Source organism: Liquorilactobacillus sucicola DSM 21376 = JCM 15457 (assembly GCF_000612445.1).
Taxonomy (GTDB): Bacteria; Bacillota; Bacilli; order Lactobacillales; family Lactobacillaceae; genus Liquorilactobacillus; species Liquorilactobacillus sucicola.
This window is the reverse complement of sequence record NZ_BALC01000004.1, coordinates 1-57,671: the sequence shown is the minus strand read 5'-3', so window position 1 is coordinate 57,671 and position 57,671 is coordinate 1. Positions and strand designations below refer to the sequence as shown.

47 protein-coding genes and 5 pseudogenes (1 of these 52 running past the window's edge) are annotated in these 57,671 nt (G+C 38.9%); 15 read left to right on the top strand and 37 right to left on the bottom strand.

Annotated elements, in window-relative coordinates; genetic code table 11:
- The 6 genes and pseudogenes from JCM15457_RS07475 to JCM15457_RS07450 form a co-directional block, all read right to left on the bottom strand.
- Nucleotides 1-332, bottom strand: a pseudogene (locus JCM15457_RS07475) (flavocytochrome c); it reaches 1,070 nt to the left of the window's first position.
- The gene (locus JCM15457_RS07470; protein ID WP_034988935.1) at nt 333-920 is read right to left on the bottom strand and encodes an NADPH-dependent FMN reductase; all 588 of its coding nucleotides are present in this window, start codon (nt 918-920) and stop codon (nt 333-335) included.
- Between the two features lie 59 nt (nt 921-979).
- A pseudogene (locus JCM15457_RS07465) lies at nt 980-2,361 on the bottom strand (class II fumarate hydratase).
- A gap of 341 nt (nt 2,362-2,702) precedes the next feature.
- Nucleotides 2,703-3,668 carry a homocysteine S-methyltransferase gene (gene mmuM, locus JCM15457_RS07460; RefSeq protein WP_034988933.1) on the bottom strand — a complete coding sequence of 322 codons (966 nt, stop codon included), beginning with the start codon at nt 3,666-3,668 and terminating at the stop codon, nt 2,703-2,705.
- A gap of 79 nt (nt 3,669-3,747) precedes the next feature.
- Nucleotides 3,748-5,142 (bottom strand): amino acid permease, encoded by a 1,395-nt coding sequence (locus JCM15457_RS07455; protein WP_034988930.1) that lies wholly within the window; start codon nt 5,140-5,142, stop codon nt 3,748-3,750.
- 347 nt (nt 5,143-5,489) lie between these two features.
- Nucleotides 5,490-7,160, bottom strand: a complete 1,671-nt coding sequence (locus JCM15457_RS07450; RefSeq protein WP_034988928.1) for an acetolactate synthase large subunit — start codon at nt 7,158-7,160, stop codon at nt 5,490-5,492.
- Nucleotides 7,161-7,421: 261 nt separating this feature from the next.
- Between JCM15457_RS07450 and JCM15457_RS07445 the strand changes: the two genes are divergently transcribed.
- The gene (locus JCM15457_RS07445) at nt 7,422-8,327 is read left to right on the top strand and encodes a cation diffusion facilitator family transporter (protein ID WP_034988925.1); all 906 of its coding nucleotides are present in this window, start codon (nt 7,422-7,424) and stop codon (nt 8,325-8,327) included.
- Nucleotides 8,328-8,563: 236 nt separating this feature from the next.
- Here the strand turns inward: JCM15457_RS07445 and JCM15457_RS07440 are convergent, their stop codons facing one another.
- Nucleotides 8,564-9,061: a thiol peroxidase gene (locus JCM15457_RS07440; protein WP_034988924.1), complete on the bottom strand. Its 498-nt coding sequence runs from the start codon at nt 9,059-9,061 to the stop codon at nt 8,564-8,566.
- A gap of 309 nt (nt 9,062-9,370) precedes the next feature.
- Nucleotides 9,371-9,931, bottom strand: a complete 561-nt coding sequence (locus JCM15457_RS07435; RefSeq protein WP_034988921.1) for a TetR/AcrR family transcriptional regulator — start codon at nt 9,929-9,931, stop codon at nt 9,371-9,373.
- Between the two features lie 227 nt (nt 9,932-10,158).
- On the opposite strand from JCM15457_RS07435, the gene JCM15457_RS07430 reads away from it, so the two are divergent.
- From JCM15457_RS07430 to JCM15457_RS07420, 3 genes are all read left to right on the top strand, one after another.
- A complete protein-coding gene (locus JCM15457_RS07430; protein ID WP_187325794.1) occupies nt 10,159-10,920 on the top strand; it encodes a tyrosine-protein phosphatase in 762 nt (253 codons plus the stop codon).
- 212 nt (nt 10,921-11,132) lie between these two features.
- Nucleotides 11,133-11,333, top strand: coding sequence for a DUF1659 domain-containing protein (locus tag JCM15457_RS07425; protein ID WP_034988920.1), 201 nt, complete (start codon nt 11,133-11,135; stop codon nt 11,331-11,333).
- Between the two features lie 25 nt (nt 11,334-11,358).
- Complete coding sequence (locus tag JCM15457_RS07420; protein WP_034988919.1) at nt 11,359-11,589, top strand: DUF2922 domain-containing protein; 231 nt, start codon at nt 11,359-11,361, stop codon at nt 11,587-11,589.
- Between the two features lie 225 nt (nt 11,590-11,814).
- On the opposite strand, the gene JCM15457_RS07415 is transcribed toward JCM15457_RS07420, so the two are convergent.
- The 3 genes from JCM15457_RS07415 to JCM15457_RS07405 all read right to left on the bottom strand — a co-directional run bounded on the left by JCM15457_RS07415 (nt 11,815) and on the right by JCM15457_RS07405 (nt 14,439).
- Nucleotides 11,815-12,426, bottom strand: a complete 612-nt coding sequence (locus JCM15457_RS07415; protein WP_034988917.1) for a nitroreductase family protein — start codon at nt 12,424-12,426, stop codon at nt 11,815-11,817.
- Between the two features lie 647 nt (nt 12,427-13,073).
- On the bottom strand, nt 13,074-13,775 hold the full coding sequence (locus JCM15457_RS07410; protein ID WP_034988916.1) for a VIT1/CCC1 transporter family protein: 702 nt from the start codon (nt 13,773-13,775) through the stop codon (nt 13,074-13,076).
- A 22-nt stretch (nt 13,776-13,797) separates the two neighbouring features.
- Nucleotides 13,798-14,439: a VIT1/CCC1 transporter family protein gene (locus tag JCM15457_RS07405; protein WP_051993389.1), complete on the bottom strand. Its 642-nt coding sequence runs from the start codon at nt 14,437-14,439 to the stop codon at nt 13,798-13,800.
- A 334-nt stretch (nt 14,440-14,773) separates the two neighbouring features.
- Between JCM15457_RS07405 and JCM15457_RS11945 the strand changes: the two are divergent.
- A pseudogene (locus tag JCM15457_RS11945) lies at nt 14,774-15,399 on the top strand (DUF6198 family protein).
- Nucleotides 15,400-15,548: 149 nt separating this feature from the next.
- Nucleotides 15,549-16,028: a Dps family protein gene (locus JCM15457_RS07395; protein ID WP_034988911.1), complete on the top strand. Its 480-nt coding sequence runs from the start codon at nt 15,549-15,551 to the stop codon at nt 16,026-16,028.
- 282 nt (nt 16,029-16,310) lie between these two features.
- Here the strand turns inward: JCM15457_RS07395 and JCM15457_RS07390 are convergent, their stop codons facing one another.
- The 10 genes from JCM15457_RS07390 to JCM15457_RS07345 all read right to left on the bottom strand — a co-directional run bounded on the left by JCM15457_RS07390 (nt 16,311) and on the right by JCM15457_RS07345 (nt 26,414).
- Entirely contained in the window at nt 16,311-16,967 is a 657-nt protein-coding gene (locus JCM15457_RS07390; protein WP_034988909.1) for an SDR family oxidoreductase, read from the bottom strand.
- A 214-nt stretch (nt 16,968-17,181) separates the two neighbouring features.
- Complete coding sequence (locus tag JCM15457_RS07385) at nt 17,182-18,156, bottom strand: bile acid:sodium symporter family protein (RefSeq protein ID WP_081778224.1); 975 nt, start codon at nt 18,154-18,156, stop codon at nt 17,182-17,184.
- A 40-nt stretch (nt 18,157-18,196) separates the two neighbouring features.
- Nucleotides 18,197-20,026, bottom strand: a complete 1,830-nt coding sequence (gene ilvD, locus JCM15457_RS07380) for a dihydroxy-acid dehydratase (RefSeq protein WP_051993342.1) — start codon at nt 20,024-20,026, stop codon at nt 18,197-18,199.
- Nucleotides 20,027-20,075: 49 nt separating this feature from the next.
- Nucleotides 20,076-20,465, bottom strand: coding sequence for a Rid family detoxifying hydrolase (locus JCM15457_RS07375; RefSeq protein WP_034988907.1), 390 nt, complete (start codon nt 20,463-20,465; stop codon nt 20,076-20,078).
- Nucleotides 20,466-20,495: 30 nt separating this feature from the next.
- Nucleotides 20,496-21,278, bottom strand: coding sequence for an ABC transporter ATP-binding protein (locus tag JCM15457_RS07370; protein WP_034988906.1), 783 nt, complete (start codon nt 21,276-21,278; stop codon nt 20,496-20,498).
- A gap of 58 nt (nt 21,279-21,336) precedes the next feature.
- Nucleotides 21,337-22,611, bottom strand: coding sequence for a threonine ammonia-lyase IlvA (gene ilvA, locus JCM15457_RS07365; RefSeq protein WP_034988904.1), 1,275 nt, complete (start codon nt 22,609-22,611; stop codon nt 21,337-21,339).
- Between the two features lie 125 nt (nt 22,612-22,736).
- A complete protein-coding gene (ilvC, locus tag JCM15457_RS07360) occupies nt 22,737-23,747 on the bottom strand; it encodes a ketol-acid reductoisomerase (protein ID WP_034988902.1) in 1,011 nt (336 codons plus the stop codon).
- A 79-nt stretch (nt 23,748-23,826) separates the two neighbouring features.
- Nucleotides 23,827-24,105 (bottom strand): ACT domain-containing protein, encoded by a 279-nt coding sequence (locus JCM15457_RS07355; RefSeq protein WP_051993339.1) that lies wholly within the window; start codon nt 24,103-24,105, stop codon nt 23,827-23,829.
- Entirely contained in the window at nt 24,106-25,824 is a 1,719-nt protein-coding gene (ilvB, locus tag JCM15457_RS07350; RefSeq protein ID WP_051993337.1) for a biosynthetic-type acetolactate synthase large subunit, read from the bottom strand.
- A 377-nt stretch (nt 25,825-26,201) separates the two neighbouring features.
- Nucleotides 26,202-26,414, bottom strand: coding sequence for a zinc ribbon domain-containing protein (locus JCM15457_RS07345; protein WP_034988900.1), 213 nt, complete (start codon nt 26,412-26,414; stop codon nt 26,202-26,204).
- Between the two features lie 647 nt (nt 26,415-27,061).
- Here JCM15457_RS07345 and JCM15457_RS07340 point away from each other — a divergent pair.
- Nucleotides 27,062-28,384 (top strand): MFS transporter, encoded by a 1,323-nt coding sequence (locus tag JCM15457_RS07340; RefSeq protein ID WP_034988898.1) that lies wholly within the window; start codon nt 27,062-27,064, stop codon nt 28,382-28,384.
- Between the two features lie 97 nt (nt 28,385-28,481).
- Here the strand turns inward: JCM15457_RS07340 and JCM15457_RS07335 are convergent, their stop codons facing one another.
- The gene (locus tag JCM15457_RS07335) at nt 28,482-29,339 is read right to left on the bottom strand and encodes a fructosamine kinase family protein (protein WP_034988897.1); all 858 of its coding nucleotides are present in this window, start codon (nt 29,337-29,339) and stop codon (nt 28,482-28,484) included.
- 170 nt (nt 29,340-29,509) lie between these two features.
- Between JCM15457_RS07335 and JCM15457_RS07330 the strand changes: the two genes are divergently transcribed.
- Nucleotides 29,510-30,913 (top strand): NAD-dependent succinate-semialdehyde dehydrogenase, encoded by a 1,404-nt coding sequence (locus JCM15457_RS07330; protein WP_034988895.1) that lies wholly within the window; start codon nt 29,510-29,512, stop codon nt 30,911-30,913.
- Nucleotides 30,914-31,365: 452 nt separating this feature from the next.
- Here JCM15457_RS07330 and JCM15457_RS07325 read toward each other — a convergent pair whose 3' ends face one another.
- From JCM15457_RS07325 to JCM15457_RS07300, 6 genes and pseudogenes are all read right to left on the bottom strand, one after another.
- Nucleotides 31,366-32,223, bottom strand: a complete 858-nt coding sequence (locus tag JCM15457_RS07325) for an SDR family oxidoreductase (protein WP_034988893.1) — start codon at nt 32,221-32,223, stop codon at nt 31,366-31,368.
- A gap of 131 nt (nt 32,224-32,354) precedes the next feature.
- Nucleotides 32,355-32,981 (bottom strand): LysM peptidoglycan-binding domain-containing protein, encoded by a 627-nt coding sequence (locus JCM15457_RS07320; protein WP_051993335.1) that lies wholly within the window; start codon nt 32,979-32,981, stop codon nt 32,355-32,357.
- A 103-nt stretch (nt 32,982-33,084) separates the two neighbouring features.
- Nucleotides 33,085-34,416: pseudogene (locus tag JCM15457_RS07315) on the bottom strand (MFS transporter).
- A 19-nt stretch (nt 34,417-34,435) separates the two neighbouring features.
- Complete coding sequence (locus JCM15457_RS07310; RefSeq protein WP_034988891.1) at nt 34,436-34,945, bottom strand: DUF1440 domain-containing protein; 510 nt, start codon at nt 34,943-34,945, stop codon at nt 34,436-34,438.
- A gap of 157 nt (nt 34,946-35,102) precedes the next feature.
- Complete coding sequence (gene gdhA, locus JCM15457_RS07305; protein ID WP_034988890.1) at nt 35,103-36,452, bottom strand: NADP-specific glutamate dehydrogenase; 1,350 nt, start codon at nt 36,450-36,452, stop codon at nt 35,103-35,105.
- 268 nt (nt 36,453-36,720) lie between these two features.
- Complete coding sequence (locus JCM15457_RS07300; RefSeq protein WP_034988888.1) at nt 36,721-37,821, bottom strand: glycosyltransferase; 1,101 nt, start codon at nt 37,819-37,821, stop codon at nt 36,721-36,723.
- A gap of 529 nt (nt 37,822-38,350) precedes the next feature.
- Between JCM15457_RS07300 and JCM15457_RS07295 the strand changes: the two genes are divergently transcribed.
- From JCM15457_RS07295 to JCM15457_RS07280, 4 genes are all read left to right on the top strand, one after another.
- A complete protein-coding gene (locus JCM15457_RS07295; RefSeq protein WP_034988885.1) occupies nt 38,351-39,007 on the top strand; it encodes an HD domain-containing protein in 657 nt (218 codons plus the stop codon).
- 193 nt (nt 39,008-39,200) lie between these two features.
- A complete protein-coding gene (locus tag JCM15457_RS07290) occupies nt 39,201-40,094 on the top strand; it encodes a metal ABC transporter solute-binding protein (RefSeq protein ID WP_034988883.1) in 894 nt (297 codons plus the stop codon).
- Nucleotides 40,095-40,099: 5 nt separating this feature from the next.
- Nucleotides 40,100-40,768 (top strand): metal ABC transporter ATP-binding protein, encoded by a 669-nt coding sequence (locus JCM15457_RS07285; RefSeq protein ID WP_034988881.1) that lies wholly within the window; start codon nt 40,100-40,102, stop codon nt 40,766-40,768.
- Nucleotides 40,755-41,555, top strand: a complete 801-nt coding sequence (locus JCM15457_RS07280) for a metal ABC transporter permease (protein WP_034988878.1) — start codon at nt 40,755-40,757, stop codon at nt 41,553-41,555. The genes JCM15457_RS07285 and JCM15457_RS07280 overlap by 14 nt, the downstream gene beginning before the upstream one ends.
- Nucleotides 41,556-41,766: 211 nt before the next feature.
- On the opposite strand, the gene JCM15457_RS07275 is transcribed toward JCM15457_RS07280, so the two are convergent.
- Together JCM15457_RS07275 and serC are read right to left on the bottom strand one after the other, a co-directional pair.
- Nucleotides 41,767-42,939 (bottom strand): phosphoglycerate dehydrogenase, encoded by a 1,173-nt coding sequence (locus JCM15457_RS07275; RefSeq protein WP_034988877.1) that lies wholly within the window; start codon nt 42,937-42,939, stop codon nt 41,767-41,769.
- Complete coding sequence (gene serC / locus JCM15457_RS07270) at nt 42,939-44,030, bottom strand: 3-phosphoserine/phosphohydroxythreonine transaminase (RefSeq protein ID WP_034988875.1); 1,092 nt, start codon at nt 44,028-44,030, stop codon at nt 42,939-42,941. The genes JCM15457_RS07275 and serC overlap by 1 nt, the downstream gene beginning before the upstream one ends.
- A 673-nt stretch (nt 44,031-44,703) precedes the next feature.
- Here serC and JCM15457_RS07265 point away from each other — a divergent pair.
- A complete protein-coding gene (locus JCM15457_RS07265; protein ID WP_034988874.1) occupies nt 44,704-46,176 on the top strand; it encodes a C40 family peptidase in 1,473 nt (490 codons plus the stop codon).
- A gap of 737 nt (nt 46,177-46,913) precedes the next feature.
- Here JCM15457_RS07265 and JCM15457_RS07260 read toward each other — a convergent pair.
- The 6 genes and pseudogenes from JCM15457_RS07260 to JCM15457_RS07235 form a co-directional block, all read right to left on the bottom strand.
- Nucleotides 46,914-47,618 carry an ABC transporter ATP-binding protein gene (locus JCM15457_RS07260; protein ID WP_187325798.1) on the bottom strand — a complete coding sequence of 235 codons (705 nt, stop codon included), beginning with the start codon at nt 47,616-47,618 and terminating at the stop codon, nt 46,914-46,916.
- A gap of 8 nt (nt 47,619-47,626) precedes the next feature.
- On the bottom strand, nt 47,627-48,406 hold the full coding sequence (locus JCM15457_RS07255; protein WP_034988870.1) for an ABC transporter ATP-binding protein: 780 nt from the start codon (nt 48,404-48,406) through the stop codon (nt 47,627-47,629).
- Nucleotides 48,407-48,410: 4 nt separating this feature from the next.
- Nucleotides 48,411-49,319, bottom strand: coding sequence for a branched-chain amino acid ABC transporter permease (locus tag JCM15457_RS07250; protein WP_187325797.1), 909 nt, complete (start codon nt 49,317-49,319; stop codon nt 48,411-48,413).
- A 51-nt stretch (nt 49,320-49,370) separates the two neighbouring features.
- A pseudogene (locus JCM15457_RS07245) lies at nt 49,371-50,248 on the bottom strand (branched-chain amino acid ABC transporter permease).
- 44 nt (nt 50,249-50,292) lie between these two features.
- The gene (locus JCM15457_RS07240) at nt 50,293-51,486 is read right to left on the bottom strand and encodes an ABC transporter substrate-binding protein (protein ID WP_034988869.1); all 1,194 of its coding nucleotides are present in this window, start codon (nt 51,484-51,486) and stop codon (nt 50,293-50,295) included.
- A 504-nt stretch (nt 51,487-51,990) separates the two neighbouring features.
- A complete protein-coding gene (locus JCM15457_RS07235) occupies nt 51,991-52,932 on the bottom strand; it encodes a dihydroorotate oxidase (RefSeq protein ID WP_034988867.1) in 942 nt (313 codons plus the stop codon).
- Between the two features lie 319 nt (nt 52,933-53,251).
- Here JCM15457_RS07235 and JCM15457_RS07230 point away from each other — a divergent pair, with 319 nt between their 5' ends.
- Complete coding sequence (locus JCM15457_RS07230) at nt 53,252-54,745, top strand: sucrose-6-phosphate hydrolase (RefSeq protein ID WP_034988865.1); 1,494 nt, start codon at nt 53,252-53,254, stop codon at nt 54,743-54,745.
- Nucleotides 54,746-55,005: 260 nt separating this feature from the next.
- Nucleotides 55,006-56,208, top strand: a complete 1,203-nt coding sequence (locus JCM15457_RS07220; protein ID WP_034988858.1) for an MFS transporter — start codon at nt 55,006-55,008, stop codon at nt 56,206-56,208.
- 538 nt (nt 56,209-56,746) lie between these two features.
- On the opposite strand, the gene JCM15457_RS07215 is transcribed toward JCM15457_RS07220, so the two are convergent.
- Nucleotides 56,747-57,517 carry a DUF975 family protein gene (locus tag JCM15457_RS07215; RefSeq protein ID WP_034989209.1) on the bottom strand — a complete coding sequence of 257 codons (771 nt, stop codon included), beginning with the start codon at nt 57,515-57,517 and terminating at the stop codon, nt 56,747-56,749.
- Nucleotides 57,518-57,671: the final 154 nt, after the last annotated feature.

Below are 57,671 nucleotides of genomic sequence, written 5' to 3'. Positions count from 1 at the left end.
GCTAGTGCAGCATGGTTTGTAAAGTAAGATAGCAGATCTTGATCATTTAGCTTACCGCCGCCGCGATACGTTTCGCGGTAAAAATCTTCGAAATTATCGATAACGCCATGTTGAAACTGAACATTTGTTTCGGCAGCGTTCATACCAGATGAAGCCCGATTGGTATTTCCTCCAATTTGCTCCATCTTTTCTAAGATAACTGGTTTTAGCCCCAATTCATGTGCTTGAATCGCACTCACCAGCCCTGTACTCCCAGAACCGATCACGATTGTATCGTACTGATCCTGTAGTTTTTCAATTGATGTTGGTTCAAATACAAATTTATCCCCCATTTATACTTCCTCCTTGGTCAGCAGCTTAGCTTGACACATTATGTGATCTTTCACAAAACTAATGTAATTCCCAAAACACTGATCTAAAAATTCAGCTGTTTTTTCATGCGTTATTCCTTCCTTGTCAAGCTTATCTTTAACTGTTCCCAGCATGAACTCATTTGCAGGAAGAATATCAGCCATTACACCGGGGGCATCTAGAATTTGACGCAAGTTAATTTGAGCACGTACTGTCCCTTGTACTCCGTATGATCCGCCAACGATCATAACAGGTTTGTGCAGTAACGGATGAGCAACCGATGACAACCACTCGAGAACACTTTTTAGTGCAGCTGGAACTGCGTGATCGTACTCAGGTGTGGCAAAAATAACACCATCGGCCTCCGTAACCTTGTCGATCAACTCTAGGACACACTTTGGCGGAGATGACATCATATCCTCATTGAACAGCGGAATATCTTTTATTTCTTGGACTTCTATCTCCGCCAAATCACGATATCGCTCCTGCATATAGTTCAGCAGTAACCGATTAAATGAAAAACTTGCGTTAGTTCCAACTATCGCAATAAACTTTAACCTTTTTACCATCTAAAATCTTTCCTTCCTTTTGAAATAACTACATTCACTAAGAAAGGGGTTGCTTCTCCCTACCGATCGACATTTGTCATTTTCAGAGGATCAACCATTCATCGAACTGTTCTGGTGTCACCTTGCCTGATTTAAGTGCAGCTTCTCTCAAAGTACTTCCCGCTTCATCAGCTGCTTGGGCAATTTTGGCACTATCATGATATCCGATATGCGGAGAAAGAGCAGTTACAGTCATTAATGAATTATCTACCAGCGCTTCCATTCTTTCTTTGTTGACTGTTAATCCATGAATTAATTTGTCTGCAAAGCTTTGCATTGTTCCGCGTAACAATTCTGCTGATTCAAGAAATGCATCTATCAAAACAGGTTTGTACACATTCATTTCAAAATTTCCTTGTGAAGATGCAAGTGTTACCACTACATCATTTCCAATAACTCGTACAGCCGCCATTGTAATTGCTTCAGCTTGCGTTGGATTTACTTTACCAGGCATGATAGATGATCCCGGTTCATTGGCGGGTATATTCAATTCACCATAAGCAGCGCGGGGACCACTTCCCAAAAAGCGTACATCGTTCGCAATCTTCATCAAGTCACTAGCCAAAGTCTTGAAGGCTCCATGAACTACATTCAGACTGGAATGTGCTGCAAGACCATAAAATTTATTGCCATCAGCCGTAAATTTTTGCCCATAAACGTTGCTGACGCGTGCAGCGATATCAGCAGCAAATCCAGGAGCTGCGTTCAGGCCTGTGCCAACAGCAGTTCCTCCCATTGCTAATTCAAGCAATGTATGATCTAAACTCTTTAAATATTCCAAATCATGTTCCAACATGCTGACCCATCCACTGACTTCCTGTCCAAAAGTCAATGGAGTTGCATCTTGCAGATGTGTCCGCCCGATTTTAACCGTGTGCCAGTATTTTTTTTGTTTTTCTTTTAATTCATCAATCAGATGCTGTGCTGCCTTTTCGAGTTCGGCTACTGCCACACTTGCTGTGATATTCATAGCTGTTGGAAAAATATCATTAGAACTCTGTCCATGGTTAACATCGTCATTAGGTAATATTTTGCTTTTAGAATCTAACTGAGCAGCTTTATTTGCAATAACTTCATTTGTATTCATATTGGTCTGTGTTCCAGAACCCGTCTGATAAACTCTTAATGGAAAGTCCTTGCGCAGTTCATCATCATCTAAGGCTAGTAGTTCATCGATCGCTTTGGTTATTAAATCTGCTTTTTCCACTGAAAGCTGTTCAAGTTCTTTATTAGCTTGAGCTGCAGCCTTTTTAATCTGTAATAAAGCCCGGATAACAACTAAGGGCATGAATTGCCCCGTTGAAAAGTTGTTACGACTTCTTTCCGTCTGTGGACCCCATAACGCCGTGGCTGGTATCTTTACTGGTCCTAATGTATCTTCTTCTACACGATATTCTGGCATTTTACTTCCTCCTTTTATTGTGAAAAAAACTACATGTTATAATAAAAAAATTCAATACCACAAATTAATCCCGCAACTTTGTTAAACATTTAACAACTATATAATAGAAGTTCAAAGTCATTATAGTCAAACACCGTGGTAGTCATTAAAAAATTTAATACTCATCAAAATCTTACTTGTATTAAAGGAGTTTTGTTTTTTAATGCTAAAGTGACATTTGAAAATTACAAAAAATTATTGTTATTTTACATTATAAAAAGAGCTTATTATAAACCGTTTTTAATTTTAAAATTCACAATATCTTAACCCAGTTTATCTTTTGTGTTTTAGTTTACTATTGCTTATTTTTTATGCCGTAAGCCTATTTTTTCTATTGTTGCAATATCTGCAATATCTGCTGGGGTCGTGCGGCAGCACCCACCGATTAATCTTGCCCCAGCTGCTTGCCATAAGGGTACTAATTCACTAAAGGTCGCAGAGTTTTGATTAGAATTCCATGTTTTCGTATGCGGATCATATTGATCACCGTTGTTAGGATAGACAATAATCGGTTTATTCGTTTTCTTTTTTATATTTTTGATCACTGCCTCAACTTTTTCCAACGCGAGACAATTAACTCCGATAGCTGTCACTTGTTTATATTGTTCAAAATACTGCACTGCCTGAGCTATTGGAGTTCCATCACATAGATGAGTGCTATCCTTGACACTGAAAGACAGCCATGCTGTCTGGTGGGGAAATTTTTGAGATATGAGATCAAGCAGAGCACGTGTTTCATCAAAATTAGGCTGTGTTTCAATTGCAAAAAGATCAACACCTGCTTTATCCATTAAAGCTAAACGCGGATAATGAAAAGACTGGTACTCGTTTTCAGTAAGCGAATAGTTTCCTGTATACTCGCTTCCATCTGCCAAATATGCTCCATAAGGCCCAATACTGCCTGCAACTAGTGGTACCTTAGCTCGTAATGCACGCTGCTTAGATGTTAAAGATGCGTAGAAGTCAGCCCGAGCCTCTTGCGCACAACGAACCGCCTGTGTGATCAGCGCTTCACTTTGTACCCGATTCAATCCTTGTCTTTCAAAAGCTGCCACGTTAGCTTGATACGTATTCGTAATCGCAACATCAGCTCCAGCTTCAAAATAACTGCGATGAACAGCGGTTATTTTTTGTGGGGCCTCTATCAGCGCTGTCGCTGACCATAAGTCACTACTGGTATCAATTCCTCTTTTTTCAAGTTCTGTTGCCATTGCTCCATCAACAACCAATAGCTGTTTACTCCTTAGATTTTCTGAAATAAGATCCATTGTGTAAGCCTCCCATAACTTTCATTGATATTTACTGCCATTTTTATCAGCCCTTAATCATTACTTATTACTCTTCAAATTAAGAATCCGCTTTTTCTCCTCTACGTTTCAAGGCTTTCTTCCCATAATAAACAGCATAGCAAGCAATAAGGAATGGAATCATATAAAATAATGCCGAGCGTTGCGTTGGATCAAATACGATCAGAACACACGACAACATGCTCATAATAAATGCTGTCCAAGGAATAAACGGATACCACGGAGTTTTAAACTTTAATTCAGCAACTGTATGTCCACTCTTCAACCATTGCTTTCTAAAATTGATTTCTGAAAGTGCAATTGCCATCCATACAATAACTACCGCTAATCCTGAAATTGAGACCAAAACAAGATAGACAGTCGATGCTGCCACCACACTAGAAATCAAAGCCAATATCCCCCCCAACATACTGGCAAGCAGAGCTGTAATTGGTACTCCACGTCTATTCGTTTTCGCATAATGTGCAGGGATCATCTTTTCATGTGCCAGTGACCACAGCATTCTGGTTGATGCATATAACCCAGAATTAGCTGCTGACAAAATAGCCGTTAAAACGACAAAATTCATCAAATCACCTGCGAATGGTAAGCCAATACTTTTAAAAACCAAAACAAAGGGGCTCTGATTGACACCTGCTTTTTGCCAAGGGATCAACGCTGCCATAACGATAATACTACCGATGAAAAAAATCACTAGTCTAAGTAAAGTTGTTCTAATCGCTTTAGGAATGTTCTTTTCTGGATCTTTTGTTTCTCCCGCAGTCACCCCAATCAGCTCTGTGCCTGAAAAAGCGAAGTTAACAGTCAGCATTGTCGTAAAAACGCCTTTGAACCCATTGGGAAACAAGCCTTCTCCATAAAGGTTCTTAAATAAAGGCGCATGTGAATAACCCTTTATTGGGATAACTCCACAAATAGCCAGTGCACCAATAATGATAAAAGCAATTATAGCAATCACCTTGATACTTGAAAACCAGAATTCTGTTTCTGCAAAAAAACGGACTGATAAAGCATTGGATGTAAAAATCACAATCATGAAAAGAAGACTCCAAATCCATGTTGGAGAATGTGGAAACCAAGTGTGCATTATCAACCCAGCAGCTGTAAATTCAGATCCCAAAGCAACAGTCCATGTTAACCAATACAATATTGCAACTGTAAAACCAGTGCCTGGGCCGATAAACTTGTCAGCATAGACATGAAAAGAACCGGTTTGTGGCATCGCGACAGCTAATTCACCAAGGCACAGCATAACTAAATAAACAACAACTGCTCCAATAGCATAAGCTAATATTGCCCCGACAGGCCCAGCCTCGTGAATCGTGTATCCCGAACTTAAAAATAACCCTGTTCCAATAACTCCGCCCAGAGAAATCATTAATAGATGGCGTGCCTCCATCCTACGTTTTAGATTATGTTCCTGTTTTTTCTCCATTTTAAAGCCCCCATCAACAATACTTTTTCTGCAACTAATGCCACTAAAAAAGCCCATCCCTACAAAATTATAGGGACGAGCTTTCTTCGCGGTACCACCCAAATTCGTTAAACAATCGTTAACCTCATTGACATAGATATAAATTAAATTATATCTTGAAAGATATCGTATTCCTACGAGTGATCAGCTTGCACCAATCACCTAGCTCCGAGTTCATCTTCAATACATCTGTAGTCTGCCCTTTCATCATCGACAGTCGCTAAAAACCACTTCTGCATTTACTCTTCTCATCAATGCTTAAATATTAAAAATTTATCTGAAACACATCTTGCCCAATTATTATCGAATCAGATGCGCACAGTCGTATTGCCTAACTTACTGATCAGTTTCATGTTCTCTCGATAATCGACAGGAACAGCTATGATAAATACTCCTTCTTTAGCCGCAACAGCTTCTTGCAGGAACTTGAGATACTCTCCTGGCTTTTTGACCTGCAGACCAATAGCACCAAAACTTTCAGCATACTTAACAAAATCAGGATTATCAAAATCAACCCCATTATGATGATTTATTTCCATATCCATTTTCCATTTAATCAGTCCATAGGAAGCGTCTTCCCAAATAACAACTACCAGATGCAGTTTTTCGCGAACAGCCGTTTCTATTTCCTGCGAATTCATCAAGAAACTTCCATCTCCCATTACCGCAACTACAACTTTGTCAGGTCGGGCTAACTTAGCCCCAATTGCGCCTGGCAATGTCCATGCCATTGTAGATAGTCCGTTGTCTATGAGGCATGTGTTGGATAAATACGTCTGATATAACCGTGCCATCCACATCTTAACTGCTCCTGTATCAACCAGAACAACTGCATCATCAGGCAAGACTTTACGCGTAGCATAGACAACTGTTTGTGGTTTCAAAGGAACAGCACTGCTCTCTCGTCCACTGGCAAGTTCAGCTTGAATTAGGTTGCGAATTTCGGCCGTCCGGTGGCTGAAATGCAGTTCCTGCGATTTTAATGCTTGTAAAAGTGCTTGCAGGCTAGCCCGTATATTAGCAATGATATTCAAAGTCACATTGTAATGGCTATCAACATCTTGTCGAAACATGTTGATATGAATTATTTTTTTATTTCCTTCCGGATTTATTTTCTGAGGATCAAACTGTTGAATCGAAAACCCAATTGAAATAATCAAATCAGCTTCATCAATTGCAAAGTTTTCATAGTCCCGGCGCATGAAGCCTACCACACCCAATGAATTTTTGTGCCTATCCGAGAGTACCCCTTTACTCATGAAAGTTGTTGCCACAGGAATTTGCAATTCTTCGCTCAACTCTCTAACCTCTCGCTCGGCGTGTTTCCATAATACACCATCTCCAGCTAAAATTACGGGCTTTTTAGCAGCAGCGATCAATTTAAGCGCCTTGTCAATATCTGAAGCAGTAGGCTGAGTGACTGATATTGGATCAATTTTTAATGGTTTGACTTGGTCATGAACGGGTGCTTCTTCAATATCTTGCGGAACTGCTAAGTATGAAGCACCTGGGCGATCACGCTTAGATGTCGAAAAAGCTTTACGAACCATTTCAGGAACTGCTTGCGGCGTTAGGATCATATCTGCATACTGTGTGATCGGTTTAAACATCGCAACCAGATCTATCACTTGATGTGATTCCTTATGCAGTCGCGCCAATCCACCTTGAGCGCTGATAGCAACTAACGGTGTGGAATTCGTTTCTGCGTCGGCTACGCCTAGCATCAAGTTAATCGCTCCCGGCCCTAGAGTTGCTAAACAAACACCTGGAATGCCCGTCAACCTGCCATATGTGCTAGCCATAAAAGAAGCCCCTTGCTCATGTCTGGTTAATATGAACTCGATCTCATTTGATTCATTTAAAGCATCAATCAAATGTATGTTTTCCTCACCGGGAATTCCAAAAACATATTTGACTCCCTCATTTTCAAGACACCGTACGATTAAATGTGCGGCATTGATTTTCGCTTTCTCAGACATCTTATCTTTCCTCCTGAATCCTTACTTAATATATAACCCGCTGTAACTCACATTATCCCCAAAATTAATTTCCGATGATAATTATTATATTACCATGATTAAACCAATGTTTCTCCTCTTTGTAACTTTTTAATTTTTCACCAATTATTATCTTAAGCTCATAGTATCCGCTATTGCGTTTTTTTTGATTTAATGCTATAGTTTAACCGTCTTATGAGCATATGTTCATATATAAAATTAAAATATCTAAGGAGGTTCACAATGGAAGAACATTCACTAAAAACCGGCAGCCGTTTCTTTTTAGTTACACTATTAAATGTCATGATTACCTTATTCGAACTTGTCGGTGGCCTTTTGTCAGGCAGTCTGTCACTGTTGTCAGATGCATTCCATAATTTTGGTGACGCATTCTCAATTATTTTAAGCTACGCTGCCAATCGTATTGGTAAACGGGCTCCCACTGTCAAAAATACTTATGGTTTCCGTCGAGCTGAGATCCTAGCAGCCTTGCTTAACTCAATTTTACTAATTGCTATTTCAGCTTTCTTAATGCTCGAAGCATTAAGACGTTTCATGCATCCTGAAGAAGTGCACGGTGGCATTATGCTAGTTGTTGCTGTTGTCAGCTTTACTGCCAATTTATTTTCAACGATTCTCTTAAATAATGATTCCAAGCACAATCTTAATATCAGAGCAACTTACCTTCACTTGCTCAGTGATGCTTTGGCTTCAATCGGAGTCATCATCAGTGCAGCCCTTATTCTCTTATTCAAGATCAATTGGGTTGATCCATTGATGACACTCTTAGTGTCTCTCTATATTATTTACGAATCATGGCCAATTGTACACAAAACTTTTGCAATTTTAATGGAGGCATCTCCGCAACTCGACTTTGAAAATATAAAAACTGATTTATTGACTATTCCTGAAATAACCGGCGTTCATCATCTTCACGCTTGGTTGATTGATGAAAATGAACTTGTATTGTCCGTCCATGTAAACATGGCCGATTTGCCACTAAGTCAAACAGAATGTGTTTATCTCAAAATTGAAAATATTTTAAAACAAAATTACAACGTTTCACATGTGACTATCCAAGCTGAATGTAATCGCGGTCGTGGGACAAAACTTCTGTTGGATAAAGAAAAAGATTTCCATAATAACTAAAAGCTCTCAATTATTGCTGCTTTAAATACTCTGAAACTTCTCCTACGATAAGAGAAGTTTTTTTATTTTTGATACGTTGCCATGCCTTTACCTTAGAGGGTTCGTGGTGACACTCCTCCAATAATATTAGTGTACAAAAAAGGAAGGTACAGCGAAACTGCTTCCCTTCCCAACAAGTCTAAAAGTACACCCAGTTATTCCAATAATCTTGGTATTTTTTACCTTTGTTCGGCAACCTACTTTGCGTGAACCTTCAAAAATTCAAGTGCTTTTTGATAATTGGGCTCATTTGACTGCTCAACTATCAATTCTCGATAAACAATTCTTCCCTTCTGATCCAAGATCCAAATACTTCGTGCATCGGTATGGCTCTCTTCAACATATATTCCCAATTTTCTTCCTAATTGTCCATCGTGATCTGCTAGTAACTGCATTTTTTCGACGCCTTCGGCTGCACACCACTGTTCCTGTTCTGCAACAGTATTGGTTGAAACTGTGTAAAAATTAATCTTAGCAAATTGATCTGCTTCTTGATTGAACTTTTTAGTTGATAAACTGCATACACGTGTATTAATATCTGGAACAACACTAACCAAAGTATATTTTCCCCTTAAATTTGAGATGTTTACCTTTCCGTCTCCTTGAGCTTCCAAAGTGACATTAGGAAATACTGCTTTTACTTCAAAAGGTATCCCGTTAGTCTGTCCAGCTTCACCATGTCGTGTGATCTTCATTTGAACCATTCCTCTCATTATGTAATATCATTTTCAACTTGCAAAAGCAGTGAAATTATACAATAAACAGTCTAAAAAGCAAAAAAATCTGACTGTCTTTTAGTCTCCGCTAAATGATCAACTAGATCCTGTTTCAGCCAGTAAAATTTTGCTGATGGGTAAAAAAGGTGAGGTTTAGGCCCTTTATTTTCCTCGCTAAAAAGTCTACCTTGGCCGCTGTAGGTTACGCTAGACGATAATTTTACTTCGTACAATTGCTTGTGTTTTCTAACAAAAATCGCGACCAGTCTTTTATAAAATTGGCAAAATTCAACATGCTATGCCATGCAAGAGCATGTTGTACAGTGAATTAACAGCTTCTTTGAAATTTAGATCTTTAGGTGCAAGGTAGCTACTCAATAATAATTTTCGAATAGTCTGCTGAATTGTTATTAACAAAACCTTTTTTTCTGTAGCAGTCAAAATACGAACATGCGGATCAACAATAAAAAGTTCACATATTTTTTTGCCAAACTCATCAATATAGGTGTTCAATTTACGCCATTGTCGTGGATATCTTTTTTCTAAAACTTGCGCATGTTTGCTTATTTTATCCACTTGCCGCGTGCTGGGAAAATCGATAAGATACTTTTGCAATACTTCATCTGAATAAAACTGTGCTCTTGAAGACGGTTCATATTCACCAAAACAAATACCTTTGAAAACATAGTCGATCGTTTTATCAATGATCATCTCTTTACTGTCGAACATTTTATAGACGGTTCTTTTACTAACTTGCAATTCCGCAGCAAGCTCTGCCGTTGTAAATGTTGGTCCTTTTTTCTCCAGAAGATGAAGAATGGTCGCATATATTTCGTCATTAATTCTCATTTCATCCCCCTTTCCTATGCTAGATACTAATTGACTCATTCCAAAGAATACCATATTTAACATATTTTCATAGACTAAAAATATTCGTTAGCTAATTTTCAATAGAATTATGTAATTATCACTATATCTGAAAATACTCTTAGAAAATGTAAACATTATGCTGTATAATCTTTTCTGAAAACAATCATGTTCAATAAACCTACACTTACTATATAGGGGTGAATTACGTGGCATATGAAAAAGCACTCGTCCAACCCGATATTACTAACTTTAGAGATATCGGCGGTTATCAAACAACTGATGGTCAGTTAAAAAATGGTGTTTTCTTCCGTAGTGGTGAATTATACAATTTAGAGTCGCAAAACATTGATTTTCTCAATAAAAAGCTTCATCTAAAAAAAATCTATGATTTTCGCAGACCTGAAGAAATCAGCAATCGGCCCGATACAAGAATTGAAAACATTTCATACGAAAATATAAATTTGCTGTCTTCTCCCGGACAAGCAAACCCAAGCTTGAAAAACATGGTTATCTCATCAAATATTGAGAAACATATGTTTTCAGTTTATTCTGAACTGGTTCTCAGCCCTTCTTCCCAAAGGGGCTACCATCAGTTCTTAGTTGAAATTCTAAATAGCACTGACCCTATAATCTTTCATTGCTTCGCTGGTAAAGATCGCACAGGCTTTGCAGCCGCACTTCTTTTAAAAATTGCTGGTGCAGCCGAAGCCGATATCTTTGAAGACTACCTGTTAACAAATCAAGCACGTAAAAAGGAAAATGAAAAAATTTTGGCATATTTCCAGCAAAAATTATCAGCAGAAAAACTTGCTGCTTTAAATGTTTCACTTAACGTAAAAGCAGCTTATCTAGCACATGCATTTCATTTGATAAACCAGCATTATGGAACATTTGATGTCTACTTAGAAAAAGGATTGCACCTGCCCATTGACTACATTTCCAATTTCCGTAAGTTATATATCAAATAACTGCTTAACGGCAAAAAGATTGATTGTACTCACAAGCTGTACTTAGCACTCAAGACCTGTTAACTACTGCTGCCCTTCTTTTTTATACGGCTTCTTAAACAACTTTGGTCATTGCTTCTTTACATTTTTGCGCTCACTTGCGTTACTAGACTTATAAGCGGTCGCGACACTTATAAAATAGCAACTTATTAAAGTTGAAAGGAGTCATTCACATGAGTAAAACGTGGATCAAAACTAGTTTAAGCACTGTATCAGTTTCAAACGATGGAGAAAAGCGTAAACGCAGCTTCAACAATATTAAAGCTGCTGCCACAGACCAAGAAATCGTAGAATTCGGTAAAGTATTAGCCTTGCTGACCGGAACCTCAACGGATGAGCTCAAGCTGACAACGATCGATAATATCGGTGCCTAAGTTTAAAACTTAAGGAGGTTTTAAAATGAAACAACTAGATTTGGTATTTGCCGGTCACAGTGGTCCTACAAAGCATCATTTGCGTTTGAATTACATCAACAACAATCTAGATAAGGAAACAGTCGTTAAAGCTATGCAGGATATCGCTGATCTCGGTATATTCATTGATAAAAAAGGGGAATCACTGTATGCTCATCCTCTTTCCGCACAATATGTTGAAAAACAAGAAACACCTATTTTGACAAGGGAAATTTAATCTGCATATCACAAGGAGCAGGGTCCAAACTCGACCCTGCTCCTTGTTTTTAAATCTATATTTACCGATATTAACATGTCCCAACAGTCAATTTTATCGTTTGAGAATGATTCCCTGCTTCAAGATATTCTTAATACTCAGAAACTGCCGCCTTTTACAGTTCTATCTAGCTGACTAGTTACCACTAATCTGTCTTAAAAAATGTTTATACATCCACCGCCAAATCTAACTTAGATCTTCAATAACCTTAAAGCGTTCGTCACCAGCAATATATTTCTTCTCACTTGGTAGAGTTTCGATCGAGCCAAATGGCATTTCCGCACGCAGCGTCCAATCTGCTGGCACATCAAAAACCGTTTTAACTTGATCATCAATCAGAGGATTGTAATGTTGCAGACTTGCACCTATCCTATTATCCGCTAAAGCTGTCCAGATACTTAGCTGTGCTCCTCCTAACCCTTGTTCCGACCAATCTTGAAAGTTATCCGCATAAAGACTGAATTGCTCCTTATGCTGATCCACTATTGCTTGATCCGTAAAAAGCAGCACAGTTCCAAAGCCAGCCTTAAATGCAGCAATTTTCTTCCTTGTTTTAGCATAGGCCTCTTCCGTAGGAACTTCTGTCTTCAATCTTTCAGCGACAATGTCCCACATTTTTTCCGAGGCCCTTCCGAACAAAATGATTACTTTAACTGTTTGATTGTTAAAAGCTGTTGGCGATTCTCTCACAGCTTTTTTTATTAATTCCACAATTTCTTTTTTTGATGCTGTAACTTTTCGTCCCAAACCATAAATAGACCGCCGATTTTTTAGTAATTCAATATATTTTTCATTCATAATTGTTCTCCTTCAGTAAGTTTTGCTTTTAATGTTACTTTTTTGTTAACATGTATTATTATATTTATGTCACTAATCTTTGTCAACTTAAAAATAAATTTCCTAAAGGGTAAGTTCTAGCAAAAAATCGTCCATAAAAAATGCAGCTATGCCAAAAAGAGCTCGGCCTATCCCGAAAGGAAAATTTTAACCTAGCTTCTCTATTTACTCCGTATAAATATGTTCTATAAATAAAAATTCTCCGTCTAACCCGAATTTTAACGGCTTGAATCATACTCCTCCAGATAAGCCTGTACGAGCAAGATGGTCAAATATCTTCTCACCATCGTGAAAGCTAAGCAACTGAGTTACCCAAGACCTAACAAAATTTATGCCTTACAACTTGAGCCTAGCAGTCTCATGTTAACATTCCCAATTACACTTCAGTGAGGTGTTTTTTAACATGTTCAAAAATACGGTAATTTTTTGCCAAATAAGGCTTGCTAGACACAAAAATAAAGCAGGGCCAAAAATTATTTTCGACCCAGCCTTATCCATTTCAAGTTAAACAGCCCACATTAATGTGTGCCAATAGTCTTTTCTGCTCAGCGACTATTGATGCATCTTCTTAAGCGTAAGCTTTACAAAAAATCAAATCAAGTTCCATATTATAATATAATACCCACACTATAGTGAATTATCATGGTCAAAATTCCAACAATAAGATTACGGGTAATAGCCACTTTAACTAACCCATCTCCCAGTCTGGCACTCAGATATCCAGTCAATGAGACAGACACACAAACTGCTATAATTGTTGCCGGCCACTGATACGCTACTGGGCTCAAGGTCATTGCAGCTAATGGGAAAACACCGCCAGCTGCTGCTGAAAAAAGCGAAGAAATCGCTGCCTTCCACGGATTCATATAATGGCCAAGTTTAAGACCATGTTTAACGTTGATCACAGTCTGCAGCGGCTTTTTAGTCATTAGATCTTCAGCAATTTGTCTTGCCGTTTCAGTTGTGACACCTCTAGCCATATAATAATCCTGTACACTCTTTACCTCGGTCTCATAATTACGTTTCAGCAAACCATGCTCTTCCCTAACCGCTGCTTGTTCAGTGTCTTTTTGTGCACTCACTGAAGCGTACTCCCCTGAAGCCATCGAAAAAGCACAGGCCATGAGATCAGCTAAACCAGCGATAAAAATAGTGAACTGATTTGGTGTTGCTACAGCTACACTGAACAGTACACCGACAACCGTTAGAATACCGTCATTGGACCCCAGAACACCCGCACGTAAAGTATTTAGTTTTTCATCCATTGTTTCGTTTTTATCATTAGCTTTTTTCTTTAACAAAACATCCATATTCAAGCACTCCTTTTTCCCGCTAACTTCCAATCAAGCTTCCGATAACGTATGTCACTACCATCGTTAAAATTCCTGCCACAACGTTACGCAAAAGGCCCTGCCGTCGATTAGCGTTACCCAAAACAGCAGCACCATAGCCAGTGAACGAAAGCGCGATAATAACAGCTACAAAGGTTGCTATAATACGAATTCTAGTTGGAAGCAATGTAATTGCCAGTAATGGCAAAATCGAACCTAATGGAAAGGATATCATTGAAGCTATAGCAGCTGCATAAGGACTCGTAAACTCGTTGACTTCAAAACCATACCGTTCGCGAACAGTCGTTACCAACGCATCTTTCGCCATCATTTCTTTGGTTGCTTTCGCAGCCAATTGCTCATTTATTCCTTGTTTGAGATAATTTTGCTTTACAAATTCAACTTCTTTTTCATAGTTGTCTTTCAATGCTTGTTTTTGTCGCGCAACAGCTCGTTTTTGGGCATCTTTTTGAGTATTGACCGATACATATTCACCCATCGCCATCGAAACTGTCCCAGCCAGCATGCCTGCAATACCAGAGATAAAAATAGCATAACTGTTGGTTGTTGCACCAGCTACACCAATCACAATACCGGCAACTGAGAGGATGCCATCATTGGCTCCCATAACAGCAGCACGCATTACATTAACGCGTTGCGCTAAACTTTTTTCTTCCACAACAGTCTCTCCCTAACTACACTCGTTATTAATTTAGAATGTTTATAATCTAGTAATCATTATATTCTATTGCGTATAAAAAGTAAACTGCTGCTTATCATAATCTAATTTAACTATTTCAAAGAAACAAAACTAAGCTAAAGATAGGATGTCCATGACCCTATAAAGTGCTTGACAGCTCACCTAACGGGTTATATAACTTAGCATGTGTTGTTTTATTTATTCTCAATTATCTGATTCGATCTTTTGTGAGGTGAAAATCATCAAGAATTCTATTCAAGCTCGGTTTCTTGGGCTTATCGGCGGATTGCTTTTAAATGCTTTTGGCAATGGACTTTGTATTTCAGGAAATGCCGGTAGTGGTCTTTGGACAGCTTCTGCTGTTAATTTGAGCAAGCTTACCAATATCAATGTTGGTATATTCCTCTTCACACTTGGCATTCTGAATGTTGTAACTAATCAATTTTTGATACATCATTGGGATTGGCATCGTTTTGTAGGTGAGTTTTGTTTTATTTTTTTCTTTAGCTATTTCGTGAATACCTTTGCCCAATTTTTTAACTACCTCGCATACCCAATTTACCTTTTCTTATACGAGCTCTTATTTCTTGCCTAGGCGTAGTCTTTTTCTGTATTGCAATTTCCTTATATCAGCGTGCAAATATCATTATGCATCCCAATGATGATACAACGAATTTATTGCGCTTCCTATATTTGAAGGGAAATTCTACTGCAGCACAACTGCTTGACTTTGTTGTTCCGATAGTAATAATCATCTTCTGTACTATTTTTTCACATAAAATATACGCAGTTAACGTCGCCACCTTGTTTTCATTTCTACTTAACGGTGTGATTATTGCAGAAGCTGACCGTCTAATCTTTCCTCAGCTCAAACATAATTTCAAAAGGGACGAGAACTATTAAATCTGTTGTTTGTGCTTTTTTCTAGCTTCCACCTTATTGCATCTGTATCGTCTTTTAGAAAACGCGTATTGTTTGTATGTCCCTTAAGGACCATCTATAATCAAGTTGTAGGTATAATTGATTTATTGACAAGAAAGGTGGTTCTATTTATGTTAGAGACACATCCGTACCCTGAAACAATGAAACAGCTAAATCAGCTCATAGCTGATTTAACACAGTTGCAGACTAACATCCAGCAGACACATTGGTATATGCGTGGCCCTGAATTTTTCCGTTTGCATCCTCTAATGGATGAATATAAAGAAGAATTGGCTGAACAGCTGGATGAACTAGCTGAACGTTTAATTGCTTTAGGTGGTTCCCCTATCTCAACAACACATGAATTTATGGAGAATACAGGGCTTCCAGATGATGAGGTTACCTTTGGTCAATTTGACTTGCCAGAATTGATGCAGCGTCTATTGAAACAGTTCAAATACTTACGCGATCAATATCAAAAGGGAATTGAGATTACAGACGAAGAAAAAGATTTTCCGACACAAGATGTTCTTAACGGTTACAAAGCAGAGGCTGATAAAAACATCTGGATGATCAGTGCTTTTCTTGATAAGGGCCCGTTGAACAAGTAATAATTTGAGTGGTAGAATGCTGTTTACATGGAAAAATGTTTGTGAGGCATTAGAGCCAATCGCGTTGTGTGCAAGATTTGCTTATACCTGTTCATGTTTGGGTGTGAGAGACATTTCAAAAAGTATTAAAATAAGGTTTTAAATAAAAAAAGTGATCAGAACAAAAGCTATGCTTTGTCCTGACCACTTATTTTTTTCTTCATATCATGTAAATTAAAATGTTCAAATAATCAGACTCTTTCCCTTATCCATCGATTCATCTGATGTCTAACAAATACAATTTCAGTCTTTAGAATGCCTTGCTATTGGTGTATCACCACTGCCAAGCGTATAACTTTTGCCCGTTGTCGCTCTGTTGCCTACAATCTCGGCAATCACTTCCGCAACATCCGCGCGTGGAATACTTGTCTTGCTTTTATTTTCTGGGTTTACACTGATCCTGCCCCTCCCCGGATCATTTGTAAGCATTCCAGGGCGTAAGATAGTATAGTCAAGGTCTGTTCGCTGCAGCTCTGCATCTGCATAATGCTTTGCGATCAAGTACGGCTTGATCCCACTCTTGTCCCAAAGCTCCCGTTTGTCACTTCCGATTGAACTGACCATTACATACCGCTTGATTCCTGCAACTTGAGCAGCCTCCATTGATTTAACAGCCCCATCAAGGTCAATTATCAGTGTTTGGTCATCACCTGTTCCGCCTCCAGAACCTGCTGTAAAAACAATTGCATCTACTCTGTTTTGCTCAAAGCACTCTGCGATTTCTTTCACTGAAGCATTTAGATCAAAATGCACTGGTAGCACAAGGTCATCAGTTGGAAAATTCTTGGCTTGCTTGTCATCTCGAATACCTGCATATGCTTTGATGCCCTTTGCCGCTAACTTAGGGATTAATAACTGGCCAATTTGTCCGTGAGCTCCAATAACGAAAACAGAATTCATAGAAGATCCTCCCTTTAAATTCATTTAGTGGATAGAAAAATATTGCCATTTATCCAACAGCATCATAACACATCATCCCTTACCGTATACACCGTTCTGTTTACCTTAACTGCCCCAGCACAAGAAAGCTCATCTCGCAGAATTTTCGCAACAAAAATTCTGTGAAATGAGCCATAGCAATAAGACATATTTTTTGAAATAACTTAAATTGTTTCTACATATTATACTTTGCTGAATTTTGGCTTAACCGTTCTTGGCTCATCATTGCTCTTAGTACGCCAATAGGAGCTAGGATCGAGCCAGAAATATTATGCCAGATACTAAAGACTGTCGATGGAATTGCAGCTGCTGGCACAAAATACTTGATAGCCAGAGTCGCACCTAAGCTTGAATCCTGCATTCCAACTTCAAAAGTTATTGCCTTTCTTTGTGGATCACGCAAACGAATGAATTTGGCAAAAAGAAAACCTAGGCCATACCCAAAAAGATTATGCAGAATCACTACTGGAATAACTAATGCTGTTGCAGCGGTAAATAAGTTATCATGGTTGGCTGCAATAACCGCACCTACTATCATTAAAATAGCTAACTGTGAAACTAGTGGAAGAACATGTGTGATCTTTTCGATTTTCTTACCAAAAATCGAATGCACAGCTACCCCTAAAATAATCGGCAACAAAACGATTTTTACCGTGCTTAGGAACAAAGAAGCAGTTGGGATATCAATATACTTGCCTGCAAAAAGCAGCAATAGTCCTGGTAGTGCAACTGGTGCCAGCAATGTCGATAGAGTTTCAATTGAAACATCTAATGCAACATCGCCGCCAGCCAAATATGCCATTACACTTGATGAGGTGCCGCTTGGACATGAACCAACCAAAATTACACCGGCTGCAGTCGCACCTTTCAACTGAAAAATAAGGCATAGCAGCCATGCTAGTGTTGGCATTATAACATAATGTGCCACTGTGCCAGCGATTACGGGTAACGGTTTTCTAGCAATTCTCTCGAAATCCTCAATCTTCAAAGTCAGGCCCATGCCAAACAATATTATTCCTAATAAATAGGAAATATTCGGAACAAGCCATAAACTTGTTTTGGGCAGAATATAGTTAAAAGCTGCCCAAAGCACTACTAAGAGCGTAAACCAACGTCCGATTATTTTTCCTAACCTTTCTAGTTTGCTCATTTCTCTTTCCCCTCTTTGCTTCCTAACCTATTTTCCATGCCTATTTAGTTTTTTCCTCATGGCAGCGACACTTTTTACCACAAGTGTGTTCATCTCCATATTGTTGAGACTGCTCTTTTTGTTCTGTCTCAACAGTTCCGAAAAGTTCATCCGCTCCACGCATGATTCCACCTGTATTAGCAGATGTAACTAAGTATTGGTAACGTGCAAGGTAACCCATTCGTACCTTAGGCTGAAATGGTTTAAGTTCCGTTCTTCTTTCTTCGAATTCCTGTTGGCTGACTGCCACATCTAAAGTCCTTTTTTCAAGATCGATCGTAATTTGATCGCCATCTTTAATAAGAGCAATCTCGCCACCAGCCGCTGCTTCCGGTGAAACATGTCCCACACAAATTCCATGAGTTGCTCCCGAGAAACGTCCGTCTGTTATCAAAGCAACCGTTCTTCCTAAACCGCGACCAATAATATCTGAAGTTGGATTCAGCATTTCTGGCATCCCAGGACCACCTTTAGGGCCTTCATAACGAATAACGACTACATCACCTGCTTTGACCGAGCCATTGTCAATTCCCTCTACAGCATCATCATGTGAGTCAAAACAAATTGCTTTGCCAACAAATTTTTTAATATCTGGATCAACACCGGCAACTTTGATAACTGAACCGTCTTTAGCGATGTTTCCGTAAAGAATCGATAATCCTCCTTGTTCGGAGTATGGATTATCCAGCGGTCTGATAACCTCAGGATTTAAAGTGTGCGCACCGGCGACATTTTCACGAATCGTCTTACCAGTAATCGTTGGTCGGTCGGGATGAAGAATTCCACCCTTTTCGATCAATTCGTTCATGATAGCAGGTATTCCACCAGCATTATGCACATCTTCCATTGTCCATGAAGATGAAGGTACAATCTTGGCTAGATGAGGAGTCTTTTTAGCGATCTCATTAATTTCACGCTCACTGTAATCAATTCCTGCTTCATGTGCGATTGCCAAACCATGCAAAACAGTATTGGTCGATCCCCCCATTGCCATATCAAGGGCGAAGCTGTCATCAAACGCTTCTTTGGTCATAATGTCTCGCGGCTTAACATTGTGTTCGACATTATACATAACTTGCCTAGCCGCCTGCCTAACAAGTTCACGTCGCTCTTTGGAAACAGCCAGTGTTGTTCCATTGTATGGCAAAGCCATTCCCATAGCCTCCATCAATGAGTTCATTGAATTGGCTGTGTACATTCCCGCACAAGAACCGCAGCCCGGACAGGCATTTCGTTCCAGTTCAAGGAAGTCTTCCTTACTCATCTTGCCATCCTTAAAAGCACCAACAGCCTCAAAAACAGTTGATAAAGTGGCTGCCTTACCATTAGGGTCAAGTCCTGCTTTCATCGGTCCGCCAGATACAAAAGCTGCTGGGACATTAGTCCGCGCTGCAGCCATCAGCATCCCTGGTGTGATCTTGTCACAGTTAGGCATGAATAGAACTCCGTCAAACCAATGGGCATTAATGACTGTCTCTGCTGAATCAGCAATTATCTCACGACTCGGCAGAGAATAGCGCATCCCGATATGTCCCATTGCAATTCCATCATCAACACCGATTGTATTGAATTCGAAGGGCACTCCACCTGCCTTACGAATCTCATCTTTCGCAATTTCTGCTAGTTCACGCAAATGAACATGTCCAGGAACAATTTCAATATATGAATTTGCAATTGCGATAAATGGTTTTTTCATATCTGCTGGATTTTTTACTTGTCCAGTTGCATACAATAAACTTCGTCCAGGTGCACGGTCCGTTCCTTCAGTGATCGTGTCACTTCTCTTCTTTAACTCATCTCCACTAATTGAAAAATTCAAAGTATTGCTCATTTTACAGTTCCTCATTTCTTTTTATTTTTTTCAATATTTATTACATCTATCAACAATGTTTAGCTGCTATTGCTTCAATTTCTATTTTGGCCTCTGCTGGCAGTGCTTGTACTCCAACAGCCGAACGCGCGGGTAACAATGGAGCATCTTTGAAGAATTCTGCGTATATTTCATTGACCTTGCTAAAATCGGCAATATTCGTCATAAAAACTGTAACTTTTACAATATCAGCCACACTCAAACTGTCAGCAACTACAATTGCCTTTATGTTTTGCAGTGCCTGTTTTGCTTGTTCGACCACACTCACTCCTGCTAATTTCCCCTTTTGCGGGTCAATACCTATCTGACCCGAACAATAGAGTACTTTATTGACCTCAACTCCTTGCGAGTATGGTCCCAGCGCATGCGGTGCCATGTCAGTCGTTATCGTTTTCTTCATATATATGTACCTCCATTTCGCTATATTCATTTACTGTGGATAAACAATGATTCTTTTCTGAGCATTAGTGACCACCTGAATTGGCGCTCCATAAAAATTAGTCAAACTTTCTGTATTCAAAAGCTCCTCTCTTTTACCCTTCTTATAAATGCTTCCGTCTTTTAAGAACATCACATTATCAAAACACGGCAGCAACTCTTCTGTATAATGAGAAACCAGCAGTAGTGCTGGACTATTAGGCATCTGTGCAATTTCTTGAATTTTTGCAAGCAATCTTTCCCGCGCAAAAAGATCTAGTCCATTACAAGGTTCATCTAGGATCAATAACTCTGGTCGTGCCATCAAAGCTCTTGCTATTAGAACAAGTTGTTTCTCACCTTGTGACAGAACACGGTACGGTTTGCCAAGTAATTTGGCTCCGCCTAATTTAGTTATTCTTTCCTTGGCTTTTTGCATTTCCTGATCTGAATAGTGCTCATACAAACCAATGCTCGCAAATTTACCGGAAAGAACTATCTCCTCAACCAAATCTCCTGGGTGAAGCCAATCTTGCAGCGCTGTGCTCACCCAACCGATCCTCTTTTTTAGAGCAGGAATATTAGTGTGTCCAAAAACACCTCCCAGCACTTCCAACTTCCCCTGTGATGGCCACACATCACCATGAATCATCTTCAGCATGGTCGTTTTGCCGGCTCCGTTTAACCCTAAAATAGCCCAATTTTCTTTTTCTTTGATCGTCCAGCTGATCTCTTTTAAAATTTGCCTATCACCTTTTGTTAGCGAAACATTCTTGAAAGACAAAACACTAGCCATTTATTGAGCTCCCTTCAGTAAAAAATCACTAATTTTAAATTCTATGCTTACTTGTGTGTTACACCATCATTTCATATAGCATCTGATTTTCTTTCAAATCAATATAATGAGGATCGAACTCGCCTAGCTTCGTTCGCAGCTGCTCGATGTTGTTTTTGCTGCCTAACCTGATACCTATCAGGACCGGGCCTTTACCCCGATTCACTTTCTTGGTATATTCAAACTTTGTAATATCGTCATCCTTATTCAAAACATCGTCGACTACCTCACGCAAAGCACCTGGCCTTTGCGGAAAATTTACGATAAAGTAGTGCTGGTAGCCTTCATAAATCAATGATCGTTCCTTAATTTCCTGCATTCTGTCTATGTCATTATTACCGCCACTTATCACACAGACAACAGTTTTGCCGACTATTTCAGCTCGTTGATCCTCCAAAGCAGCAACGCTCAAAGCTCCGGCTGGTTCAGCAATAATTGCTTCTTTGCTATACAAATCCAACAGTGTTGTGCAGACATGGCCTTCGGCAACATTGACCATTTTGTCTACATATTCCTTAGCATTGCGGTAAGTCAAAGTTCCCACGGTCTTAACAGCAGCACCATCAACAAACTTATCGACCTTCGCAAGCGTCACAGGATGTCCGCATTTAAAGGCTTCTGCCATTGATGCGGCTCCTGTTGGTTCAACTCCCACCACCTGTGTTTGCGGACTGACATCCTTGGTATATGCAGCTAACCCGCTGATAAGTCCACCACCGCCAACCGCAGCAAATAAATAATCAACCTTCATATTATGTGCGCACGCATCATCGAAAATCTCATATGCAATAGTTCCTTGTCCAGCAATTGTCCGCTTATCATTAAACGGTGCAATAAACGTTAGCCCATTTTTTTGACAAAAGTCAGTTGCGGCTTGGGCAGAGGCATCAAAAGTATCACCGACCAATTTGATCGTTGTCTCACTTCCACCGAAGAACCTGACCTGAGCAACCTTTTGCTGCGGAGTTGTTGTCGGCATGAAAACCACAGCGGGTATCTTCATTTGATGACATGTCCACGCTACCCCCTGAGCATGATTGCCGGCACTTGCACAAACCACTCCTTTTTGGCGAACTGCTGGCGGTGTTTGCGAAATTGCATAATATGCACCTCGTATTTTGAAAGACCTGACCGCTTGCAGATCCTCTCTCTTTAGGTAAACGTGACATTGATATTTTTTGGATAAATATGTGTCGTACTGTAGGGGGGTGCGTTTAATAATTGGACGCAACACCTCATACGCTTCTTCGATATCTTTCTTTTTTAATAGCTCTTTTTTCGTTATTACATCCATTAACGCCACCACCCCTTTGAATAATATATTATGTATGACGAGAAGCGGAATATGCTCACCGCGCTCCGCTATGCGGATAGAGGTTCCCTTATTTCGCTTCTCTAGTGTAACTTTTCAAACTAAAACTAGTCGCTGTATTTATCAGCATTGTTTACAAACGGCATCTTAGTCCGCAGTTCATCACCGACTTTTTGTAATTCTGATTTTTCCATTTCTGCACGGTACTTGTATAATTTCTTAAATCCGCCACGATACTCGTCCATAAACTCTTTAGCGAATGTTCCATCCTGAATTTCCTTAAGGTTGCGTTTCATTGCCTCTCTTGACTCATCATTGATTACACGTGGTCCTCTTGTGTAAGAACCATATTCAGATGTGTTAGAGCAGTCATTATACATCTTGGCAAAACCACCCTCATAGATTAAATCACAGATCAGTTTCATTTCATGATCTACTTCGAAAAAGGCTAATTCTGGTGAGTAGCCAGCCTCCGTTAATACTTCAAAACCAGTTTCGATCAATGCTGTTATTCCACCCATCAGAACGTTTTGTTCGCCAAATAAATCTTCATCCGTTTCTTCTTTAAAAGTTGTCTTCAAAAGTCCGACGCGAGCAGCACCATTTGCTTTGGCAAATTCTTTTGCAAGATCCTCAGCATGACCAGATGCATCTTGATAAGTAGCATACAATGCCGGAACACCCGAACCCTCCATATACGTCCGACGGCACAAGTTACCTGGACCTTTAGGCGCCATCATTACAACATCAACATTCTCAGGCGCAACGATTTCCTTATAGTAAACATTGAAACCATGTGAAAAGCCAAGAACGTTTCCAGCCTCCAAATTATCAGCAACCTCTGCCTTATACACATCAGACATAACTTCATCTGGAGTTAACATTTGTACCCAATCTGCCTTTTTTGCTGCTTCCGCAACCGGATAAACTTCAAAGCCATCTTTCTTAGCTTTATCAAAAGATTTTCCTGGACGAACACCGATGATGACATCTACTCCCGAATCACGTAAATTATTAGCTTGAGCATGTCCTTGGGCACCATAACCGATAAAAGCAACCTTCTTGCCTTTCAAATAGTTCGTTGTAACATCTTTTTCGTATAACATTTCTACTGTCATTTTAATAGCCTCCATTTTTATTTTTTAAAGTTGTCAAAATACTTTAATATTAGTTGAAAAATGTGTACAATGTATCCAATTAATCTTTTTCTATGTCACTAACTAGTTTGGTATCTGAATGTTTTGCACGCCACTCTACACTTAGAACATCTAGCTGTTTAGCAATTACCCGTTTTAGATGTTCGCGTTCTTGGGGGTCCGCAACTTGCAACTTGAATTCTGCTATTGCCAACTGGTTATTTGATATTGAAGTGATCACGGCACTCTCAATATTGATATTTCTTCGTGTTAACAACCCAGTGAGGCGATTTAAAACGCCCACTCTGTTTTTCATTTTGCATACAATTATTCCATGCATCTAATCGACCCCCATCATGACCTGATTGGGTTGACCTGGGGCGATCATTGGATAAACCTGCTCAAGTGCAGGAATATCCGCTTCAACCAAGGTACTTTCATTTTTGGCGAAAACATCTGCCAATGTTTCACGCCAATGCTTTGGAGAAAGCTTCACACTTTTAATGCCATATGCATGAGCTAGCTTAATGAAATCAGGTTGCCCGTTGAATACTGTTTGAGAGCGCCTTTTTTCGTAGAATAAATCTTGCCACTGACGTACCATTCCGAGTGTTTTATTATTTAGAATGATTATTTTAATATCCAAATTGTATGCCCTAATAACATCAAGTTCTTCTACTGTCATTTGAATTCCGCCATCCCCAACGAACAAAACAACTTCTCTTTTCGGTTCAGCTAGTTTGGCACCGATTGCTGCCGGCAGGCCAAAGCCCATCGTTCCCAATCCACCGCTGGTAATTATCTGACGCGGTCTTTTGAAGGGATAGTACTGTGCTGCCCACATTTGGTGCTGCCCGACATCAGTAACAACCGTTGCATCCCCAGCAGTTAAGCTGCCAACTTCTTCAATTACTGCTTGTGGTTTGATTTTTCCTTTGCTCTCGTCATAGCGCAGAGGGTGTTGTTGTTTCCAAGTAGTTAGCTGCTGTAGCCACTTCTCATGTTTGTTCTTAGACAAGTTCATATTATTCAACCACTTCAAAGCTTGCTTGGCATCAGCTCTGACAGGAAAATCTGTAGCAATGACTTTCCCTAACTCTGAATCGTCTATATCAATATGTGCTATCTGTGCATTTGGTGCAAATTCGGAAACATTAGTTGCCAATCGATCATCAAAGCGAGATCCAATATTCAAGAGAAAGTCACATTCGTAAAATGCCATATTAGCTTGATAACTTCCATGCATCCCGCCCATTCCTAAGAAAAGTGAATCGGTCGCCGGCATTGCGCCCAAACTTATCAGTGTCGAAACCACAGGAAGATCAAAATTATGAGCAAACTTTCTTAGTTCTGGCACTGCATCTGCCGCAATGACTCCCCCTCCTGCAAGAAGCAATGGTTTCTTTGCTTTTAAAAGCGCCATGCGAATTTTTGCCATCATGCCTTCATCAATTTCTTCTTTCTGTTGTATGCTGTGCACCACTGAATCATTTGTTTTAACATCCTTGGCATTTGCCAAATCTGCAGCCACATTTTTCGGAAGATCAACAACAACCGGTCCAGGTCTGCCATTGGCTGCAACCGCAAATGCCTCTATTACAACTTGAGAAAGAGAATTAACATCATGTACTTGATAGTTTTGCTTTGTGATAGGTGCTGTCATGCTTAAAATATCTACTTCTTGAAAAGCATCTTTTCCAATTGACGCACATCCAACTTGCCCCGTAAAAACAACTAATGGGATCGAATCAAGCATTGCATCTGCAATTCCAGTTACCGCGTTTGTAGCGCCAGGACCAGATGTCACAAATACGACCCCCGTTTTCCCAGTTGACTTGGCATACCCCTCGGCGGCGTGGACTGCACCTTGTTCATGCCGTACAAGTATATTGTTGAACTTCTGTCGGTAAACGGCATCATAGAGCGGTAAAACAGCACCGCCGGGGTAACCGAAGATGAGTTCCACCCCTTGATGTGCTAATGTTTCCAGCAAAACATCTGAGCCGGTTGCCAATGTATGTTTTTTTAGATTATCTTTTACATTTTGACCTACCAACATGAAAATCACCTCCTCTTGAAAATCAGCTCTTAACTTCAATGCTCTTTTGATCTCTGCAGCTCAACGTTTTTCACTTAATCAGATTCAGCATCACCTCCCTTAATTTTTGCGAGAACACTTATTTTTTCCAAAAATAAAAGCATCCATCTTAACGATGGATGCTAAAAAATCCACCGCTCTAATTTCTTAGCGCGGTGTGATTAATTCCGTGGGTTGCTAACTCAAACTAGCCCAGGCATCAAATCACACTCGCGCATGATAATAATGACTAGGATAATTAGTGAAATAACGTTTTTTAATGTCCTTACAGCTAATTGATCATTATATGAACTCATGTGATCTGACCCCTTTCTTTAATTTTATGATCGGATATTCTATTAGAAAAAAACTTCTTGCTCAGCATGAAAACCACAAACCGAACAATATTCCTCATTGGGAGTAAGTGCTCCACAGTTAACACAAATGTTAACCTCTACTTCTTCCTTCTCAGAGCTGGAAATAAGTCGTGCGCCACAGCTTGAACAATACTTTCCAGCGGTGACCTTACTTCCACAAGTCTGACAAGTAACCATATCATACGCTAACTTCATAAACATCCCTCCGAACCATTATCCGACGAACAGATAACACTGACATGTTACAGAATGCTATAGCAGTTGCTGAACCGTTTTTTTCTAAAAATACTAAAACGGCTTTCAGGTCCCTGTCTCATCAAAGCATGAATGTCTTTCATGTGTTGCATACTACACTCCGATTTTAATGATGTCAACATCTTTTTCTAATAAAATTCCTTTTGTTTTTAGGTTGTACACAACTTTTTTGTTCTTTTTATTCTTTTGTATTTATTCTAAACAATCTTTTACTGCAGCGTTTTTAGGGACCATATAATGTAAATATAAAAAAATATCTCACATAATATCAATAACTCATTGAGTATTTTTCTAATTTACTGTTGACAAACAAGTTTTTTTAGCTGTATAGTTACAAACATATTAAAAAAGACTAAGAGGAGAACAAAAAATGATAACTACCAACACTAACATTCAAATTATTATTATTCTCAGCGCGATTATTAATTGATGCGGGCTGTATTTTTGGATGTCCGCAGTTCAGCGGACAGTGTTGGTTAAGCCAGAAGCTGTCAAACAGTTTCTGGCTTTTTTCTTTGCCTTATTCTTTGGAGGTGTTACAGCACAAAACTATTGGAATCGCAAAATTTTATTTTAGGAGGATTTTTATGGATAATACAGATAGTTTAAGCCAGGATTTTCAAAATTCTAAGGGATTAAAACGTGATTCAGTCAAAACCGTCATGTTTGCCTCAATGGTTGGGACCGCAATTGAATTTTTTGATTTTTATGCTTATGGGACTGCGGCAGCAGCCTACTTTCCCAAAGTCTTTTTCCCTGAAGTTACGCCTGCGATCGCAACGATTTTAAGTCTGTTGACTTTTGGCGTTGCTTTCATTGCCCGTCCTTTAGGATCTTTTGTTTTCGGACATTTTGGTGATAAAATTGGCCGCAAACGAACCCTTGTTGTTTCACTGCTGTTGATGGGAATCTCAACAGTTTTGATTGGTTTGCTCCCTAGTTACTCCACCTTAGGATTAATGGCTGTCATCCTTTTGTGTGCCTGCCGTTTTGTTCAAGGAATTGGTTTGGGAGGTGAATGGTCGGGTGCAGCACTGGTCGCTACTGAAAATGCACCTGCAAACAAAAGAGCTTTATATGGCGCATTTCCCGAGCTTGGTGCGCCACTAGGGTTCTTTTTAAGCAATGGTTTGTTTTTCTTACTTGAATCATTCTTAACACCAGCACAAATGCTTAGTTTTGGCTGGCGTGTTCCTTTCCTGGCATCTTCCGTTTTAGTTTTGGTCGGATTCTGGGTGCGGGAACGGATGCAAGAAACACCTTTATTCCGTTTAGCTCAAGAAAAAAACGAGGTCACCAAATCTCCTTTGAAGGTCGTTTTCAAAACCAGCTGGCGCCAAATAATCCAAGGAACTTTTATTGTTTCTGTCACCTACACTCTTTTTTACACTTTAGCCACATGGTCACTAACATACGCTACCACCAAACTTGGATTTACAAACCAGGAATACTTATTTATGCTTATGGGCTCTATTATTGTCTTCGCTGCACTGATTGTCTTATCATCAAGACTCGCTGATACTTGGGGACGCAGACGTACATTGATGGTATCATCAACAGCTTTGATTGTTTTTGCTTTTCTCTTCCCGTACTTGCTTCAAGGTCAGCGAAATTTCGTAAGTGTTTCCTTATTCCTCATTATTGGTTTTGTTTTAATGGGAATAGCATTCGGACCCGTTGGAGCTCTTTTACCAGAATTATTTTCGACAAAAGTTCGCTATTCGGGTTCGGGAATCGCCTATAATCTAGCAGCGATCGTTGGTGCTGCTTTTGCCCCAACAATCGCAACTTGGTTAGCAGAAAATTGGGGAATCCGTTCTGTTGGTATCTACTTGGCCGTGATGGCTGTTGCTTGTTTGGTATCGTTGATAACGATCAAAGAAACCAAGTCTGTAGATTTTTCGAAATAATTTAGGCAGTAAAGAACCAGCTGCAACAAGACGCATGTTTTGCTGCAGCTGGTTTAGTTTGTGATTTAATATCACCAATTTTTAAAAAGTATCTTTTTCAATCCGCATGTTTTATTTGCCGCATCGTTTGTTGTACGCTTTGTGCATAGCTCTGGCCAAATTTATTCAAGTGAACCATTAAGTAATACAAACGATAAAAGGCAAAACGCTTTTCATACCCCTTTGCTAGGGGTGCCGCTTTTTGATAAGCACGATAAAAAGCAGTATTGAAACCGCCGAACACAGTTGTGATGGCAATATCAAACTCACGGTCACCATAAAAGGCAGCAGGATCTATCAAGGCGGGGCGTCCATCCGCTAAGAACATATAATTTCCGCCCCAGAGGTCTCCATGCAGCAAAACTGAAACACTTTTATGTGCTGCTAGTTCTTCAACTATAATTTTGCGCACATCTTGGTAGATTGCCCTTTCTTCCGTCTGCCATAGTCCCTGCTGTTGCAAAGCCCCCGCCAGAACATCTAAACGCCGCTTTAAAAATAGGCTGCTCCATGAATCCGTCCAATCATTTTCAAAAGAAACACTTGTTCCAGCATAAGGAAAATCAAAACCGAACTTGCCATTCGGACTCTTGTATTGATGCAATTGTGCAACCAATCTGCCAAGATCTTCTTGTTTGCCGAAACCTGTTTCTAAAAAATTAAGTAGCAAATACGCATCTCCATTTATTTGACCACTAGCAATCACATGCGGAGCTAAAACTTTTGCTTCTTCAAATGCATGCAGTCCTGCAATTTCTCCAGCATAAAAGGTTTGGTCATGTCGCGGTTGAACCAATAGAAAATATTGCTTATCTTTTGTCTCAAGCCTAAATGCCTGATTAACATCCCCACCACTGACTGGAGTTGCCTGCCTAATGTTACTTAAAGGTAGTTGTGCCAACCATTCGTTTTTCATAAACCCACATTCTTTCCTTCTTGCATAACAATCTTCTATCTACATTATAGATTTTTTTGTTAAGAACAGGCAATTATTTAATCATCTTCACGTTTAAGCCAAAAATTTGCTTTAAAAAATGAAGTAGCCATATACTTATAAGTGTATAAAACCTTAAGGAGGAACATCAGATGGCTTATAAAACAATTAATCCTTTTACAAATGAAGTCGTAAAAACTTTTCCTAATGCAACAAATGAACAGATCGAACATTCACTGACTGTCGGAAATGACTTGTATCACCAATGGCAGAAAGAACCCGTTGCAGCACGGGCTGAAAAACTGCATGCGATTGCTAAGCTACTGCTAGAAAACAAAGAAGATCTCGCTAGGGTTCTTGTTATCGAGATGGGAAAATTAATTTCAGAAGCTCGTGGTGAAGTCGAGCTTTGTGCGCTGATAGCTAATTATTTTGCTGATCATGCTGCAAATTTACTGCAACCGACCCCTATCTCTACCAAGGCTGGTGAAGCTCGCATCGAAAAGCATGCTGTTGGGGTTTTACTTATGGTTGAACCATGGAACTTTCCTTATTATCAGATAATGCGGGTCTTTGCTCCTAATTATATGGTTGGCAATCCCATGATCTTAAAACATTCCTCTAACACCCCTAGTTCTGCAGAAGCCTTTGCAAAAATCGTTCAGAAAGCGGGCGCACCTGATGGAAGCTTAACTAATCTCTTCTTATCACATGATCAAGTTGATCAAGTAATTGCTGACCATCGTATTCAGGGTGTTGCATTAACTGGCTCAGAACGCGGAGGGAGTTCAGTCGCCCAAACAGCTGGCAAATACCTCAAAAAATCTTCACTGGAATTAGGTGGAAATGATGTGTTTATCGTCTTGGATGATGCTGATTTGGATCAAGTGATCAAGGTCGCAGCACGGGCCCGTACCTACAATGCTGGACAAGTATGTACTTCTTCTAAACGGTTTATTGTTGCTGATAATTTATATGATGCCTTTTTGAAACGTCTCGGCCAAGCATATAGAAACTTTAAACCTGGCAATCCGCTTGATGAAAGCACGACCTTGGCACCAATGTCATCAGCTAAGGCCAAGAGCAAACTTGAAAAACAGGTCAAAGAGGCCATCGCGCATGGTGCAACCCTTTATCAAGGAAACAGTCCTATCGATTTACCTGGACAATTTTTTGAACCAACAATTCTAACGGATATAACACGAGACAACCCTGCTTACTACGAAGAAATGTTCGGCTCAGTTGCGCAAGTTTATCGCGTCCATTCTGAACAAGAAGCGATCAAGCTTGCAAACGACTCTCACTATGGTTTGGGCGGTATTGTTTTCTCTAAGGATAAAGAACGTGGTAAAAAAGTTGCTAGTCAGATCGAAACGGGAATGGTTTTTGTCAACACCTTCTTGTATACACTTCCTGAGCTTCCATTCGGTGGCGTCAAAAATTCTGGATATGGTCGTGAAATGAGCACAATCGGTCTGAATGCCTTTGTCAATGAAAAATTAATCGTTGCCGTTGATAAACCCGACTTCGATAATCGTGCCGGTGCTTTATTCTAGGTTTCCTTAATCTGAGCGCACAGTAACTATTCTTGAAAACAGTATATATTCAAAAGTTTTACAGTGTTTGCGATCCGTGTTTAAACAAAAAGGCTGTCTATTGACATAAGTTAATTCATATAATGCAAGATAAAAAAGAGAATGGGTCAAATGTTGAATTTTGATCCATTCTCTTTTTTTGTTCTGTAATAAATATGTTTTTCATAAGCTAAAACTTCCTGTCTAATATCGAATTCTACCGACCTACGGCAACCCCTATGCGAATCCATAAACAATGGCAGCCTGCTTTCAGTAAGATCCTGAAGGCAGGCTGCCATTCAAAAAACTATAAATGTAGCTGAAATTTTTCTGCGGTTCTAACAAGCTGCAATACTTTAATTAACATGTTGTTCTACTACAGCCTATCGTAACTACTCTCTAACATCTATTTTTATTGTCTGAGGATAGTCGTTTTATTTTCCAACAGCTTCCTCAATCGCCTCTTTTAAGGGTACCAACTTATGCCCCAATACTTCCTCCAAATCTCTCGAGCCCTTTGCTAATTCATCATTTTTAATTAGATTCTGGATCATAATGATTACATCAATGATTGGAGCTGGCGTACCTTGAGTTTCTAAAAGCCTTTTATATTCATCATCGGTAACTGCAGAAACTTCAAATTTCTTTGAACTGATTTCGGCTAATACAGTTGCTAGATCCGCATATGTTATTGGTTGACCAGCAAACTCATATACCTCTTTAGGTTCGTTGCTCACTAGAACCTTAACAGCTCCCTCTGCATATTCACGTTCCAGTGCCCATCCAACATGACCGTTTTGCGCAGAATATACCACCGGATTTCCTGCCAAAGCCCCTTGTATCAAGTCAAGCTGATTTTCAAGATACCAATTGTTACGCAAAAACGAATGTCTGATTCCACTCTCACTGATTGCTTTTTCAGTTGCCTTATGGTCTGCAGACAGTGGACTTTGCGCCTGATCTGCATGTGGAAAACTAGTGTAAGCAATAAAACTGATGCCAGCTTTTCTAGCAGCATTTACAACATTTAAATGCTGCTTTTCCCGAGAATACTCTCCACCAGGGATAGAAGAAATAAAGAGTAGCCGATCAATACCTGCAAACGCTCTTTCAAGACCTTCCTCATTAGTATAGTCAGCCTCTCTGATTTCAATACCCTGTGGCAGAATATCAGCAGCCTTTTTAGTGTTTCGTGCAAGTGCGACAACCTCATCTTTTTTAACTAATTTCAGTAAATCTAAAATAGCATTGCGTCCAAATTTCCCCGTAGCACCTGTGATTGCATATTTCATATTAAAGCCCCCTGTATAGTCATTTTATTGTTATAAATAAAGTAACATGAAGGCAAAAAAAAGTCAACTACATCCTCTCGAACGTAGCTGATTTTTCGTTTCTCGTGCTTAACAGGCTCTGGATAAGTTTTTTAATACCAATTATTGCTTTTCCAATGCTGCATTGCATTGACCCATGTTCCGTAGCGTTGTGCAACATAATGATTAGCAACCCGCTCCTGGTTTGCTGGAGAGTAATCCCCCTTCAAGTAACTTGAATCCAATTGATACTTTCCAATATACTTTCCATTACGTGCGTTGTAGTTGCCACCCGATTCATGTTCGACAATGTAAGCGCGAGCCTGTGCTTCAGCTGAACTTTCCCTACTATCACTGCTTTCATACTTTGCATTAACAATAGCTGAACTGGGAGTTGCAGTTTTCGTTGTAGCAGCTGCTACCGTTGTCTGTTTTGAACTTCCAGGTATTACCAGCCTATTGCCAGCCAAAATAAAATCTGGATTTTGTAAATTATTGGCAGCGGTTATAGCTGCGGTACTTGTATTATACTTTTCAGCCAGCTCCGAAACAGTGTCGCCCCACTTGATTGTAATATTTTGACGTTTTGCATTACTACTTGTTGAACTATCAATGTTCTGATTTGCTAAAATTTGTCTGAATGCCTGTCCGTCTGTTTGGTTGCCATGCACCAGCTTACTATCTGCTGCTTTTTTCAGCTCAGTCGGTCCTCCAACTGATTGGCTTGCATCAATACTCATTAATTCCTCCGCCTTGTCTGCTAAATCTATTATTCCTCTTCAAAACTGCTATCCTTTTTATAATAGTTAAAATAATTAAAAAAAGCAACCTATAAAATAAAACTCACTCCGTCACATTTTTATTTTTTATAGCAATCTGCATTCTTTCTTCATCGTAAAAGTACAGCACAAGAAGCATTAGAAGATAAATAACTAAGGGAAGCCAAACATAATTAATGTTTATCATATGGAGTGTGGCGTCATTCTGCGCGTGATTAGGGAGATAGCCCGCAACATGGAATAATCCTGCCGTTACAAGGCCACCAAGTCCCAGACCTAAATTAACACCCAAATCATCCGTTGAAGCTAATATGCCTTCAGCCTGAATTCCCATTGTCATCCCATACCGAATCGTATCGGCAATCATGATCGAAACCAAGCCAACGACAATTCCGTGACCAATTGAGTTTAGCAAAATGCCGCTAAATAAAATTGGCAGTGTACCACCATACACCCCAAGGCTTAAGATACACTGACCAATGAAAGCAACGATAATTCCTATAGCCATCGTCTTTTTCTTGGACCTTGAAGATGTAAGATGCATGATCAGCAAGACACCAATCAATGCAGCCAGTGTAAAGCTATTCGCCCATGGAACCAGTCCTTCATTATGCAAAGTATATTTAAAATAATAGACCGTTGTCTGATTTTTAATAGCGGTGACAAGCCAATATAGGAAAATTACTACTGAAATCGTCAGCCATTGTTTATTGTGCCAAAGCATTTGCATAACCTTTTTGATAGGCTGATGCCTTATTTCCTTGATTGTAAATCTTTCCCGAATTTGAAAAAAGGTATTCAGTATCAATATCAGAGAAATCACTCCAAAAGCAATAATTGTTAAGAGAAAACCTCTCTTCTGGTCACCCTGTCCGAAAAATGCAACTAGTGGCAAAGTAAAAACTGCAACTACGATTTGAACCGAACTCCCACAAAACTGTCGAATAACACCTAGCAAAGTTAGTTCTCACCCATTTTGTGTCATTGTTGGTAAAACTGAGGTAATCGGAACATTAACGGCCGTATAGAAAAAACCTAGACCTAAGTAGGTAATATAAGCCCAAATTAGTTTCCCATTTGCTGAGAAATCAGGTGTAACAAAAGTCAGAATTGCAAAAATGACATATGGAAAAGCGTACCATAGAAAAAAGGGTCGACTCTTTCCAAAGCGAGAATGGGTTTTATCGATCATGACTCCTATCAATAGACTCTCAAGCGTATCTGCAATTCGAGCAACAACAAATAAAATTGCTACCGCCCCAGGTTCCAAACCATAAACATCGGTATAGAAAAAAAGCAGATAGGTAGTCATAACCTGAAAAACAAGATTGTCAGCAGCATCGCTCAACCCATAACTGATACGTTCTGACCATTTAGTCTGCATTTTTTTATCCATAAGTGCATCCCTACTTATTTTATTTTCTATTTTTTTCTTCTGATCCATTTGAAAGTTCATCTATAACAATATGGTTAACCCACATCCAAGCCATATGACCTAACAACTCTGAAACGTGCTCCTCAAGTGGCTGTTCTTTAACATTCGGAACAGTTTTCATAGCTGGCATCATTCCTAGATGAGTTGCAGCCCAGACACCAATCCCAAAAAAAGTTCCTTGTCCTGCTTTAAGTACCGGTAAGTAGTGGGATGTCACACTGTATGCCATTCCAAAAGTTGCCGAGAAACCAAAATGGATAATGAAGCTCGCCCATGGCATTTGGTGCCCTGAATAAGTATAAGTCGAGTGTGTGATTTTTTTAGGTATTCCCAACTGCTGCATGAACCTTTGCGGCGGATTAGTCTTCTCTCTTTCCGGTGTGCGTGGCGGTAATAAATTCTCCCAGCCTAATTTAACAAATCCCGAAACGATTCCAGCTATTCCACCGACAATCAAAGCATTTTTAATGTCGAAACTATTTTTACTCATTAACTACTCCCCCTATCGAAACTTCAAGCTAATTAGTCAGTTTAAACCAATTATTTTCGTTTATCCAGCAAAGGGCTCAAAATTTCACCACCCTCTTAATTCTGCTGCTTTTTTAATTTTTGACTCTAAATAGGCACTCAATAATTTTATTGGCTCTTCATACTACTCCTTGTGCCATCATCGCATCTGCAACTTTAATAAATCCAGCAATATTCGTTCCACTCAACAAATCATCAGGAATACCGTATTCAGCAGCCGTCGTAACACTCTCTTGATAGATATTGTGCATTATTTTTTGTAGCTGTTTATCAACTTCTTCAAAACTCCATCTTAGTTGAGTACTATTTTGACTCATCTCGAGTGCTGAAACGGCGACACCACCAGCATTCGCAGCTTTTCCTGGCCCATAGATAATCCCCTGCTTACGATAAATATCAATCGCAGCAGCCGAGCTAGGCATATTTGCTCCCTCAGCAATTATTTTAGCTCCATTATTTGCAAGCAATTGTGCCTTTCTTTCATCAATTTCATTTTGAGTTGCACATAGTAAAGCTATCTCATAGGTAAGCTGTGCATCCCATATTGATCCCGGATAATAAACTGCGTTTTGTACCCTATCAGCATATTCCGCGATCCGACCACGTTCAATCTCCTTTATCTGTTGGACCATTTTGTAATCAATTCCATTTTGATCTACGATATATCCAGACGAGTCTGAACAAGTGATTACTTTTCCTCCCAGTTCTGACACCTTTTGAATAGTATAAATTGCAACATTCCCTGCTCCTGAAAGCACCACCTTTTTGCCCTTGAAGCTCGTTTTTAAAGTTTGCAGAATTTCCTGTGTGTAGTATGCAAGCCCAAAGCCTGTCGCTTCGGGTCTCACGAGTGATCCACCATAACCCAGACCTTTTCCTGTTAGGGCCCCACGTTCAGCTTCCCGCAAGCGTTTGTATTGCCCATATAAATAACCCAGCTCTCGACTTCCGACTCCAATATCTCCTGCAGGAACATCTCTAGTAGGGCCAATATACTTGCTTAATTCTGTCATAAAGCTCTGGCAAAAACGCATTACCTCGTTATCTGATTTTCCTTTCGGATCAAAATCAGAACCGCCTTTACCGCCGCCAATCGGCAGGCCAGTTAAGGCGTTTTTAAAAATCTGTTCAAAGCCCAAAAATTTAACAATGCTCAAATTGACCGACGGATGAAAGCGCAAACCGCCCTTGTACGGCCCGATTGCTGAGTTGAATTGAACACGGAAACCGCGATTAACTTGATAATTACCCTTATCGTCGATCCATGGAACTCTGAATTGGATTATTCTCTCGGGCTCAATCAGACGTTCAAGCAGACTGGCATTGATATATTCTGGATGCTTTTCCAAAGCCGGTCCGATCGTTTTTAATAGGTCCGTTACTGCTTCAGTGAATTCCTGTTGTCTTGGATCGCGTTTTTGTATAATCTGATAAACTTTTTTTAAATATTCTTCAACCTGCTGTTTCATTTTACTTCCTCCCGAGTTTACATTTTCGTGCCCGCTAAGTTCGAGCAGACGCACTAATAGCTGTAATTTAGCAGTTAATATGCCAAAAAACAATCAATATGTATTTGCAATATATCTTTCTTAGTCTAACTTCTATCATATACCTAAACTGTTATTTTTAATTTAATTCAAAAAGTAGAATAGGCCAGCCGCATATAACGCACGGCTAGCCTATTTTTTTAATATATTTGTCATTTATCTTTCCTTTAAAAGTTATCTCTTCAGCCATTTACACTAATTCATTTTTGGGGGTAGCAATCACTGAGAGCCATTGTTTAGTGATCGTTGCAGGCATAAAATGCTGAATTCGTTCTAGCGCACGTTCCGAATAATAACGTCGGAGGAACAAACTCCGTGTCATTTTATCCAATACACGGACAAAATCAGGCACATCCTGTGGCTTCGTAATAATACCATAGCGATTATCACGCAAATATTCATCTGAACCAGTATTTTTCATCGCAACTACTGGAAGTCCGAAGCCCATAGCTTCACCCATAACTAATGGCATTCCTTCCCAGCGTGAGGTTGAAACAAAAATCGAGGCATCTTCATAATGGTGCCGCAATTCCTTATCTTTTAGAGCACCCCGATAAATTATTTTGTCCTCTACTCCATACTTCGCAATCAACTCGTGAAAAATCTTCATATCTGCGGGAGTTCCACTCCCAGCAATCGCAATTTTCCAATCCTTATGCAAGAATCTTGCAGCATCCAGCAGTAAGTCAATTCCTTTATGCTGGATGGCTATTCTGCCCGTGAATGCAATCACCCGCTTTCTCAAATTTGCCTTTTGGGGTGCTTCAAGTGTTAGCGGATTGTATATTTTCACAGTGTTGGGATTAAACTCACTGTACTTTGCATAGTCAGCATCTGTTAAAACGACTACTGTGTCTGCAGCTCTTAACCCCCGTTTAAATTCTGTCTGCATTGAAGTATAGTATTGTTCCATATAGGTTTTAAAATTATTGTGCATCCAAGCAATCACATTTACCTTCGGCGTCGTTTCTTTTATGAAGGGGGAAAAACTGGTCAACAATCCTGCAGGTAAAATAACAGCCTCAAATGCGTTTCTTTCAATAAAATCACACAAATCCGTTATTTGATCAGCATATGCTCCATAAGGATCAGATCCAAAAAAATTCAGGATATCAGCTGAAACAGTACGTTTAGCTGTAACAAGAGGAGCATCTAAAGTATAATACGGCTCGACATTCTCCAATGAGTAATAGGTAACATCAACATACTTGTTCAGATCATTACCGACTACTGTAGCGGCTCTCTTCACTCCATCCATTACCACATTTTCTAACACAATCAATACCTTCATCAGCTGTGCCGCTCTCCTTAAATAAGTGACAGCGGCCACCTCCTTTCCTTTCGTTCTACAAAAAATAAGTAGTTCACCAAGGAGTTAAGCTTGGAAAAGTATTAAATAACATACTTTAGGAGCATGTGCTATTTTTATTAAAATGTATTTGTCTACTTTTCTATCCACTTCACTTCCTTTAGAGAGATTTTAGCATAAATTATTTTGTCAACGAAATAAAATGCATTAATGTATGTGTAACATAAATAAAGTGTCTTGCAAAATTTGACCCGCATATCCAACTTTTTTAAGGCAGTACAAAGTCGGTAAGACTTGAATACCAAAGCGAAATTACGCACAAAACAAGTACTTTGCTATAAGTAATTCGAGTTAGAGGGGAAATTTTGACTTATGGGCCATGTTTATGCGAAACAAATAGCGAAGTTAGGTTAAAATTTTTTCAATCCAGTCTCTCCAATTACACGTTCTTGTTTTTGGCCTTTAAGCAGCTCTTGCTTATATGGTATTCTGAATCAAAGGAGATGTCACCATGAGACTTGATACACAATTAAAAAATATACGTTCCTTTTCTTACAAAAAAATGCATTTGGATAAAACAGGTCATGGCTTCGATCATATACAGCGCGTCGTTAATATGTCCGAACAACTTCTTAAATATGAAAATGCCGACAATTTAGTTACACTTAGCGCAGCGTACTTACATGATGTGGCAGATGACAAATTAAGCGATGATCCGGCAGCGCTTGAAGAAGAAATGCGCACATTTCTGCAAAAAAATTCTTTAACTACCGCACAGATCACAAAAATAATTCTTATTACACAAAACCTCTCTTTCAGTAAAAGTCTAGAATCAGACAGGCTTGAACTTTCACTTGAAGGAAAGATAGTTCAAGATGCTGATCGTTTGGATGCAATAGGAGCAATTGGAATCACTCGTGCAATCTATTATGGAGGTGCTCATGCCGAGAAGATTTACGACCCTGCAATCCTACCACGTCAAACAATGACAAAAAAAGAATATCGAGATTTGAGTCAAGAAACGATCATCAATCATTTTTACGAAAAACTATTAAAAATAAAAGATATGCTGAATACCGAAACAGCCAAAAGAATTGCAGAAAGCCGCCAACAAGTAATGCTGTCTTTCTTGGACAGCTTTAAGAGAGAGTGGAACGCTGAAAAATAGTAAAAAAATTAAATCGTAATGCATTCTTTGCAGCCTTACGCCTATGTAACACTACTTCTTTATCAAATAGTAATTAGTACTCTTTGTATTCAAACATTCCTTGACAGCAGTGCTTTAATCACTTAATATTCTAAATTGTAATTATTACTATTATTTTTTTGCCTTGGAGCAAATACAAAGGGAGTATTATAGGATGAAAAAAAAGAGATTTCTTCTACATAGCATGATAAGTATATTTGCACTTGGAGCCGTTTTAGCAGGGTGTAGCTCCGCTAAAAAAGCTTCTACCACTGATGATAAGAAGATTAATGTTGTTGCCACAACTGATTTTTACGGCGAAGTTGCTAAAAATGTTCTGGGAAAACACGGTACAGTGACCTCTATCATAAATAACCCTAATGTTGATCCTCATGACTATGAACCTACTACCAAAACAGCTAAGACCGTTTCAAAGAGCGATATTCTGCTATACAATGGGATCGGTTATGATGCATGGGCAAAAAAACTTTCTGGTGGCAAAAAAATAGCCGTTGGTGAGGATATCATGAATAAAAAAGACGGGGACAATGAACATTTATGGTACAATAGTGAAACAATGCCCAAAGTTGCTAACTATCTTGCAACTGAATATGGTAAAAAAGATCCTAAACACAAAAAGCAGTTCAAGGCTAATGCTAAGAAGTACGCCGAAAGTTTAAAAGATCTCCATTCAATGATTTCTGAAATCAAAGAAAATAGTGATAATAAACCTGTCGATGTTAGTGAACCTGTTTTTGATTATGCATTAGCCGATATGGGCTACAAAGTCAATAATCAACATTTTTCTGAGTCGGTAGAAAAGGGAACTGACCCTTCTCCAAGCGATATCAAGTCAATGCAAGATGACATCAAGAACCGCAAAATTGCTTTCTTTGTTGAAAACACTCAGGCAACTGACAAAGTGGTTGCTAACTTGGTTAAACTATGCAAGGAACATAATGTGCCGGTTGTTAAGGTCACAGAAACCCTACCAAAAGACAAGAACTACCATCAATGGATGAAATCACAATATCAACAGGTTTTAGACATTCAAAAAAGCGAGCGATAATAAGTATGAACCCAATTATTGATGTTCACGGTCTGAACTTAAGTGTTCAAGGAAAACAACTTTTTAAAGACTTAACTTTTCAAATTCCCGCCAATAAGCTGACTTGTATTACTGGCGAAAATGGTGTTGGGAAAACGACACTAGTCAAGTACCTTCTCAATACATTTAAGCACCCTAGTCAAAACGTTAACCTAAGTGTCACTTCTAAGGAAACACAATATGTACCACAACTGCGTAACATCGATGATGAGTTTCCACTAAACATCCGCGACTTTGTCGGTCTCGGGCTAAAGAAAGCAGTCCTTCCTTGGCATACAGCTAAGGAACGGCTGCTTTTGCGGCGTATTTTAGATGAAACATCTTTGAGTGCCATCCAAAATCGTCCTTTGGGAGCTGCATCTGGTGGTGAAAAACAGCGGGCATTTTTAGCACAAGCTCTTTGTGCCGAACCAAAACTTCTGATCTTAGATGAATCAACCGCCAGTTTAGACAAAGATTCCAAATACAATTTGATGGATTTGATCGAAAAACTACTACAAACAAGAGAAATCACTGTTCTTTTCATCACTCATGATCCTGAACTAATCGCACGCTATGCTGATTATGACTTGATACTCGCTAACCAAAAAGGACAGCTGCTGAGAAAGGATAGATTCTCTCATGCTACAATTTGATTTTATGCGTTATGCTTTTATCGCAGGAATTTTCATTTCTTTGATCTGCGGTCTAATGGGAACGTTCGTTGTTGCACGCCAAACATCTTTTTTTACACATACCTTATCTGAAATCGGTTTTTCCGGTGCAACGTTTGGTATTTTTATTGGAATCAGTCCCTTATACGGAATGATTATTTTCACGCTCGCCAGCGCTTTTTTCATAGGTCTATCTGGAGAAAGGCTAAGCCGACGGGAAGCTTCTATCAGCGTCTTTTCAGGAGTCTTTATCGGTTTAGGTATCCTTTTTCTTTCTCTTTCAAACAAACAGGCAAATTACGCCACCAACATTCTTTTTGGAAGCATCGTTGGCATTAATATTAACAACCTGTACTCGCTTATTTGTTTGAGCATCTTTATCTTGCTCATCATTGCAATCTTCTTTCGTCAATTGGCTTATAATTCATTTGATGCTATTGGTTCGCAGTATAACCAGCGTTTCAACACGGTGATTTCGATTATCTTTCTTGCATTACTTGCTTTGACAATCAGCATCACTGCTCAAATTATTGGTTCATTGTTGATCTTCGTTTTGCTGACTATCCCTGCTTCAGCAGCAAAATATTTTGTTCATTCATTGAAGAAAATGATCTTTTTAACAACCATTTTCTCGTTGTTTGGAATCTGGGTAGGATTGTATCTTGCTTACCTTACAGACTGGCCTGTCAGTTTCTTCATTACTGTTATCGAGGCCATAATTTATGCGTCTTCTGTACTCTTCCAAAAAGTAAACTGGGTCAAAAATTAAATTTTAACCTAGCTCTTATTTTTAGAAGTGCCTTCCATAAGTTAAACTTTTCGGTCTAAGGTCTACGAGTGCTATGTTCAGTAAAAGCTAAGAAAGAGGAGCAACGGCAAAAAACTACTGCCGTTGCTCCTCTTTTGTTAATGTGCCCCTGCCAAGGAAACACAGTATAGCATATTACTAGAATTTGTCACGCTTTTTTCACGACTAGCTCTTATTTCTTAAGTGCTCGCACACGGATAACTTCTGGGATATTCAGTAACTCCTTGCGCAATTTTGCCAATTGTTCATCGGAAATCTCCGACATATCAATCATTGTATAAGCAATCTTTCCGCGACTTCGGTTAATCATATTGTCAATATTCAAGGAATCATTTGCAAGTATCGTTGTGATTCGTCCTACCATATTGGGCACGTTCTGATGAATCAGAGTCAAACGTAACGGGGCTTCAAAGGGCATCTCGACAGCCGGGAAATTGACTGAATTGATAATATTGCCTGTTTCTAAATACTTGCGTAATGTCTGTGCTGCCATCTTGGCACCATTTACCTCTGCTTCAAGAGTCGTACCGCCAATATGGGGTGTGATAACGATCTTTTCATTATTGATGATCTCATTCGAACTGAAATCAGTTGAGTAGCGTCGCAGCTTACCTTGAGCCAAGGCAGCAACTACAGCCTTTTCATTGACAATTCCCCAACGAGAGTAATTCAGCAAAACGGCATTTTCTTTCATCTGGTTCAATTCTTCAGTATTAATTAAATCTTTGTTTTCGTCTGTATAAGGGATATGAATAGTAACATAATCACTCTTTTGCAATAATTCTGACAGCTTCTCTGCACGTGGAATATCATTTGATAACTTCCACGCATGTTCAACGCTAATATAAGGATCATATCCTATAACATGCATTCCTAAATCCGCCGCAGCTCGAGCAACTCTTGAACCAACAGCACCTAGTCCGATCACACCAATCGTTTTTCCGAGAAGTTCCGTTCCTGCAAAATGATTTTTTCCCTTTTCCGTTTGGGTACTGACATCTGCTCCAGCAATTTTTTTAGCCCAAGCTGCAGAAGCCACAACCGGCCTTGTAGCCAAAATAAGCATCGCAACAACTAATTCTTTAACTGCATTCGCATTAGAACCTGGTGTGTTAAAAACAACTGTTCCATTTGCACTTGCCTCAAGCAACGGGATATTATTGACCCCTACACCTGCACGTGCAATCGCAAGCACGCTGGTGCCAAATTTAGTTTTGTGCATATCCTGACTTCTTATAAGCAATGCTTGCGGTTTGTCGCTCTGATTGATCGTATACTTCTCTTCAGGAAAAGCATCCAACCCTTCCTGAGCAATGACATTATAGGTTTTAATATCGTATTTCATTATTTGTTTCCTCCAACACTTTGTTCAAATCTTTCCATAAACTCTACTAGTTTTTGAACCCCTTCATAAGGAAATGCATTGTATAAACTAGCACGCATTCCACCCACTGAACGGTGCCCCTTCAAATTCACTAACCCATTTTCTTGTGCCGCAGCTACGAAATGTTGATCTAATTCAGCATTACCTGTCACAAAAGGTATATTAGTTACTGAACGTGAGGATTTTTTCACTGGTGAACTAAACAAGCTTGAAGAGTCCAAAAAATCGTACAAATAGGCAGACTTTTTCTCGTTGCGTTTCTGCATTTCCTCAACACCACCTTGTTCCAACAACCACTTAAAGACCAATCCAGCTACATAGATTGCGAATACCGGAGGTGTGTTTAAGGCCGAGTGCTTTGCTGCCTGTTTAGCATAGCTCAACATTGCAGGCAGTTCGGTTCCACCCTCTACCAAATCATGCTTCACGATTATGAGCGTCATTCCAGCAGGACCAATATTTTTTTGTGCTCCAGCATAGATCAAGCCAAAATCTTCAACATTATAGCGCTGTGCCATAATGTTTGAAGACATATCACCCACAAGTGTCTGTCCATGGAGAACATTAGGCAGGTCTCGGTACATCGTTCCTTCAATTGTATTGTTTAACGTAAGGTGTACGTAGTCGTACTGTTGTCTCAATTCTGGTACATCTGGCAGAGCAGTATAATTTACTGCTGCAGACGATGCGATAATGTCGGCTTTCACTCCCGGCACAAGCCGAGCTTCCTCTATTGCACGTTGTGCCCAATGCCCTGAATCAACAAAACCAGTTTGTTTGTTCTTTTGAGCCAAGTTAAGAGGAACCATCGCAAATTGCAGTGTCCCCCCACCCTGCAAAAAAAGCACATCGTAATCATTCGGAATACGCATTAATTTTCTTAAGTTTTCTTCTGCTTCTGCTTCCATATCCGTGTAGAGTGAGGAGCGGTGACTGATCTCCATTATGCTCATACCGCTATTTTTATATGAAACCAGTTCACTTTGCACTTGGCGAATAACAGGGGCTGGTAATACTGCTGGTCCGGCCGAAAAGTTATAAATTTGTGCCACGCTACCCACTTCTTTCTTTAATTTTTTTTACACGTTGAAGCCAAAAATGAGGATGACTTTTTAGCAGTTAAGCAACCGCTAAATCCGCAAAATATACACTAAACCTCATTTTACTCAATGTTACGAATGTAGCGTATTGCATTGCTTATGTCAAGACTATAATCTAGCAAATTAATAAAAGCGAAAAATGGCGGCAATTAGGAGACTTACCGTTTTTGTGTGTGTTATCAAAAAACTATTTTCCCAAAGATAGCGTTATCAACAAGCTCGCTATTTTTAATTTTTTTGTAACATATACCTAAAAGTTAGCTATAACTACAGTGGTTTTTATTTCCGCAACGGTGCATTACATCAAAATTTGTGTTCATTTCGTATTTCTTTAAAAAAAAGTAATCTATTTGTAACATTTTTAAGATTTTCCTTTGTTAAGTATAGGCTTCATCTGCAATAAAATGTTGCTATATCAGCGTTTATTTCGCACTACTAAATTTTTTTTAAAAAAACAGCATTTTTATATATTTAAAAATCCTTTAATACCAGTGTGTTCCCGTGTTTGTTACATTCTATAAATTATTTGTAATATAAATTGTACTCTCCTGCAACATTATTGGTCTACAATCTAAGTATCAGTTGAAAATAAATATCAAGAGAAAAAAGTAGGAGTGACTTAAATTTGAAACGTACAACAAAAACATTATTGGCAGGCACCGTTGGGGCTGCGGGTTTATTCCTTGCTTCTACAACGAATGCTAGTGCATCAACAACAAACGTTAAAGTTAACCAACATGATACAGTCTGGGCACTTTCCCAAAAATACGGAGTTTCAATCAAATCTATTGAAACTTTAAACCATATTGATGGAAACAGTCATTTGATTTTGGTTAATCAGTCGCTGACAATTCCTGAAAAAGGTGCCAGTGCAAACAATGTTAGTTCAAAGGATACAACGAAAATAAGTGCAACATCTTCCGTAAAAGTAACAAATGGTGATTCACTCTGGAAGATCGCTAACAACTACAATATCAGTGTTGATCAATTACGCTCGCTAAATGGCTTATCTTCAAGCGAAACTTTGATCTTGCCTGGTCAAGAGTTAAAGGTCGCGGGTGCTCCTAAGGTTAGTGAAGCACCTCAGGCAACTGAAAGTAACACTACTGCAACTCAAAATACACAAACGAAAGCTCCTGCTGCAGCTGCTTCTACTACAACTGCACAACAGGAAACGACACCACAAGTGACTGTTTCTGCTAACCACGTTACATACACGGTCAAAGCTGGTGATTCACTGTATACTGTTGCTCAAGCTTATGGTGTTTCTGTAGATTCCTTAAGGGCAGCTAACAAACTTGGTTCGACATTATCAATTGGGCAAACTTTGACAGTCAATGATCCTACAAAGAACCCAGCCGCTGCTACGCAAAATTCTACACAACAGACGAGCTCTGCTGCAACTCAGAGTAGCACTGCTTCTGCTGCTCAAAGCTCTGCACAACAAACAAGTCCTGCTGCTACAACTCAAAGTAGTACTGCCTCTGTTGCCCAAAGCTCTGCGCAACAAACAAGTGCTACCGCTACAACTCAAAGTAGTGCTACTTCTGTTGCTCAAAACAGTAACACGACAAGTACTCCTGCTCAGAGTTCTAGCTCTACGGTTCAGGCACAACCTGCAGCCAGCAGTTCGGTTCAAACACAATCACAAAATACACAATCAGCAGCTGTTTCTACAACAAATAATAACAATAACGCTGCTCCACAAGCTAAACCAGTTGCAGCTCAACAACCAGCAGTGTCATCCGGTTCAATTACATCAGTTGCTTACCAAGTTGCAAGTATGGGAATCCCTTATGTAACAGGTGGCACATCATTGAGTGGTTTTGATTGCTCTGGTTTCACACAGTACGTTTATGGTAAAGCAGGAATTTCAATTCCTAGAACTTCCCAAGCACAATCTGCCATTGGAACAGCAACGAGTGTTGCCAACGCACAGGTTGGAGACTTGTTATTCTGGGGTGGAAGAGGTACTGCCTACCATTCAGGTATCTATTTGGGTGGTTCAAGCTACGCAGCTGCTCCTGAACCAGGCGAAAATGTTAGCGTTAAGAGCTTTACTTACTACCAACCATCATTCGCTGTTCACGTTAACTAACTTTAATTTATTCGTCTCTACAAGCAGAGTATTTCCAATAAAACTATAAATCTCTAATAGTAAGCAAAACGCGCATAGTCAAATTGACTGTGCGCGTTTTGTGTTTAGACAAAAAAATACCAATTAAATAATTTTAGTTAGTACGTACACCACAGAGCTAAGAGCGTGAGCACAAGTTAGCCCTTTACTTCTTTTGTCCCCTTTCCTAGAATTGGTCAACAAATATGATTAAGTGCGGCGCTTGTTAGCGAATCATATTACGAATAGTAAAATATACAAATGCAGTTACCATATGGGGAAAAGTAAAGTCATAAGTACACTGACTTTGATAATAAAATGGCACAGATGCTTTTTCAAATAAACATCTCCTAAATTATTTAGTAGAATTATACTAGGCTTATTCTAATTTTCTAAACACGGTTTCGAAGATCATCACTTAAAACTCTGCTACTGGAAATAATAGCAGGGAGCGGTTTTATGATTACGGATTTGAAGTCCAAAAGAGTATGTGCGGTCTTATTCTACTATAATTCAATTCAAAATAAGAGCTGTGCCAAAAGTTAAATTTGGCACAGCTCTTATTTTTATTCCGTATAAACGTGTTCCATAAGCCAAAATTCTCAGTCTAACTTCGAATTACTCTTACTCATAGCAAAGTACTCGCTATGTTCGTAATTTCGAGTTATTACTCAAATTTTCCCGACTTATGTCACACTCCCTAACCTTAGTATATTTCATTAGCCTCCCAAATATGTTTTTTGAACAGCAGGATCTGCTAACAATTCTTGTCCTGTCCCGGACATTTTTACCTCGCCTGTCGCCAGCACATAACCGCGATCCGAGATCGTTAAGGCTTTATTTGCATTTTGTTCAATTAACAAAATGGTTGTTCCCTGTTTCTTTATAGTTTCAATAATTTCGAATATCTTATTAATGAAAATAGGAGCAAGGCCCATTGAAGGCTCATCTAGCAACAGTAACTTTGGTTTAGACATTAAAGCACGCCCAATCGCCAGCATCTGCTGTTCACCGCCTGAAAGTGTTGCAGCATCCTGATTTTCACGTTTTTTCAAGATAGGAAAACGTTCGTAAACTTCCGAAAGAGATTCCATAATTTTTTGTCTGTCCTTTTGTAAAAAAGCCCCCATTTGTAAGTTTTCCTTAACTGATAAGCCAGGAAAAATATGTCTTCCTTCAGGAACATGCGAGATTCCTGCTGCCACGATATTAGGTGTTTTGTGGTGTTCAATGTTTTTACCCATATATATTATTGAGCCGCTGCTTGGTTTCAAGAGGCCGGAAATTGACTTCAAAATAGTTGTTTTACCAGCTCCATTAGCCCCTATCAACGAAACTATTTCACCTTCGTTGATTTTAAAACTGACACCCTTAATAGCATTGATTACGCCATAATCGACAACGAGATCTTTAACTTCTAGGATCATTCGGCTCACCCCTCCTCACCCAAATATGCTTTAATAACTGACTTGTCATGTTGAATCTCGCTCGGTGTTCCTTTTGCCAATAATTTTCCCTGATCCAAAACATAGATCCGTTGCGCTAAATTCATTACTAGAGACATGTCATGTTCAATCAAAAGCACAGTGATATGGAATTGCTGCTGAATTTGCCGTATTAAACGTGTTAAATCTGCAGTTTCTTCAGGATTCATGCCTGCTGCAGGTTCATCTAAAAACAAGATTTTTGGTTTCATAGCTAATCCACGCACAATCTCTAGGCGTCGCTGAACTCCGTAAGGAAGATTAGACGCTAGTTTATACATGTCTTTATCCAAATCAAAAATAGCTAACAAATCACGTGCTTTCTTCAAAATCTCATCTTCCGTCCGATAAAAACTTGGAAACCGCAAAACTGATTTAATAAATCCTTCCTTGTATTGATTAGTCATCGCTACTAAAACATTATCCAAGACTGTCATATTTTTAAACAAACGAATATTTTGAAAGGTCCGTGCAAATCCCAAGTCTGCAATTTGATATGTTTTTTTGTTATTTATTGAAACTAACTTTTCTTTTTCACGAAAATAAATCATCCCTGCAGTTGGAGGAATCACACCTGTCAGTAAATTGAATAAAGTAGTTTTACCAGCGCCATTTGGTCCAATCAATGCAACTAGTTCATCGTTTTTTAATTGCATTGAGACATCCGCCACTGCCGTCAATCCACCGAAAACTTTTTCTAAATGCTCAACTTTAAGTATAGTCGTCACAATGCTACACGCTCCTTCTCTTGATGCGGTTGAATAAGCGTCTGATTGAAAGTTCCCATGTTCCCAGTAAACCGGAGGGCTTAAAAACCATGATTAAAATTAAAGCCACCGCATAAATTACCATTCGCAGGGTTCCAAAATCTTGTAAGACCGTATCTAAAACCCCTAAGACGACAGCAGCCAGGAAAGTGCCCGTAACACTGCCCACTCCTCCAAGTACGACAATAATCAAAATCGAAATCGACTCCATTATTCCAAAATCATTAGGTGCAATAGTTTGTAAATATGACGCATGTAGTGATCCGGCAATAGCTGCAGTTGCTGCACCAAGTACAAATGCTGCTAACTTCCATTTGGTAGTGTTTATTCCCATTGCTTCTGCCGCGATCTCATCCTCGCGGACAGACTTGATCACTCTGCCACCACGACTATTAATAAAATTAACAATAATAATTGTTGTGACACACATCATAATATAGACAATAGGCCACGTGGCAAATTGAGGAATGTTAAACATGCCTGCTGGACCATTGGTAATTTTCATATTATTAATAATAATTCGTATAATTTCAGCGGCTCCCATTGTTGCAATCGCTAAGTAGTCTCCTCTTAGTCGCAATGTTGGAATACCAACAAGTAAAGCCGCTATCACAGCCACAATCACGCCGATTACAAAAGAAGCGTAAAAGCCTCCTAGACTGGCTGCTTTTTGAGTTACAATGGCAGTCACATATGCTCCAATTGCCATAAAACCTGCATGACCTAGAGAAAATTGGCCCGCAAAACCAATTATCAAATTTAATCCGGTTGCCAAAATAATGTTGATCCAGATCGTTACAAACATATTTTCAATAAAACTATCAATCACACCTATCATTATCAGTGTGTTCATGATGTAGAAGCCAGCTATCATAATGATAAGCCAACAAACATTGTATTTAAAATTCGCCTTCAAAACGATCACCTAAACCTTTTCTTTAACGTTCTTGCCAAAGATCCCCATTGGACGTATCAACAAAATAACGATCAATACCACATAAACGACCGCATCTTTATAAGCAGATAAACCGACCGACTGGACCAAAGTTTCTAGAAGTCCAATCAGAAAACCGCCTAAAGAGCTCCTGGAACCGAACCGATTCCGCCAACAACAGCTGCTACAAACGCCTTGATTCCCGGCGTTAATCCCATTAATGGATCGATCGAATTATAATATAATCCGATCATGACCCCGGCAGCACCAGCCATTGCAGATCCTAGAGCAAAGGTAAAAGAAATTGTTCGATTAAGATTGACACCGACTAATTCAGCTGCATCATTGTCAACTGAAACAGCGCGCATCGCACGTCCCATCTTAGTTCGTTTAATAATCAGCTGTAAAATCAGCATCAAGATACATGATGTAATCAAAATCTCAAGTTGAATATTTGAGATCCTCACACCGCCAATATCATAGTTGACCTGTTTAACTACTTGTGGAAAATCACGTGCATTCGAACCAAATAAATATGCCATCCCATTTTCGAGGAAGAATGAAACACCTATTGCAGTAATTAATGCTGTAATACGTGGTGAGTGCCTTAATGGCCGATATGCAAGGTACTCGATTACTACCCCGCAAATTCCGCATATCACCATTGCAGATAATAAAGCCAGCAAGAAGTTAAAATGCCAAACGTTTATCACATAGTATCCCCAAAATGCACCCAACATATAGATATCACCATGGGCAAAATTTATCAATTTGATAATGCCGTAAACCATCGTATAGCCCAATGCCAGCAACGCATATATACTTCCTAGCGATAAACCATTAATTAATTGTTGAAAAAATGTTTGCACCGCTCTTTCCTCCTAATTTAATCAACTGCTACAGATTCAAGAAACTATTTTATTTCTGTAGCTGCGCTGACCTTCCCATTTGTTAATGTTTCAACAACTATCGGTTTATTAGCATTATGTTTACTGTCAATAGTGATTTTGCCGGTAACACCGTCAAAGTTTTTAACTTTTGCCAACCCGGCAGCTATTTTAGCCGAATCAGCAGATTTTTCAGTTTCGATTGCGTCTTTTATCATATTGACTGAATCATATGCTAAGGCTGAAAAAGTCGGAGCTTCTTCATTATAGCGTTCTTTGAAAGCATTCATAAACTTCTTAGCCGTTCCGTTCTGGCTAGCAACTCGTGTTGAAAACGGTGTGGTGTAATAGACGTTTGATGCGTTTTTGTCGCCCGCAATTTGAGCTAATTTTGGATCTGCCATTCCATCACTTCCAATAATCGGTACATTGATTCCAGCTTGTCTTGCCTGTTTAACAATCAAACCGAGCTCTGAATAATAACCAGGTGCATAAATCGCGTCAATTTTTTTGTTCTTGAATGATGTTAAAATTGCATTGAAGTCTTTGTCCCCCTCTTGAAAATATTGAGAAGCGGCTACTTTTCCTTTATAGGTCTTCTTGAAAGCCTTAGCTAATCCAGTACCATAATCACTCGAATTATCTGCTAAGACAGCAACCCGCTTAGTCTTTAAATCAGTATATGCAAATTTGGCCGCAGTTGAACCTTGAAAATTATTTTGGTAGCAAGCACGGAAAACATAAGGTTGTACTTTACCACTTTTTTGCAATGTAAAGTTTGGATCCGTCGCGGATGGACTAACACTCGGAACAGCTGCCTTAGTAATGTTTGGAATCTGGGCCGTACCTGCGTTTGTTGTTGCAGGTCCAACAATTGCGTTGACCTTATCTTTATTAACTAACTGCGCGGCAACAGAAGCTGATGTACTTGTAGAGGTTTTATTATCCTTGATGATCAACGTTATTTTCTTTTTCTTACCATCAACATTAATTCCACCAGCTTTGTTTATTTGATCCACAGCTAACTGGATACCTTGCTTTTGTGAATTTCCATAACCGGCTGCAGCTCCTGAAAGTTCCATATTCACACCAATTTTAATTGTCTTGCCAACTGGATTTCCCTTACTCTCGGATTTAGCAGTACTGCATCCTGCTAATATTCCAGCCGCCATCATTACTGTCCCTAAACCTATTAATTTTTTAACTACACTTTTTCTCATATCTGATCCTACCTTCTTCTATATTATTTGTAATTGTGCTGAATAATTGCTGAAACGCCGAAAAGCAAAAATTTTACCTCCTTCTAAGCAAACAAAAAACCTCATTCATCAGTGAATGAGGTTTGAATACCCTAGTAATCAAGCCCCATTACTAAAAACAGAAATAAGGGCTCGATCAATCAATTGAGCTACACAGCATATACTGTCTAACTAATTGATATCGGGTCCTTTGTCTTTAGTAGTAGGGCTAAATTCTGGCGGATAACGGCTATTCTATTTTCAGTTGAATTCAAATGTGCTTTGTTCATAAAAAATAACCTCCTACCAGAATTTAATGTGATGCTAATAGTATAATTGAACCTTAACTTTTCGTCAACCTTTTTTTAATTTTCATTGCATAAATGATTGCAAGAATTTATTTCTATAGTGAACAACTAATCTCTTCTGTCTCCAGAGTACGCTGACACATTTGCTAAGCAGATTGTATACCGCAAACAATGCGCATTACTCAATGTATTGTAGTTTCCCTTTAAAGTCAGCTATTTTTTCGTACCCTTTGTCACGCATAATTGCTTTCAGCTCGCGTGTCAAACGTGCAAAAATATCTGGGCCTTCTTTCATTAAAGCTGTACCTACCTGAACCATACTTGCGCCACATAAAATGTGCTCGAAAATATCACGACCATTTTTAATTCCACCAGTTCCAATTATTTGAATATCTGGATTCAACCGCTGATAAAAAGCATGGACATTCGCTAAAGCTGTAGGTTTTATATAATCACCGCCAATACCGCCAAAACCATTTTTAGGTTTGATAACTACCTGTTCTTGGGTATCATCAATATATAAGCCATTTCCAATACTATTGACACTATTGACATACGCCAAAGGATATTTATTCAAGATTTGCGCCATTTGATTAAAATGAACAATATCAAAATATGGTGGCAATTTTACTCCTAAGGGGCCCTTGTAACTCTTAAAAACTGTTTTTAAAATATTATCAACTGTTTCAAAATCATACCCAGTCTGCGGTTTCCCTGGAACATTCGGACAAGATAAATTCAGTTCTACGACTCCCGTAAAGCCAGAAACTGCTACTTTTTTCAGTAATGAAATATCCTCTTGAACATTAAAACCTGTACATGAAACAAAGTAATTTTTATGCGGTTTTCGCTGTTGCAAACGATTAACAACTTCTAAATAATAATCAAGACCTTGGTTGGGTAATCCCATCGAGTTGATACTCCCCAAAGATGTTGGAAAGTAACGTGGCTGCGGATTACCTTTTCGTGGTTGCAGAGTACCGCTTTTGGTCACAAAAGAACTCGCTTCTGACCTGTCAAGCTCTGTCAATTCATTTTCATCAGAACACCAGACTCCTGAAGCGTTCATAATACAATTATCAAATTTTTTTTGTGCAATATTGGTTGCTGTTGAAACCATAATAATTAACCACTCCTTGACTAGTTTGACTCATTATAAGCTATTGCTTTATTATCTAACAAGTATAATTACAACACCAGCAAATCTTTCACTAAAAAGGTTTCTCCAATAGTTATTATTCAATGATTCTATTGTACATGATTAAAAGATATTCATCTTTTGATAAACGTTTATCACATAAAAAATAAACCATATTTTAGTCTTATTAAAATGCTATAATATCAGCGTTTTTGTAATGACGTTCGATTGACATAATTAGTTGGCTAGGGTAAAATCAGTTTAATAAGTTAACGTTTTCAATTAAAAGGAGGTCCGTTTTATGGAATGGACACGTGCTAAAAGATATCTGCCTTACTCAGCTTGGTCAGCGGATAAAATTTTAAATTTACAACAACAGACAGCTGCTTCAGACTACCGTTTTTACTATCATATTGGTCCAACATCAGGATTGCTGAATGACCCGAACGGTTTTTCCTTTTTCAACGGACAGTGGCATCTTTTTTATCAATCTTTTCCTTTTGGAGCTGTTCACGGACTCAAATCGTGGTTTCATCTTGTTTCAGATGACCTTATACATTGGGACAAAAAAGGAATCACGCTAAAACCAGACTCAAAGTATGACAGCCACGGTGCATACTCTGGCTCTGCTCGCGTTATTAATGACAAACTTTTTATCATGTATACTGGTAATGTCCGCGATAACAACTGGCAACGTCACCCTTATCAAAATGGTGCGTGGTTGGATAAAGACAATCATTTGACAAAACTATCACAGCCTCTATTCGGGCAACCCGCACATACAACTGATCATTTTCGTGATCCACAGTTGTTAGAGCTTAACGGCACTTATTATGCACTGCTTGGAGCACAGGATAAGGACACTCTCAAAGGTCAAATAGCTCTTTTCAGTTCAAGCGATCTTAAGGAATGGAAGGACTTGGGATATCTGAAATTTACTACTGCTGATATGGGCTACATGATAGAGTGCCCTAGCCTTGTATTTGTTGAAAACAAACCCATTTTGATTTTTTGTCCCCAAGGGCTAAACAAAGAGGTAACTTCTTATGAAAACATATATCCAAATGTTTTCATACTCGGGGACACTATTGATTTAAACAAAGGCACATTCACTGCCTTGAATACTACACCACATAATTTGGACGACGGCTTTGATGTTTACGCGACACAAGCATTCAATGCCCCCGATGGCAAAGCCTATGCTGTAAGTTGGGTAGGTTTACCTGACATTTCATACCCAACTGATGGAGAAAACTGGGCACATTGCTTAAGCCAGGTAAAAGAGCTGCACATAAAAAACGGGAAGCTGCATCAACGACCTGTTCCTGCCATGGCAAGTCTTCGTACTGAAGGCAAACACCTATCCTCTAATAATGAAAAAGGCAAAAAAACTTTTTTGGTGAAACAAGCTTCGCAACACTATGAACTTAAACTTACGCTACCGCCACAACAAAATGGGAAGCTTCATCTGGCTGCTACTGAAGATCTAGCACACAGCCTTGAACTTGAATTTTCAACTGGAAAAAATGCTTTTCTTAACGTTAAACGGCAAAAAGCTGGCACTTTATTCGCTGAAAAGTACGGTACAAAACGTTCTCTAGTATTAGATGCTAATAAAACGTTAAATCTCGATATTTTCTTCGACAATTCAGTTTGCGAAATTTTTGTTAACGATGGTCTTAACGTTCTCACCTTACGCTTATTCCCACAGAGAAAGCAGGATAATATTATTCTGGAAAGTAACAGTACTCTGAATTACAATGGAACATGGTGGAATCTTAAAAAAACTAATTAAATAGGATAATAAGTCTTAGTATATATCAGAGGGAGCCTTCTAGAATATTTTAAATTTAAACTATTTAAGATATACTAGGAGGCTCTCAATTATGCCAATTATGAAATGTTTGATTTATGCTGAATTTTGCTCTTCAAGTTGGGCATCAAATAATAAAGTTCAATTTTACATGCATAGTTCTAAAAAATGGACAAATGATGTTAATATCAGCTACACTGACTGTTATGTGTTTCTAATTAATATTAAAGGATGTAAAAATGATGACTGCTAGGACCAAACGTGCAATTCTAATTTTAGTTTTCAGTGAGTTTCTAATCTGCTTAGGTATCGGATTAGTAATTCCGGTTATGCCATTTTTAAAAAACGAACTCCATTTTTCTGCTACTGATATGGGAATTATGACATCACTTTTTGCACTTGCACAGTTTATTGCTTCACCGCTGGTTGGGCGTCTATCTGATCGACTAGGTCGTAAACCGATTTTAGCACTTGGATTACTCTTATATATGTTCTCTGAATTTCTCTTTGCCTGGAGCAATAATCTAGCCCTGTTAAATATCTCACGTATCATCGGCGGTCTTTCGGCAGCTATGTCTATTCCTCCAACAATGGCAATGGCCGCTGATATCACTACTGAACGTCAACGTGCCAAGGTGATAGGCTGGATCTCTGCTGCATTTAGTGGAGCCCTGATTTTAGGCCCAGGTTTCGGTGGGATTTTAGCAAATATTGATTACAAAGCTCCTTTTTGGTTTGCGGGGACGCTCGGCTTTTTAAGTGCACTCGCTGTTCTTTTATTTTTACCAAATGAAGATGAATTAGTTCATAATACACCAAGCTCACCTATAATATCTGAAGATAGAAAAAGTACACTTAGTAAAATGAATACTGTTTTTACAGGAACGGTTATTACCCTTTTTGTGCTGATCCTTGTTTCATCATTTGGACTTCAAGGTTTCGAAAGTATCTACAGCATCTATGTCAATGAAGTTTTTGGTTTTAGTATTAACAATTTAGCGCTTGTATTAACTTTAAATGGGATTATTTCACTAATTCTTCAAGTTGTTTTTTTTGAACGATTAGTTAACTGGCTGCAAGAAAATACTTTGATTCGATACTGTTTCTTTTTCAGCCTCTTAGGAACCATATGGATTATCTTAGCTCATTCTAAATTAGAGGTGATCATTGCCACACTCATAATTTTTTCTTCATTTGATTTGATTAGACCTGCAATTACAACTTCTCTAACGAAGATAAGCCCTCATAATCAAGGCCTTATAAACGGCATCAATATGTCTTTGACCAGTGTGGGCAATGTTATCGGACCTATCATCTCTGGTGCTTTGCTTGATTTGAACCATCACTTTCCTTACATCGTTGTTGCCGTTTTTCTTGCAATCTCTCTGTGTTTATCATTTATGCTAAAAAACAATATTTCCACTTCTGCAACGAAAGACTGTTAAAATTAAACAACAAGACATAGGCCTTATTGGAACTAAAGTCTGTGGTATAAGTTTCATACACCTAGTTAGCTTTCACCACGTTCAAAAGACATTAGTTGTCTTTATTCATGCTGTTCTCCACTGCGACCTCATCTTGCTTGGGATGAGGTCTTTTTTAGACAATAACAGCAGCCAACAATGTGTTTAGGCACTGCAATCTGTTGATGAATCATGTTTCGCATGATAAAAACAAGATTCAACGAACGTATGCATTACCACATTTGTTAATATGCTTTTGATGTGTGTAAGGTCAATTGATTAACCTCAACATGAGCTAAACGATTACATTCCCATGGTTTTTCTAATTCTCTAAACACAGAAGGCCACGTACTTAAAGCTGAATTACTGGGAATAATGGCGGTAATCGATTTATAATTATGGCTCGATGTCCAAAAGAACTGTGTAAGATCTTTAGTTCCACATACTCTAAGGAATTCAAAAAAAGCTCTGCAAAACCAACTGGTTTTACAAAGCTAATCTTAGTATGTTTTATTTATAATTAGTATTCGACAACAACCGCTTTATCTCCATCAGTATTGTTTTTTGAATAAAAGTCTGGCTTTTGCTCTTCCACCAAGTTTTTATAAAAAGCAACATAAGTTGCCGTTTTATACGGGGTCAACCAAATATAACCAATTCCGAGGGTTATAAGAGCTAATATGTCCCATCCAATAAAACTTAATTTAAGTACAAAAAAGTTAAATTTATGCCCATCCATTAATTTACGACTTTCAGTAATATAATCGAGATAATTAGTGTCCTCAGTATTTTGTTCCGATAGATCTTTATAAATCAAATATGTCTGTGAATACGAAAAGCTTTTAATGATTCCTGGAATGATAAAAAGCAATGACCATAAAACAGTGAAAACATTAATCAATATATAAAGTACTAATACTGAGATAAAATGTTTTTTTGAAAAGACACTGAATGCGCCCTTTAAAACTTTAAAATCAGCTTTTTTGGTTCTCAACCAATCTAAGAATGTGAAGTTAATTCCAACCAGTATCATAGTCATTAATAACCCCGCAATCGGGCTGCTAAAACTATTGCCACCTGCAGATCCTGAATCGCTTAGATTTGAAACATCAGATGCTCCACCACCACTATACTGGGTGATAAAAAACAATACACCTGCTACCACAGTAACCATAATCAAACTAAACACGATTTTTAAAACAACTGGAATTAAGGTTAGTTTGACAGCCTGCCCCCAATTACCTTTGAAAGTCTCTTTGACTTCATCTTTTAATTCTCTACGTGATTTCATAACCATTTATCCTTTCTTAACTTTTTATATGAAATGACCTCCAGCTCCATTTTCATTATAACGAAGCCAAAAATTATTTCGTATCAAAAAGCCTTATGACACAAAAAAATCGTTTGAGCAAACTACCAGCTTCGCTCAAACGATTTCGCTTATG

Excerpts from the sequence above, each read along its gene's own strand:
- JCM15457_RS07445 (WP_034988925.1), top strand. The coding sequence starts at position 7,422 with ATGGAAGAACATTCACTAAAAACCGGCAGCCGTTTCTTTTTAGTTACA.
- JCM15457_RS07240 (WP_034988869.1), bottom strand. The coding sequence starts at position 51,486 with ATGAGAAAAAGTGTAGTTAAAAAATTAATAGGTTTAGGGACAGTAATG.
- JCM15457_RS07235 (WP_034988867.1), bottom strand. The coding sequence starts at position 52,932 with ATGGTTTCAACAGCAACCAATATTGCACAAAAAAAATTTGATAATTGT.
- JCM15457_RS07410 (WP_034988916.1), bottom strand. The coding sequence starts at position 13,775 with ATGGATGTTTTGTTAAAGAAAAAAGCTAATGATAAAAACGAAACAATG.
- JCM15457_RS07370 (WP_034988906.1), bottom strand. The coding sequence starts at position 21,278 with ATGGCTAGTGTTTTGTCTTTCAAGAATGTTTCGCTAACAAAAGGTGAT.
- JCM15457_RS07345 (WP_034988900.1), bottom strand. The coding sequence starts at position 26,414 with ATGAAGTTAGCGTATGATATGGTTACTTGTCAGACTTGTGGAAGTAAG.
- mmuM (WP_034988933.1), bottom strand. The coding sequence starts at position 3,668 with ATGGATCTTATTTCAGAAAATCTAAGGAGTAAACAGCTATTGGTTGTT.
- JCM15457_RS07275 (WP_034988877.1), bottom strand. The coding sequence starts at position 42,939 with ATGAAATACGATATTAAAACCTATAATGTCATTGCTCAGGAAGGGTTG.
- JCM15457_RS07335 (WP_034988897.1), bottom strand. The coding sequence starts at position 29,339 with ATGAAAAACGAATGGTTGGCACAACTACCTTTAAGTAACATTAGGCAG.
- JCM15457_RS07215 (WP_034989209.1), bottom strand. The coding sequence starts at position 57,517 with ATGAAATCACGTAGAGAATTAAAAGATGAAGTCAAAGAGACTTTCAAA.
- JCM15457_RS07440 (WP_034988924.1), bottom strand. The coding sequence starts at position 9,061 with ATGAAGATCACACGACATGGTGAAGCTGGACAGACTAACGGGATACCT.
- JCM15457_RS07310 (WP_034988891.1), bottom strand. The coding sequence starts at position 34,945 with ATGAGTAAAAATAGTTTCGACATTAAAAATGCTTTGATTGTCGGTGGA.
- JCM15457_RS07420 (WP_034988919.1), top strand. The coding sequence starts at position 11,359 with ATGAAACAACTAGATTTGGTATTTGCCGGTCACAGTGGTCCTACAAAG.
- JCM15457_RS07385 (WP_081778224.1), bottom strand. The coding sequence starts at position 18,156 with ATGAGCAAACTAGAAAGGTTAGGAAAAATAATCGGACGTTGGTTTACG.
- gdhA (WP_034988890.1), bottom strand. The coding sequence starts at position 36,452 with ATGAAACAGCAGGTTGAAGAATATTTAAAAAAAGTTTATCAGATTATA.
- JCM15457_RS07450 (WP_034988928.1), bottom strand. The coding sequence starts at position 7,160 with ATGTCTGAGAAAGCGAAAATCAATGCCGCACATTTAATCGTACGGTGT.
- JCM15457_RS07405 (WP_051993389.1), bottom strand. The coding sequence starts at position 14,439 with ATGCGTGCTGCTGTTATGGGAGCCAATGATGGCATCCTCTCAGTTGCC.
- JCM15457_RS07230 (WP_034988865.1), top strand. The coding sequence starts at position 53,252 with ATGGAATGGACACGTGCTAAAAGATATCTGCCTTACTCAGCTTGGTCA.
- JCM15457_RS07415 (WP_034988917.1), bottom strand. The coding sequence starts at position 12,426 with ATGAATGAAAAATATATTGAATTACTAAAAAATCGGCGGTCTATTTAT.
- JCM15457_RS07340 (WP_034988898.1), top strand. The coding sequence starts at position 27,062 with ATGGATAATACAGATAGTTTAAGCCAGGATTTTCAAAATTCTAAGGGA.
- JCM15457_RS07280 (WP_034988878.1), top strand. The coding sequence starts at position 40,755 with ATGCTACAATTTGATTTTATGCGTTATGCTTTTATCGCAGGAATTTTC.
- JCM15457_RS07375 (WP_034988907.1), bottom strand. The coding sequence starts at position 20,465 with ATGAAGAAAACGATAACGACTGACATGGCACCGCATGCGCTGGGACCA.
- JCM15457_RS07330 (WP_034988895.1), top strand. The coding sequence starts at position 29,510 with ATGGCTTATAAAACAATTAATCCTTTTACAAATGAAGTCGTAAAAACT.
- JCM15457_RS07455 (WP_034988930.1), bottom strand. The coding sequence starts at position 5,142 with ATGGAGAAAAAACAGGAACATAATCTAAAACGTAGGATGGAGGCACGC.
- JCM15457_RS07470 (WP_034988935.1), bottom strand. The coding sequence starts at position 920 with ATGGTAAAAAGGTTAAAGTTTATTGCGATAGTTGGAACTAACGCAAGT.
- JCM15457_RS07325 (WP_034988893.1), bottom strand. The coding sequence starts at position 32,223 with ATGAAATATGCAATCACAGGTGCTACGGGGAAATTTGGACGCAATGCT.
- ilvC (WP_034988902.1), bottom strand. The coding sequence starts at position 23,747 with ATGACAGTAGAAATGTTATACGAAAAAGATGTTACAACGAACTATTTG.
- JCM15457_RS07425 (WP_034988920.1), top strand. The coding sequence starts at position 11,133 with ATGAGTAAAACGTGGATCAAAACTAGTTTAAGCACTGTATCAGTTTCA.
- JCM15457_RS07395 (WP_034988911.1), top strand. The coding sequence starts at position 15,549 with ATGTTAGAGACACATCCGTACCCTGAAACAATGAAACAGCTAAATCAG.
- ilvD (WP_051993342.1), bottom strand. The coding sequence starts at position 20,026 with ATGAGCAATACTTTGAATTTTTCAATTAGTGGAGATGAGTTAAAGAAG.
- JCM15457_RS07285 (WP_034988881.1), top strand. The coding sequence starts at position 40,100 with ATGAACCCAATTATTGATGTTCACGGTCTGAACTTAAGTGTTCAAGGA.
- ilvB (WP_051993337.1), bottom strand. The coding sequence starts at position 25,824 with ATGTTGGTAGGTCAAAATGTAAAAGATAATCTAAAAAAACATACATTG.
- JCM15457_RS07320 (WP_051993335.1), bottom strand. The coding sequence starts at position 32,981 with ATGAGTATTGATGCAAGCCAATCAGTTGGAGGACCGACTGAGCTGAAA.
- JCM15457_RS07250 (WP_187325797.1), bottom strand. The coding sequence starts at position 49,319 with ATGATAGCTGGCTTCTACATCATGAACACACTGATAATGATAGGTGTG.
- JCM15457_RS07220 (WP_034988858.1), top strand. The coding sequence starts at position 55,006 with ATGACTGCTAGGACCAAACGTGCAATTCTAATTTTAGTTTTCAGTGAG.
- JCM15457_RS07300 (WP_034988888.1), bottom strand. The coding sequence starts at position 37,821 with ATGAAGGTATTGATTGTGTTAGAAAATGTGGTAATGGATGGAGTGAAG.
- JCM15457_RS07355 (WP_051993339.1), bottom strand. The coding sequence starts at position 24,105 with ATGCATGGAATAATTGTATGCAAAATGAAAAACAGAGTGGGCGTTTTA.
- JCM15457_RS07435 (WP_034988921.1), bottom strand. The coding sequence starts at position 9,931 with ATGAGAATTAATGACGAAATATATGCGACCATTCTTCATCTTCTGGAG.
- ilvA (WP_034988904.1), bottom strand. The coding sequence starts at position 22,611 with ATGGATGTAATAACGAAAAAAGAGCTATTAAAAAAGAAAGATATCGAA.
- JCM15457_RS07290 (WP_034988883.1), top strand. The coding sequence starts at position 39,201 with ATGAAAAAAAAGAGATTTCTTCTACATAGCATGATAAGTATATTTGCA.
- JCM15457_RS07295 (WP_034988885.1), top strand. The coding sequence starts at position 38,351 with ATGAGACTTGATACACAATTAAAAAATATACGTTCCTTTTCTTACAAA.
- JCM15457_RS07390 (WP_034988909.1), bottom strand. The coding sequence starts at position 16,967 with ATGAATTCTGTTTTCGTTATTGGAGCTCACGGACAAATTGGCCAGTTA.